This is a genomic window from Paraburkholderia sp. IW21, assembly GCF_041321145.1.
Classification (GTDB): domain Bacteria; phylum Pseudomonadota; class Gammaproteobacteria; order Burkholderiales; family Burkholderiaceae; genus Paraburkholderia.
The window spans coordinates 57,672-115,342 of sequence record NZ_JBGGWA010000008.1 but is presented as its reverse complement, the minus strand read 5'-3'; the positions used below and the strand labels follow the sequence as shown (position 1 = coordinate 115,342).

Here is a 57,671-nt window from a genome sequence, read left to right as displayed (position 1 = left end):
GTGGCGGATCGCCGTTTCCGCCAGATGATTGCGAAGTACGAATTTCGGGTTCGCACGGTTCATTGCAATGGCGCGCGCGGCGTCGTCGCGTGTTTCTTCGGACAGGCGCGCGCGGTAGTCGTTCACCCATGCATCGAACGCGGCGCGGTCGAGAAACAGGTCGCGTACCGGCGCGTCGTTGTTTGCATCGTGCTTCGAAATACGCGACAGATTGCGGAAGGTCAGCGTGAAATCCGCACGGTTTGCGTGCATGACTTCGAACAGACGATTGACCAGGGTGTCGTCACCTTCGCGCTCGCTTTCAAGGCCGAGCTTCGCACGCATGCGCCGTTCCAGCGCGGGCGCGAAACGCTCCTTGAAGCCGCCGAGCACACGCTGCGCGTCTTCGATCGCCTTGTCGCCGCGCACGCTTTCCTCATGCCTGACGCCCAGTAGCGGCAGCAGGCCTTGCGCGAGGCAAAAAAGGTTCCAGTACGCGATTTGCGGCTGCATTTTGTACGCGTAACGGCCCTGCGAGTCGGAGTGATTGCAGATGTAGCCGGCATCGAAGCCGTCCATGAAACCGAATGGGCCATAGTCGATCGTGAGACCGAGGATCGACATGTTGTCGGTGTTCATCACGCCGTGGCAGAAGCCGACGGCTTGCCATTCCACCATCAGGTCAGCCGTCGACTTTACCGCTTCATCGAGCAGCGCAAGATAGGGATCGTCGGCTTCGCGGCAATGCGGATAGAAACGCTCGATCACATGATCGGCCAGCGCCCGTAGCGCATCGACGCGATCGTTCGAATAGAAATGTTCGAAGTGCCCGAAGCGCACGAAGCTCGGCGCCACCCGCGTGACGACCGCGGCGGTCTCGACTTCCTCGCGGCGCACCGGTTGATCCGAGCCGATCACGCACAGCGCGCGGGTGGTTGCAATGCCGAGGTGATGCATCGCTTCCGAGCACAGATATTCGCGGATCGACGAGCGCAGCACCGCGCGGCCGTCGCCCATGCGTGAATAGGGCGTGCGGCCCGCGCCTTTGAGTTGCAGTTCGAGGCGTTGGCCGTCGTGTTCGACTTCGCCGAGACCGAGCGCGCGGCCGTCACCAAGCTGGCCGGCCCACACGCCGAACTGATGCCCGGAATATACCGACGCGTACGGCAGCGCTTCGGAAGGCCACTCGCGCGTCGCGTTGCCGGAAAAGAGTTCGGCGAAGCCCGGGTCATTCTGGAGGCCGGGCTCTAAACCGAGCAACCTGGCGGTTTCCTCGGAGAAGCCGACCACGTAGGGCGCACTGAGCGGCGCCGCGGGCAGACGTGTGAGGAACGCGCTGCCGAGCCGCGCAAACGCGCTGTCGGGCGAGGCGAGCAGTGCGTCGGAAAGAGCCGACAAAGGCCCGGATAACCCTGCAATGCTTGGGGAAAACGACATATTGAGCGCCTCTGGATTAACCGATATTGTAAGTCGGCGCCCGCGGCGCTGCTGGCTGGCCTTTCGCCCGACGCGGCCTGTGTGCCGGGCGGCTCCCCTCAGAGCGCTCCTGCGCCGCTTCAGAGCGCGCCGCGCGGACTCACCGGAGCGCTTCGTGCGATTCACCGGAGCGTCCCGCGCGGCCCCCGAGTTGCAACCCCATTGACGCACACAAGGTGAGGAGATTCCGCTTTATGACGACGCCGCTGCTTGGCCAGATGATGGACGTGCCGCTCACCGTGTCCTCGTTGCTCGCGCATGCCGCGCGGCATTTCGGCGACACCGAGATCGTGTCGCGGCGCATCGAAGGCGACGTGCATCGCTACACTTACCGCGACTGCGAAAAGCGCGCGAAGCAATTGGCGCAGGCGCTGATCGCGCTCGGCGTCGAACCGGGCGAGCGGGTGGCCACGCTTGCCTGGAATGGCTACCGGCATCTGGAAGCCTATTACGGCACGGCCGGCTTCGGCGCGGTGTGTCACACGATCAATCCACGGCTCTTCCCCGACCAGATCGCCTACATCGTCAATCACGCCGACGACGCTTACGTGCTGTTCGACACCACCTTCGCGCCACTCGTCGACGTACTCGCACCGCAGTGTCCGAAGGTGCGCGGCTGGATCGCTTTGGCTGACGAGGATCATCTGCCGAAGATGCAAACGCCGGTGCTCAGCTACGAAACCCTGGTCACCGCGCAGGATGGCCATTACGAATGGCCGCCGCTCGACGAGCGTCAGGCGTCTTACCTTTGCTATACATCCGGCACCACCGGCAATCCGAAGGGCGCGCTGTATTCGCATCGCTCGACCGTGCTGCATGCGTTCGGTGCATCGCTGCCGGATGCGATGAGCCTGTCCGCACGCGACTCCGTGCTGCCGGTCGTGCCGATGTTCCATGTGAATGCATGGGGCATTCCGCATGCCGCGCCGCTGACCGGCGCAAAGTTGGTGTTTCCCGGCAAGGATCTCGACGGCAAATCGCTGTATGAGTTGATGGAGCGCGAACGCGTGACCTATTCGGCCGGCGTGCCGACCGTGTGGCTCGGCTTGCTCAACTACGTGCGCGAGGCCGGCGTACGGTTTTCATCGCTGAATCGCACGGTGATCGGCGGTTCGGCCTGTCCGCCGGCGATGCTGCGCACCTTCGAGGACGACTACGGCGTGCAGGTGATCCATGCGTGGGGCATGACCGAAATGTCGCCGCTCGGCACCTTGTCGAAACTGACGTGGGAACAGAGCCAGCGCCCGCTGGAAGCGCAGCGCAAATTGCTCGAAAAGCAGGGCCACGCGATTTACGGCGTCGATATGAAAATCGTCGGCGAAGACGGGCGCGATCTGCCGTGGGACGGCGTTGCGTTCGGCGATCTGCACGTGCGCGGGCCGTGGGTGATCGACCGGTATTTCCGCAAGGACGACTCGCCGCTGGTGGACGGCTGGTTCCCGACCGGCGACGTCGCCACCATCGACCGCGACAGCTTCCTGCACATCACGGACCGCTCGAAAGACGTCATCAAGTCGGGCGGCGAGTGGATCAGCTCGATCGATATCGAGAACGTCGCCATAGCGCATCCGGCCGTGGCGGAGGCCGCGTGCATCGCCTGTGCGCATCCGAAATGGACCGAGCGGCCGCTGCTGGTGATCGTCAAGCGGGCGGGGTTCGACGTGACGCGCGAAGAATTGCTCGCCTTCTACGACGGCAAGGTCGCCAAATGGTGGATTCCCGACGACGTGGCCTTCGTCGACGAACTGCCGCACACGGCCACCGGCAAGCTGCAGAAACTCAAGCTGCGCGACACCTTCCGCGATCACATCCTGCCGTCGGTGCTCGAGGACCAGAAGGACTGCGCCCTTACCCCGCTTGCCAGGGGAAACCCCGTCTAACGATAAATTGAACGAGCGTGCTTTTTTGTGTATTCTGCCTGCTGACCCCGGGAAAGTCGGACACTAAGTCAGACAATGAGTCGGACAATGAGCCGACTCGATAACCCGGACGGGCGGCGCGTCATGCGCCGCCTCATCGCATGGAGGCAGGCAGATGGCAGTGGACTACACAACCCATGACGGCGTGGCCGTCATCACGCTGAACAATCCCCCCGTAAACGGCCTCGGCCTTTCGACGCGAGCCGGTATCGTCGAAGGGATCGAGCGCGCGCAGAACGATCCGGCCATCAAGGCGATCGTGCTGACGGGCGCGGGCAAAGCCTTTTCGGGCGGCGCCGACATCACCGAATTCAATACGCCCAAGGCGACCCAGGAGCCGACGCTCGCCACGGTCATCAAGACCGTGGAGGGCAGCGTCAAGCCGGTGATCGCGGCGATTCACAGCGTCGCCATGGGCGGCGGTCTGGAACTCGCGCTCGGCGCGCATTACCGGATCGCCGCACCCGGCGCGCAGATCGCGCTGCCGGAAGTGAAGCTCGGCATTCTGCCGGGCGCGGGCGGCACGCAGCGTCTGCCGCGCGCCATCGGCCTCGAAGCCGCGCTCAACATGATCGTCTCCGGTGCGCCGGTGATGTCGGAGAAGCTGGCCGACTCCGGCCTGTTCGACGAAGTCGTGGAAGGCGATCTGGCCGAAGCGGCGCTCGCGTTTGCCCGCAAGGTCGGCGCGAAAGCAGGCCCGCATCCGAAAGTGCGCGACCGCAAGATCGAGCATCCGAATGCTGCCGGCTTCATCCAGTTCGCGCGCAATAGCGTTGCGGGGGTTGCGAAGAATTTCCCGGCGCCGCAGAAATGCATCGACGCCGTGGAAGCGGGCGTGCAGAACGGTTTCGACAAGGGCCTCGCGTTCGAACGCGAATGCTTCATCGCGCTCGTGCAGACGCCGGAAAGCCACGCGCTGCGTCATGCGTTCTTCGGTGAACGTGCGGCGAGCAAGATTCCCGATGTGCCTTCCGATACGCCAGTGCGCGAGATCAGGCAGGTCGCCGTGATCGGCGCCGGCACGATGGGCGGCGGCATCGCGATGAACTTCATCAACGCGGGCATTCCGGTCACGCTGCTGGAAACCAGACAGGAAGCGCTCGATCGCGGCATCGCGACGATCCGCAAGAACTACGAAGCCACCGTCAAGAAGGGCAAGCTCAAGCCCGAAGCGCTCGAACAGCGCATGGCCTTGATCACGCCAACGCTTTCCTACGACGACCTGAAAAATGCCGACATGATCGTTGAGGCCGTGTTCGAAGAACTCGGCGTGAAAGAACAGGTGTTCAAGCGTCTGGATGAAGTGGCGAAACCCGGCGCAATCCTCGCCTCGAACACCTCGACTTTGAACGTCGACAAGATTGCCGCCTTCACGAAGCGTCCGCAGGACGTGGTCGGCATGCACTTCTTCAGCCCGGCCAATGTGATGAAGCTGCTCGAAGTCGTGCGCGGCAAGGAGACCGCGAAGGACGTGCTCGCCACCGTCATGAAGCTCGCCAAGAAGATCAGGAAAACGGCGGTGGTGTCGGGTGTATGCGACGGCTTCATCGGCAACCGGATGATCGAGCAATACATCCGTCAGGCGCTTTTCATGCTCGAAGAAGGCGCGCTGCCCGCCCAGGTGGATAAGGCCATCGAAAAGTTCGGCTTCGCGATGGGCCCGTTCCGCATGAGCGATCTGGCCGGCAACGATATCGGCTGGGCGATCCGCAAGCGCCGCTATCAGGAACATCCCGACATGCACTACTCGAAGATCGCTGACCGTCTGTGCGAGACGGGTCGCTTCGGGCAGAAAACCGGCGGCGGCTGGTACGACTACAAGGCGGGCGACCGCACCGCGCATCCGTCGAAAGTGGTCGACGACATGATCAGCGCGTTCTCGAAGGAAACCAACGCCGAGCGTCGCAAGATCAGCGACGAGGAAATCGTGGAACGCCTCGTGTTCGCGCTGGTGAACGAGGGCGCGAAGATTCTCGAAGAGGGCATCGCGTCGAAGGCATCGGACATCGACATGGTTTATCTGAGCGGCTACGGCTTCCCGCTCTATCGCGGCGGCCCGATGCTGTACGCGGATACGGTCGGCCTCTACAACGTCGAGCGCGCGATTCGCCGCTATGCGTCGCGCCCGAACGGCGACGCGTGGCAGTTGGCGCCGCGTATCGCGGAGCTTGCCGCGAAGGGCCGTGGGTTTGGCGGCTGAAGGGTTGAACGGCCGCTTGAGTGAATGACTGAGGTGGTGCGGCGAGGCCTTGCGCCGGCGCATCACCGTCAACATCTGGAAGTACCAACCGACTTGTTTGGGACCCGAGTAAGCGCTAAAGCGCTAACTCGGGTCGACAGTTTTACATGGGACCAGAGTAAGTGCTAAAGCACTAACTCTGGTCGACAGTTTTACTTGGGACCCGAGTAAGCGCTAAAGCGCTAACTCGGGTCGACAGTTTTACTTGGGACCCGAGTAAGCGCTAAAGCGCTAACTCGGGTCGACAGTTTTACATGGGACCAGAGTAAGCGCTAAAGCGCTAACTCGGGTCGACAGTTTTACTTGGGACCCGAGTAAGCGCTAAAGCGCTAACTCGGGTCGACACAGGAGACATGCATGACTGACGCCGTAATCGTATCGACCGCCCGTACGGGTCTCGCCAAATCATGGCGCGGCGGTTTCAACATGACGCACGGCGCGACGCTTGGCGGCCATGTGACCCAAGCCGCTGTGGAGCGCGCGAAGCTGGACCCGGCTCGTATCGAAGACGTGATCATGGGCTGCGCGAATCCGGAAGGCGCAACGGGCGCGAACATCGCACGCCAGATCGCGCTGCGCGCCGGTTTGCCGGTCAGCGTGCCGGGCATGACGGTCAACCGTTTCTGCTCGTCCGGTTTGCAGACGATCGCGCTGGCGGCACAACGTGTGATCGCCGGTGAAGGCGACGTGTTCGTCGCGGGCGGCGTGGAATCGATCTCGTGCGTGCAGAACGAGATGAACCGCCACATGGTGGCCGAAGGCTGGCTGAGCAAGAACAAGCCGGAAATCTACTGGTCGATGCTGCAGACCGCCGAGAACGTCGCGAAGCGCTACTCGATCTCGAAGGAACGCCAGGACGAATACGGCGTGCGCTCGCAACAGCGCGCCGCGGCCGCGCTCGAAGCCGGCAGGTTCAAGGATGAGATCGTGCCGTTGACGGTGCTCGCCGGTGTCGCCGACAAAGCGACCGGCCGCCTCTACACGAAGGAAGTAACAGTCAGCGCCGACGAAGGCATCCGCGCCGACACGACGCTCGAAGGCGTGTCGAAGATTCGTACCGCGATGCCGGGTGGCGTGATCACCGCAGGCAACGCGAGTCAGTTTTCGGATGGCGCGTCAGCGTGCGTCGTGATGAATGCGAAGGTCGCTGAGCACGAGGGTCTGCAGCCGCTCGGCATTTTCCGTGGCTTTGCGGTTGCCGGTTGCGAGCCGGATGAGATGGGCATCGGTCCGGTGTTCGCCGTGCCGAAGCTGCTCAAGCAAGCAGGCCTGAAGGTCGAAGACATCGACCTGTGGGAGTTGAACGAGGCCTTCGCAGTACAGGTGCTGTATTGCGCCGACAAGCTCGGCATTCCGCACGACCGGCTGAACGTGAACGGCGGCGCGATTGCGGTGGGCCATCCGTATGGCGTGTCGGGCGCGCGTTTGACAGGACATGCGCTGATCGAAGGCAAGCGGCGCGGCGCGAAGCTGGTCGTCGTGACGATGTGTATTGGCGGCGGCCAAGGTGCGGCGGGCTTGTTCGAAGTGGTTTGATGCGTGACCCAAGCCAGGTCAAGCCAGGCTCGGCGTGACGTGCCGACGTGTCACGGGGGGGGCAGGGCGGAAGTTGCGGTTCGATGGCGATTGCGTTGAATCCGCGACGTCCGCTTTTGGGCGCATCCGGCCTTGTCCGATCGTCCAACGCGCGCGGCCCTCGCGCATGCGGGAACGCCTTAGCGGTTATCATTTCCTGCTGCGCGCGTGCGCCGTTGAACGCACGTCCGGGCAGCTCCAAGCCTGAGGATTGTCGCGCGAGGCGTGAATGCAGCGAAATGCTGCTAACCACGCCGAAAGGCAACGAAACGCAGCGAGCGCGAAGTCCCAGCCCTACGAATTGAATCGAACAAGGTGATCCCGTGATCCGTCATATTGTGATGTGGAAGCTCAAAGAAACCGCCGAAGGCGCAACCCGCGCTGAGAACGTCCTGAAGCTGAAGGAAAAGCTCGAAGGCTGCCGCGACATTGTCCCCGGCATCCTGAAGCTCGAAGTCGGCATCGCGGCGCCGGGCCTCGAATCGACCTACGACGTTGTGCTGGTTTCGGACTTCACCGACAAAGCCGCGCTCGACGCCTACCAGGTCCATCCGACGCACGAAGCGCTGAAGGGCTTTGTCGGCGCGGTGCGCGAATCGCGCGAATGTGTCGATTACGAAATCTGAACGCGGCAATGACCGATTCGCCCTCATCCAAGGCAAGCAACGCGTCGTTGCCCGAGAGTCCGTTCGTCGACAGGCTCGGCGCGCAGTTGGTGTCGGCGGCCGACGGCGTCAGCGAAGTCGTGCTGCCGCTGCAGCCGGATCACATGAACACGTGGGACGTTGCGCACGGCGGTGTGACCATGACGCTCGCCGACGTCGCGCTCGCGATGGCCGCGCGCAGTCTCGCGGGCGACGGCGTCGGCGTGGTCACCGTCGAGATGAAAGTCAACTTCATGCAGCCTGGCCGCGGCGAGTTGCGCGCGATCGGCCGCGTGCTGCACCGTTCTACCACCATGGCCTATTGCGAAGGCGAGATCCGCGACAGCGAAGGCCACTTCGTCGCCAAGGCGCTCGGCACCTTCAAATACATGCGGCGCCTCGCCGTGGGCCGCGACGTGACGCAACAGCGTCTACGCACCGACCCTTCGGCAAAACCCGGTCCAAGCGACGGCTGATCACCGGAGGGCGAGGTGCGCGCGTTGAGAGCCGCGTGCGCCGTGTCCTCCTTTTGCAGACGCCGCTCGAATTATTCACCGATCACATCGGTAACCCATGGAGACGATCGTCATGCCCCAGATCAACCGTCAACTCGTGCTGGCTTCGCGTCCGCAAGGCGCGGTTACGCCCGATAACTTCAAGCTCGTCGAAACGCCGCTCGCACCGCTTGCCGATGGTGAATTCCGCGTGCGCAATCACTTTCTGTCGCTCGATCCGTATATGCGCGGCCGAATGAACGACAGCAAGTCGTACGCGGCGCCGCAGCCGCTGAACGAAGTCATGATCGGCGGCACGGTGGGCGAAGTGGTGGAGTCGAAGAATCCGAAGTTCGCGGTCGGCGATAAGGTCGTCGCGATGTTCGGCTGGCAGGAGTACGGCACCTCGAACGGCGCGGGCGTGCAGAAGGTCGACGACACGCAGGTGCCGTTGCCGGCCTATCTCGGCCCGGTGGGTATGCCGGGCGTCACGGGCTGGTATGGCCTGAACAAGATCATTGCGCCGAAAGCGGGCGAGACGGTGGTGGTCAGCGCGGCGAGCGGCGCGGTGGGCAGCGTGGTCGGTCAACTGGCGAAGCTCGCCGGCGCGCGCGCGGTCGGCATCGCGGGTGGCGCGGACAAGTGCCGCTATGTGGTCGAGACGCTCGGCTTCGACGCCTGCGTCGACTACAAGGCCGGCAATCTGTATCAGGATCTCAAAGCCGTGACGCCGGATGGTGTCGATGGTTACTTCGAGAATGTCGGCGGCGAAGTGCTCGACGTGACGCTGGCGCGTATGAACGCGTTCGGGCGGATTGCGCTGTGCGGCTTTATCGCCGGCTACGACGGCCAGCCGCTGCCGCTCAAGCATCCGTCGCTGATGCTTACGCAGCGGCTGCTCGTGCAAGGTTTCATTGTCAGCGAGCACATGGAGGTGTGGCCCGAAGCGCTCAAGCAACTCGGCACGCTGGTCGCGCAGAAGAAGCTGCAATACCGCGAGACCATCGCGCAAGGGCTCGATGCGGCGCCTGAGGCGTTCATCGGTCTCCTCAAAGGCAAGAACTTCGGCAAACAGCTCGTCAAGCTGATCTGATCGCGGCAGCCCGAAGCAGCGCGAGCAACCAACCCAGGAGACAGACGATGTTCGAATTCGAAGGCAAGGTGGCGGTGATCACCGGTGCGGCAAGCGGCTTCGGCCGCGCGTTCGCGGAGAAGGGCGCGTCGCTCGGCATGAAGCTCGTGCTGGCCGATGTGAATCCCCACGCGCTTGCGCAAACCGTCGACGCCTTGCGCGCCGGCGGCGTCGAGGCGATCGGCGTACCGACCGATGTGTCCGACGCTACCCAGGTCGAAGCGCTCGCGCAAGCAGCGCTCGACGCCTTCGGTAAAGTCCATCTGCTCTTCAACAATGCGGGCGTGGGCTCGGGCGGCTTCCTCTGGGAAAGCTCGGCAAACGACTGGGCGTGGGTGTTCAACGTCAACGTGATGGGCGTCGCGCACGGCGTGCGCGCCTTCACGCCGATCATGCTGCGGCAGAACGAGCCCGCGCATATCGTCAACACGGCGTCGGTGGCGGGCTTGCTGTCGCCGCCCGCGATGGGTATTTATAACGCTTCGAAGCACGCTGTCGTGTCGCTGACGGAGACGCTCTATCACGACCTGCAACTGGCACAGGCGGCCAAGCCGGACCAGACGGCGGGCGGCGAGGTCGGCTGCTCGCTGTTGTGCCCCGCCTTCGTGCCGACCGGCATCGCGGATGCGGAACGCGCGCGGCCCGCTGAACTGCGCAACGATAGCGGGCCGACCCGCTCGCAGATCGCTGCGGGCAAGCAACTGCAACGCGCGGTGCAGTCGGGCAAACTGAGTGCCACCGACGTCGCCGAGATCACGTTCGAAGCGATTGCCGCGCGGCGTTTCTACATCGTCACGCATCCCGGCATCATGGCGACCGTGAAGCTGCGTCACGAGGATATCGAGCACTTGCGTAATCCGACCGATCCGATGTCGCTGAAACCCGAAGTGAAGAACGCGAGCTAGGCACTGACGGCATCATCTTTTCTACTCACTCATGTTCGACACTCAAACGCCACTCGACGCCCCATGCCGCTGAATCCGAAGATCGAGCAGGTGCTCGACATGATCGCGCGCGCGAAGCGCCCGCAGCTTCACGAGTCGACCCCGCAACAGGCGCGCGCATCGTACGAAAAAAGCGCACCGATTCTGGAGATCGCAAGTGCGCCGATGTTCGTGGTGGAAGACCTCCACGTGCCGACACGCGACGGCGCGACGATTCGCGCGCGTCTTTATCAGCCTGTCGAGCCGAGTTGGGCCGAGCCGGCGCCGGCGCTGGTGTATTACCACGGTGGCGGCTTCACGGTAGGCAGCGTCGATACGCACGATGCGCTGTGCCGGATGTTCGCGCGCGATGGCCGCTGCTCGGTGCTGTCGGTCGATTACCGGCTCGCGCCTGAGTACAAATTTCCCACCGCCGTCGACGACGCGTTCGATGCATTGACCTGGCTGCACGCGCACGCCGCGGAATACGGTGTGGATGCCGAGCGGCTGGCGGTCGGCGGCGATAGCGCGGGCGGCACGCTGGCAACGGTCTGCGCAGTGCTGGCACGCGACGCGGGCATCAAGCTCGCGCTGCAATTGCTGATCTATCCCGGCGCTACCGGCTATCAGCAAACCGATTCGCACTCTAGGCTCGCCAACGGTTTCCTGCTGTCGGGCGACACGATCCAATGGTTCTTCGAGCAATACGTGCGCGATAAGAACGACCGCGACGACTGGCGTTTCGCACCGCTCGACGGCAAGCGCGGCGCGCCGGCTTTCAGCGGCCTCGCGCCCGGATGGATCGCGACCGCCGAATACGATCCTTTAAGCGATGAGGGCGACGCGTATGCGGAGAAACTGCGTGCGGCGGGCAACGAGGTCACGCTGAAACGCTACCCAGGCATGATTCACGAGTTCTTCAAGATGGGCGGCTTCGTGCCCGATGTAGCCGAGGCGCATGCGGATGCCGCCGCGGCATTGCGCGCGGCGTTCGGGGTCGAGTAACGCGCCCGTCAGGCGATCTCGCGTTCGACATTGAAGGCGAAGCTGCGCTCGAAGTCGCCCGGCCGCACGATCCGGTGCGAGCCATTGTCGTCGCTGCGTTCGGCGATGGCCACGCTGACCACTTCGCCATGCGCGACCACGCGCAACGCCGTGGTGCCGCGCGTGCCGTACTCGGGCGTTTCGATGAACGCTGCCGACAGCGCCCGTTCGCGTTCGAGCGGAATGCCGGTGGACGGCAATTCGTCGTCGCGCGCGAGCCGCGGATCGCGCATCAGATCGATCAGCCGTTCGAGCGGCGGCATTGCATCACGCGTGAGCATGACGCCCAGTTCCGCGCGTTTTTTGATCAGCTTCGGCCACGCGGTATCGAGCACCGCGTTCGAGATGCCGTGCGTGCCGGGTGCGAGCAGGGCGGGCGCGGCGTTCGATCGGTTGCAATACCAGCCGAGCTCGCGGCGCGTCCAGTCGCCGATCAGCAGATTGAAACCGTTGTAGATATCGCCGGTTTGCGCGACGTGTTGGAGATAGTCGAGCGGGGTGTCGTGCGCCCCGTTTCCGTTGGACGATCCGCTGAGCCAGTCGCTCACGAGCGTGCCCCGAGTCGGCGCATCGGCGCGCATTTCATGGGGCGCGCGGTAATTGGTCAGCGCGGCGAAACGGCCGTCGCGCGACATGCCGAGCCATGTGCCGCCGCCTTGCAGATCGCGGCCGGCCAGCACGGTCGGCGCGTCATGCCACCAACCGATCGGCTCGGCGGTGCGGCGAAAGAATTCGTCGCGATTCGCGGCGAGCGTGAAGAGCGGGCCGTCGACCGCATCGGGTCGCCAGTCAAAAACGATCAGACACATCGGGTGGAGTCTCCCGGTGGGGGCAATGGCGTGGCAGAGACCAGGAAAAGCAGCGCCTGATTGATTGCGCCGCTCCAGTTCAAGCGTTCAAACTTCAGTCGGCAACCCATACGGCAACGCCAGAAACTTCAGCGCCGGGCCATCAGCCGCACCCAGATGTACGGTGCCGCCTTCCAGGGCCGCCAGCTTGATTTCCACCAGCAGATCCACGCCGCCGGCCGCGGCCGACGCCGCATTCACCACCATCCCGCACGGCTGGCCCGGATCGGCCGCGTGAAACAGTTCGGCGCCGGCCTTGACCGTCTCCAGTTCGCCCGCCACGTTCGCGAGCGAGGTGCGCCGCTTGATCGTGCCGCGATACTGGCTGCGCGCCACCACTTCCTGACCCGGATAGCAGCCCTTGCGGAAATTCACCGCGCCGAGCACGTCGAAATTGACCATTTGCGGCACGAACTGCTCGACCACCGGCTGCGTGATGCGCGGCTCGCCCGCGCGAATATCGAGCCAATCCCACACCGCCGGCGACACGCGCTTGAGCTTTTCGTCGAGCAGGGGCAGGCGCGCCGCGATCTCCGCTTTCGGGCCGACCCACAGGTAACGCAGCCGGTCGAGCGCGTCCGGCACGCGAATCAGCGAACCCGCCGCGCCGTCAACCTGCACATGCACGCCGTCGGGCAGCGCATCGAACACGCCGGAAAGCGCGTGGCGCACGTCGCCCGCGAGGCCGACCACCGCCAGCTCGCCGCTTGCGTCCACGAGTTTGGCCTTGGCGCGCAGGACGAACATCGACAGCCGCTTCTGCACGGCGGCCTGCACGTCTTTCGACACCAGCAGGCGGATCGTCTCGCCCGTACGCCACGTCAGGAACGACGCCAGCAGACGGCCCTTGGCCGAGCAGTAGCCTGCCAGACGAGCATTGGCGGCGTCGAGATGCTGGGTGTCATTGGTCAACTGGCCGTGCAGAAAGCTCGCCGCTTCATCTCCGGTCGCGTCGATTACGCCGAACTGCGTCAGCGGCATGTAGGCGCCTTGTCGGACTACGGCCTCGAATTCATCGGCCGCCGGGCGCGGTAGCGTAGGAAGTCCGGCAGGTGCGCAGACCGTTGCCGGGGCAGCAGTGCCTGCCGGAGAAAGAGAAGCGCTGCCAGAAGCGGTAGTGAGTGGTGTGTTCATGGATTCCGAGAACAGTCAATTCTGACTTTAGCTAAGGCAAACAAGTATTATATGCAGTCCAACCCAGCCACGTTTCGCATGTCCCTTCTGAAGAAATGTTTCATTGCCGGCTCAATCGTCGTCGTGCTGGCCGCCGCCGCCGTTGCCGGCGGATATCACTGGGCTAACAGCCCGCTCGATTTGGCCTCTGCTCAACTCGATGTCACGGTCAAACCGCACAGCAGCCTGCGCAGCGTGACGCTGCAACTGAACCGCGGTGGCGTGCCGGTCGAGCCGGAATTGTTTGTCATCATGACGCGGCTGCTCGGGCTGCAAAGCGAACTGAAATCCGGCAACTACGCGTTCAAGACGGGCATCACGCCGTACGAAGTGTTGCAAAAAATCGCGCGCGGCGACGTCAACGAATACGTGGCGACCATCATCGAAGGCTGGACTTTCAAACGCATGCGCGCCGAGCTGGACGCCAATCCGGCGCTCAAGCACGACACGGCGGGCATGAGCGACACCGACCTGATGAACGCGATCGGTGCGCCGGAAGCGTCGATCGGCAACGGCGAAGGGCTGTTTTTTCCGGACACCTATCTGTTCGACAAGAACACCAGCGATCTGGACGTCTACCGTCGCGCGTACCGGCTGATGCGGGTGCGGCTGGACGAGGCGTGGGCCGCCCGTGCGCCCAATCTGCCGTACAAGACCCCATACGACGCGTTGACGATGGCGTCGATCATCGAAAAGGAAACCGGCAGGAAATCGGACCGGCCGATGGTCGCGGCCGTGTTCGCGAACCGTCTGCGCGTGGGCATGCCGCTGCAAACCGACCCGACCGTGATCTATGGCATGGGCGACAGCTATACCGGCCACATCAGGAAGAAAGACCTGCAAACTGACACTCCCTACAATACCTACACCCGGATGGGGCTTCCGCCCACACCCATCTCGCTGCCCGGTGTCGCATCGCTGCAAGCGGCGATGAACCCGGCGCAAACCACCGCGCTGTACTTCGTGTCGCGCGGCGACGGCAGCAGTATCTTTTCTGACACCCTCGGCGATCACAACAAGGCCGTGGACAAATACATTCGAGGGCAATGATGGCGCGGGGCAAATTCATTACGTTTGAGGGCATCGACGGTGCCGGCAAGACCACCCATCTAGGGTGGTTTCGCGCACGCCTCGAAGAAAAAGTGGCGAGCACCGGCCGCTCGGTCGTCATGACGCGCGAGCCGGGCGGCACGCCGCTCGGCGAGCAGATCCGCGAGATCGTGCTGCATCAGAAGATGGACCTCGAAACCGAGGCCTTGCTGATGTTCGCGCTGCGCCGCCAGCATCTGGCCGAAGTGATCGAGCCGGCGCTCGCGCGCGGCGACTGGGTGCTGTCCGACCGTTTCACCGACGCGACCTTCGCCTATCAGGGCGGCGGCCGCGGCCTGCCGCGCGACAAGCTCGAAACACTGGAGCGCTGGGTCCAAGGCGGTTTTCAGCCGGACCTGACGGTGCTGTTCGACCTCGCGCCCGAGATCGCCAACGAGCGACGTAGCGCGGCGCGCGATCCGGATCGTTTCGAGAGCGAATCGGAAGCGTTTTTCAACCGCACCCGCACCGAATATCTGCGCCGCGCGGAAGAAGCGCCGTACCGGTTCGCTATCATTGACTCGTCGCAGAGCATCACGCGCATTCAGAAACAACTTGAAGAATTGATCACAATTCTTTGATTTTAAAAGAATATGCTCCTGAACGTAAAGCGCTTAGCGAAGTTCGCTCGATGTCTCATCAAGCAACGTCAATTGATTGATCTAAAAGAGAAATGATGATTTATCCCTGGCAAGCCGATGACTGGAATCGCCTGCAACAGCTGCGTGGGCACTGGCCGCACGCCTTGCTGCTGCTGGGGCAAGCGGGTATCGGCAAGCTGCGCTTCGCGCAGCACCTGGCACAGGGGCTTTTATGCGAGGCCCAGCAGGTCAACGGCGAGCCGTGCGGCGCGTGCGTGGCATGCAACTGGTTCGCCCAGGGCAATCATCCTGACTATCGGATCGTCGTGCCTGAGGCGCTGGCTGCCGAAGCCGGCCTCGCCAACGGCGCGGACGAAAAAGCCGAGAAGGCGGAGAAGGCCGACGCCGACGAAGGCAAAAAGACCCGCGCGCCCAGCAAGGAGATCAAGATCGAGCAGATTCGCGGCTTGCTCGATTTCGTCGGCGTCGGTTCGCACCGTGGCGGCGCGCGCGTGGTCGTGCTGTGTCCGGCAGAAGGGCTAAACATCGCCGCGGCCAACGCGCTCCTGAAAACGCTCGAAGAGCCGCCGGCAGGCGTCGTGTTTCTGATGGTGTCGGCGCGCATCGACCGTTTGCTGCCCACCATCATCAGCCGCTGCCGCCAATGGCCGATGACAATGCCCGCGCCGGACGTGGCGACGAAGTGGCTCGCCGCGCAAGGTGTCGCCGAAGCGTCCGCGTTGCTCGCTGAAGCCGGCGGCGCGCCGCTCACGGCACTCGCCCTCGCGAGCGACGAGAACCGCACGCTGCGCGACTGGACCCTCAAGCAACTGGCCGCCGGTGCCGAGTGCGACGCCTTCGCCTGCGGCGAGGCGCTGCAGAAGCTGCCGGTGCCGCTCGTGCTCGGCTGGCTGCAACGCTGGATGTACGATTTGCTGGCGCAGCGCACGGCCGGCGCGCCGCGTTATTTCCCGCAAGCGTCGTCCGCGTTGACGCGCTGCGCATCGCAAGCCGACGCCAGCGCGTTCGCGCGCTTCATGCGCACCGTGACGCGCCAGCGCGCGGTCGAGAATCATCCGCTGAATGCGCGGCTGGTGTTCGAAGAACTGTTTATCGGCTATCGCGAGTTGTTCGCGTAAGCCCGTTGATGCCGGACGGTTCGCTCGGGGCAGGCGTCGCTCATCACGCCACTGCCGCCCGTGGGTCCGTCCTCGCTGATTCGCTGATTCACCTTCCATCTCACGTCCAAAGCACCATGAGCCTTTCCTACCGCGATGCCACGCTCGACGATCTCCCCGCGATCGTCGCCATTTACAACTCGACCGTGCCGTCGCGGCAAGTCACCGCCGATCTCGAGCCGGTGAGCGTCGAAAGCCGTCTGGCGTGGTTTCGTGCGCACGGCCCGCACAAGCGCCCGCTGTGGGTGGTGGAGGATGCGCAGCCGCCCGGCCGGGTGATTGCATGGCTGAGTTTCTCGGACTTCTATGGCCGCCCGGCCTATCTGCGTACCGCCGAAGTCAGCATCTATCTGGACGAGAGCGCACGGGGCCAGGGTCTCGGCAAGCAACTGCTGGCGGCCTCGCTCGCGGCGGCGCCCGCGCTTGGCATCGATACGGTGCTGGGTTTTATCTTCGGCCACAATGACGCGAGCCTGCGTCTGTTCCGCGGCTTCGGTTTCGATACCTGGGGCTCGCTGCCGCGCGTCGCCGTGCTCGACGGCGTGGAGCGCGATCTGGTGATCCTCGGCAAACGGCTTGATCCGGCCGCGGCCTGATTCACCCCAAGCTCGCGTTCAAGCTACCTATTCAGCAGGACTTCATCATGTTTGTCGATTCGCACTGCCATATCAACTTCGAAGGACTCGCCGACCGCCTGCCGCAGGTGCTCGAGAACATGCGCAGCCATTCCGTCACGCACGCGCTGTGCGTGTCGGTCGATCTGGAGACGCTGCCGTCCGTGCTGGAGATCGCCAGCCGGCACGAGAACGTCTACGCGTCAGTCGGCGTGCATCCGGATCATGAGGACATGCGCGAGCCGAGCGTCGCTGAACTGATCGAACTGGCCGAGCATCCGAAGGTGGTCGCGATCGGCGAAACCGGGCTCGATTACTACCGGCTGGAAGGCCGCACGATCGCCGATATGGAATGGCAGCGCGAGCGCTTTCGTACCCATATCCGCGCGGCGCACGCCACAAAGAAACCGCTGATCATCCACACGCGTTCGTCGGCGGAAGACACGCTGCGCATCATGGCCGAGGAACGCGCGAGCGAGCCCGGCGGCGTGATGCATTGCTTCACCGAGCCGTGGGCGGTCGCCGAACAGGCGCTGGCGCAGAATTTTTACATTTCGCTGTCAGGCATCGTCACGTTCAAGAGCGCGACCGACGTGCAGGACGTCGCGCGCCGCGTGCCGCTCGATCGTTTGCTGATCGAAACCGATTCGCCGTACCTCGCGCCCGTGCCGTATCGCGGCAAGCCTAATGAACCTGCGTACGTAAGTTATGTCGGACGCTTCATCGCGCAACAGCGCGAGATGCCGGATACGGCGCTGGCCGCCGCGACTACGCAAAACTTCTTCCGGCTCTTCAAGATTCCCGCGCCAGCTGGCGTGTGACGGATAAAGCCGATAAATATCAAAAGGATAGGATAGTTTTCTAATGCGAAATATGAGAAATGATCTGATGTCGACCGCCGCGTTTCAAGGGACTTCCGTTATGCAAACCGTCCTCGGTTCGGGACGCCGGGGCGCCTCCCGCCTCGCGCTGGCCGCCACGCTCGCCTGCGCGGCGCTGACTTCGCTGGTCGCCTCGCCGGTTCAGGCCGCGCCGATCGACTCGCTCATCAAGTCGGTCAAATTCGACGACGTCGACGGCGTCAACAAATTGCTCGCCAAGGGCATGGACCCGAATAGCGTCGACAACCAGGGCTTCCCGCTGCTGGTGATCGCGGCCCGCGAGAAGTCCGACAAGGTGGGCGCGGCACTGCTCGCCAATCCGAAGACCGACATCGAGATCCAGGACAAAGCCGGCGAGAACGCGATGATGATGGCTGCGTTGAACGGCGACCTCAACTTCGTCAACCTGCTGATCGCGAAGGACGCCGAAGTCAACAAGAAGGGCTGGGCGCCGCTGCACTACGCGGCCGCGAACGGCCATGACGACATCGTCAAGGTGCTGCTCGACCATTCGGCCTACATCGACGCCAGTTCGCCGAACGGCACCACCCCGCTGATGATGGCCGCGCGTGGTGGCCATGTGTCGACGGTGAAGCTCCTGCTCGACAACGGCGCGGACCTCACGGTGAAGAACCAGATCGGCCTGACCGCGCTTGATTTCGCCAAGACCTACAAGGAGCCCGACGTCGTCGAAGGGCTGACGGCGCGCCTGCAACAAATGCAACCGAAGTGAAGTGCGCGGCCGCCGGAGCGCCGGCCGCCGGAGCGCCGGTTGCCGGAACATCGGCCGCCGGAGCGCGCAAATTTGCCTGAAGATAGCGGCTGTTGGCCTGCTGCCGCTTGGCAAAACAGTGCAGAATGACGACTTTGGCGCGCCGCGTGGGCGCGCCGTCGGGATGCGGCGTAAGACCGCCTGATAAACCACCCTGGAAGGAACACCATGCTGCGGGCTTTGATTTTCGCCAGCGCGCTTGTCGCACCGCTATCGGCATTTGCGTTTACGGGAGGCGACCTCAACAAGCTGTGCACGAAGACCGACGTGGCATCGCGTAGTGCGTGCGCCGCGTATATCGAAGGCGCCGCCGACGGCATCTTCAACACGATCGACGCGATCGGCGGCACCACCGGGCCGCGCGTCGGCCAGTACTTTTGCCTGCCGGCAGACGCGCGCTCGGCGCAACTCACCGACGCGGTGCGCAAGTACATCGCGGACAATCCGATCGTCGCGGGCTATAACGCCAGCACGGCGATCTCGCTGGGACTCGGCAAGGCGTTTCCTTGCAAGAGCGGCAATTGATCTGAGGCGGAATAGAAGTCCTTCAGGGCCGCTTCGATTCTGCTTGAAACCCGCTTGAAACCGGCTTGAAACCGGCTTGAAACCCGCCTGAAACCGGGCCACCCGCTATCAGAAGCGGCCGGCTCGGGCACCTTTCCCCAGTCCGCGCGGACGAGCGCCTAAGGCTTGACGCCAACGCAGTGTTGCAGCGCGCGCGGCATCACAAGCGCCCGAAGCACAATCGACGTGCTGTGCGAACCAAGGAGGACAACCAACATGGGCCGACTGATCGTCGTGTCGAATCGTGTCGCAACGCCGACGGAAACCAGGGGATCGGCGGGCGGCCTTGCGGTCGGCGTGTTCGGCGCGCTGAAGGATGCGGGAGGCGTGTGGTTTGGCTGGAGCGGCGACGTGGTGAGCGAGACCGTCGCCAACGCCGGTCCGACGCTGGAGCAGGAGGGCGCGGTGACCTTCGCGACCGTCGGCCTCACTCGCAAGGATTACGACCAGTACTATCGCGGCTTTTCGAACGCAACGCTGTGGCCGGTGTTCCACTACCGCAACGATCTCGCGTGCTACGAGCGCGAAGAATATGCGGGCTACCGGCGCGTCAATGCATGGCTCGCGCGCAAGCTGATCAAGCTGCTGCAACCCGACGACGTGATCTGGATTCACGACTACCACCTGATCCCGTTCGCTGAAGCCTTGCGCGCCGAAGGCATCACGAATCGCATCGGCTTCTTCCTGCACATTCCGTTTCCGGCGCCGCAGATTCTGCTCAACATCCCGCCGCACGAAGAACTGGTCAAGTCGCTGTCGTGCTACGACCTGCTGGGCTTCCAGACCTCGACCGACGAACTTGCTTTCCACGACTACGTGACGCGCCATGCGCGCGGCAGCGTCAGCGAGGGCAATCACGTCGAAGCCTTCGGCCGCAAGCTGCGCACAGGCGTCTATCGGATCGGCGTGTTCCCGGATGAAATCGCCGAACAGGCCAAGCGCTACGAAAGCCGCCAGCACGTGCTCGATCTGAAGCAGAGTCTGGAAGGCCGCAAGCTGATCATGAGCGTCGACCGGCTCGATTATTCGAAGGGACTTGTCGAACGGTTCCGCGCCTTCGAGCAACTGCTGGAACGGTCGCCCGAATGGCGCGGCAATGTCACGCTGGTGCAGATCGCGCCGCCGACGCGGTCGGACGTCGCCACCTATCAGAAGATCCGCCAGGATCTGGAGTACGAAGCAGGGCGCATCAACGGCCGTTACTCGGGCCTCGACTACACGCCGATCCGCTATCTGAATCAGCAGTACGACCGCTGGAAGCTGATGTCGCTGTTTCGCGAGTCGCAGATCGGTTTTGTCACGCCCTTGCATGACGGCATGAACCTGGTCGCGAAAGAGTATGTCGCCGCGCAAAATCCCGACGATCCGGGCGTGCTGGTGTTGTCGATTTTTGCCGGCGCGGCGGCGGAGCTGAGCGGCGCGCTGCTGGTCAATCCGCACGATGCGATCGGCATGTGCGAAGCCTTGCAGCGTGCGCTGCAAATGCCGCTCGATGCGCGTCAGCGGCGTCATGAGATCAATATGGCGGCGCTGCGCAAGAACGATCTGGGCGTGTGGCGCGATACTTTTCTGGACGATTTGCGCAGCGTGCCGATGCAAAAACCAGCTAAGGGGGGCGGCCAGAAGTGATGGGGCGTTTGAACCGGGTTGCTACGTGGGTTGGGCGGTGGCAAGCGTTTGATCGACGGCGGGTCGCATGCTGACCACGTAGGCCATGCGGGATACCGGTCGTTGCGTGAGTTGATCCTGCCGCTCAGGAAGTTTGGCCGGTTGGCGCCACGCGCATTGCCGATGCGGACGATCGCGACTTGCCGGGCTGGAAGTGGCCGGCCAGGTAAACGCGGGTAAGCGGATAAAATGCGCGGCGCCGGATGTAAGCTGAATGTAACAGCGAACAGGATTTGCAAGACCAAGGGCTTTTTGTTGCGTCCTGGTGAATAATGTTCTGATGCGGAAGGTGCAGGCGGACGCGTGGCGTTCGCCGCATCGATGGAGAAGTACTGGCGCTGTCGTTACTCAGCGCCGCTGACGCGCACCGCCCCAGGCGCCAGCCGTCAGTTCACGGAGACAAAATATGAAGATTGCGCAGATCGCCCCCTTGACCGAATCGGTGCCGCCAAAGCTGTATGGCGGGACGGAGCGCGTCGTGTCCTACATCACCGAGGCGCTGGTCGATCTCGGCCATGACGTGACGTTGTTCGCGAGCGGCGATTCCGTCACCAGCGCGAAGCTCGAACCCGTCTGGCCACGCGCGCTGCGTCTGGACCCGGGCATTCGCGACCGCATCGCGCCGCATATGCTGCTGATGGAACTGGTGCGCCGCCAGGCAGAAGATTTCGACGTGCTGCACTTTCACCTCGACTACTACTCGTTTTCGGTCTTCAAGCGCCAGGACACCCCCTTCGTCACGACGATGCACGGCCGCCTCGACTTGCCGGAGCAACAACCGGTGTTCGACACGTTCAACACGGCGCCGGTGATCTCGATTTCGAATGCGCAGCGTCATCCGCTGCCGCAAGCCAAGTGGCTCGCCACCGTTTATCACGGTCTGCCGGAGCAGCTCTACACACCGCAACCGGTCGAGCAGAAGTACCTCGCGTTTCTCGGCCGTATCTCGCCGGAAAAGCGTGTCGACACCGCGATCCGTATTGCCGGGCGCTGCGGAATGCAGATTCGCATCGCAGCGAAAGTGGATGCGGCCGACCGCGAATACTTCGAACGCGAGATCCGGCCGTTGCTGGATTTGCCCTATGTCGAGTTCATCGGCGAAATCGCCGATAACCAGAAAGCCGAATTTCTCTCCGGCGCGCATGCGCTCCTCTTCCCGATCGACTGGCCGGAGCCGTTCGGCCTTGTCATGATCGAAGCGATGGCATGCGGCACGCCGGTGATCGCGTTTAACCGCGGCTCGGTGCCGGAAGTGCTGGAAGACGGTGTGACGGGCTACATCGTCGAAGACGAGATCGGCGCGGTGGCGGCGGTCAATCGCCTGCATAAGATGCCGCGTGCGGGCGTGCGGCAACGCTTCGAAGAGCGTTTCACCTCGCACCGGATGGCGCAGCAATATGTGGATGCGTATCAGTCGGTGATTCGCGCGCAGAAGCGTTCGCGCTTCAAGGTGATCGATACGTCGGGAAGTTGAGCGGCGCAGAACGGGCCCACGCAGCAGTTTGAAAAAAACGGCGATGCGCACTGCGCATCGCCGTTTTTTTTATTGCCGCTGCGCTCGGAGCCGGTCAACCGGCAGCGACAGCGCGCTTAGATCTTCAGGCGCGATACCTTGGTGCCCTGCAGCGAGACATCGGCCATCAGGCCGGCATTGGTCAAAATGAAAACTTCGACCGGGGCCGTCGCCGTGGTCGTATCGATCGCACCGTTGGCGCCCATTTTCACCAGCGCGACGGAGGCGTCGCCGCCGGCGGACCAGCCGTCGGCATTGCGGAATTTGTCGAGTGCGTCCTGCGTCATGAACAGGAAGATGATGGCCTTCGACTGCGCGCCCGCCTGCAGACCGAACGAACCGGAAATCGTGCTGTAGTAGCCGACCGTGCCGCCGCCCACGCGCAGCGAACCTTCGCCATACTGGCCGCCGACAATGAAGCCCGCTTGCAGTACCGACGGGAATACCAGTACGCCGCGCGCCTTGGAGACAAGTTCGCGCGAACCCTTCACGGTCGTGAACAGCCGCGACATGGTGCCCTCGACGCTAGCGTCGATCGACTGGCGTTTGGATGCATCAGTGGCGGCGGTGTCGTGGCTGCTCCCGCTGGTCGTACAGCCAGCGAGTGCAAGGCCTCCGAAAGCGAGCGCAGCGGTACTCTTCAGCATGAAGTTTCGTCTTTGCATCGTTGTTCTCCATCGTGGTTCCTGGGCGCAACCTCATAAGGTGTTGCCGGGCTGCCCTTGAGTTATATCACACGCAAGCGTAAAACGCGCACCTCGTCGTCTGGTTAAAAGCCTTGCGTGGCGGGGGTTTGCGACCGATTGCAAGAGGCGGTGCTGTAATTCTGACCGGCCGCAAGACAGCGTGAAAAGACGCTCGGACAGTGCATTCGAATGGGCGCTCGTCGCTTGATGCCCGATAAGGTCGAACTCGAAAGCGGCAAGGGCCAGACCGTATAAAATGCCCGTTTTTACCGATTTTTTGCCCGCATGATTGGCTGTGCAATCGAACTGAAAGTGTTGTCTTGGCGCTGCATATCGGGGCGCGGCGAGGGCGGTTCATTGCCGGGGAGATCATGGCCGTAAGCGGGGTTTTTTACCATGCATGCCCGCATGCTCACCCATGGTTTGCCGGACTTTTGACAGGCGGGCGCCGCAGCGCGCGACGAATCATCCCGATCAGCATACCGATCAGGAACAGCGTGACGGCCGGCACGATCCAGTAGCCGACGAACGCGTGCCAGAGGTAAGCCATGAGCGTAGACCGGCGCACGCCGTATTCAATACGCGCGTCCTGCTGGCGCGGCGCATTGGCGGCCAGCACGTCAGCCGGGCAGCCGGCGGCTTGCGCCTCATCGGGCTTGCCGTGGCAGCGCGCGGGCGCACCGGCGGCGCGTTGTGCGTCGGTGAAATTCCAGGTGGTCAGCGCACGGTCGAGGTCGACGGCGTTATACACCATTTCCTCCCTGATCTCGCTGACAGCAACGATCGCCACGGGCACGGCCCAGAATACGATGACGACCAGCCACCGCCTCAACCAGCGGTTTTTATGCTTCGATACCATCCTTGCCTCCGATCGATGCCCTGCAGCACCAACGACAAGATGGCGGCCCGTCTAATGTTGTGTATGAGTGGGCCGTCTCCGCAGCCATCATAGAAGAAAAACGGCGCGTTCGCGCGGGCGGAATGCGATGGGATGATCGGTGGGAGGGCCGCGGTGCGGCGGATGGGCTGCGAGCGGAAAGAGCCGAGGGAGGACAGGAGAAAGGCAGCGGCCGCGCCGGGAATGGCGCGGCTCTGTTCGAGTAGTGCCCGGCTAAACGCACGGCATCTTCGCCGTGCCGATTGCCGCGCGCTCAGTTGGCCGGCGCGGACGACAGGCACGACTTCATGAATGCCTTGCGGTCGTCGCCTTTCTTGCCGGTGGCTTGTGTATTGCACGCCTTCATCTTGTCCTGCTGGCTCATCGGCGCGGCGGCGACCGGCTTGGCGGACAGGCAGGACTTCATGAACGCCTTGCGATCGTCGCCTTTCTTGTCGGCGGCCTGCTTGTTACAGTCGGCCATTTTCGTTTGCTGGCTATTCTGTGCGAACACCGGCGAAACGAGGACAGCACCCAGCACCAGCGTGGCGACAGCGGATTGGATTTTCATGTGACACTCCATCGGTGGTGAAAACGTTCTTTGGTCGTTCATGCGCGCGGGCGTCAACGTCATCCGGGGCCCCTCGGCATGTCCATTATGGCAAATGCTGTCTGCCAGAACGGACAAACCAGCATTCGGGTTGACACACGCTCACGCTGGTTTTCCCCTACGCTGCGGGGAGGACGCGGCTTCCGTGAATGAGACGGCTAATCGCAGCAGTGCAAACCATGTTATGCAATCCAGATTAATTAGCGAGGCGAATGCAAATGAATTATCCCGTTGTCATTCGATAGAAATGGTTAAAAATTAAGCATTCAATCCGCATTGCGGCAGATGCAAATGGATCAGAAATCGTCAGAAAATCCCGTGATCGATCATATGGGTAATATTGACTGGAATCGTTGCCCGATGCGCCGCCCGTTTTCCCTGTCACGCCAGCCAAAGGAGGCTCGCCATGCACTACCTGTTGATGTATGACCTTGTACCCGACTACCTCGAACGCCGCGGCGCCTATCGCGACGATCACCTGAAACTCGCCTGGGCGGCAGCGGAGCACGGTGAACTGCAGCTGGCCGGAGCCTTGACCGAGCCGGTGGACACGGCCGTGCTGCTCTTCGAAGCCGACTCTCCCGCAGCCGCCGAAGCCTTTGCCAAGGCTGATCCGTATGTGCTCGCCGGCCTTGTGACGCGGTGGCGCGTACGTCAATGGATGACGGTGGTGGGTGAGGGCGCGGCGAAACCCGTGCGCTAGAAGCAGTCCCACCCTCCATGCCCGCGCGGTGTCGAGAGGAATGCGAACAGCATGCGCGAGCGCTGCGTTCGCTTCCGCGACGATGGCGCCTCGCTGTCGCTCATGGGCTGCCCACCCACTGATCCAGGCACGCCGCAGCGGAGTGGAAATGCGTTCAAAACGCATCGAAATGCATTGCGGGTGAAGCGCCGATTTCATAAAGACTATCCCCCCACTTTGCTAATTCATTGTGCCGTGCAATAGCGGATTTCGTCGCCGGAATCGACAGCATTTCTGTTACGGCAATGCGTGAAATGACACAGCAAAAAGCACAAGATTATTTCCATCCGTAACACTTGAATCAACGATATTCACGCAAACCCTGGTGAGGGTATGCTTCGTGCACAAATTCTGCATTCAGGCAGTCCACCAACCGATCTCGCGCAGAAGCAACCGCGCAGCGGCAACGCACAAATTAAAACGGGCACCGCATGATGTGGCGCCCGTCTCTTATCAGCCGCGCTAAAGTCCGACATGCATCGGACCCGCGCGGCGGCTAGTCGGTCTTCTTCAGCTCTTCTTCACTTCCAGCCGGAACTTATGCAGCAACGGTTCCGTATAGCCGCTCGGCTGCTGGCGCCCTTCGAACACCAGCGCTTGCGCGGCCTTGAACGCGATCGTGTCGAAGCCCGGCGCCATCGGCTGGTAGTTCGGGTCGCCGGCATTCTGCTCGTCGACCACCTTGGCCATGCGCTTGAAGGTCTCTTCAACCAGCTCGCGCGTCACCACACCGTGATGGAGCCAGTTGGCGATGTGCTGGCTGGAAATACGCAGTGTGGCACGGTCTTCCATCAGGCCGACGTTGTGAATGTCCGGCACCTTCGAGCAACCCACGCCCTGGTCGATCCAGCGCACCACGTAGCCGAGAATGCCTTGTGCGTTGTTGTCGACTTCGCTGCGGATTTCGTCCGCGCTCCACTTCGCCGTTTCGACGACCGGAATCGTCAGCAGGCCGTCGAGCAGTTCGTCGCGTACTTTCGCGTAGTCCGTGCGTTCCAGTTCCTGCTGAACCGCTTGCACGTCGACTTGATGGTAGTGCAGCGCATGCAGCGTCGCGGCGGTCGGCGAGGGCACCCAGGCGGTGTTCGCCCCAGCCTTCGGATGCGCGATCTTCTGTTCGAGCATGGCGTGCATCAGGTCCGGCATAGCCCACATGCCCTTGCCGATCTGCGAGCGGCCGCGCAGGCCCGCGCTCAAACCGACCAGCACGTTGCTGCGCTCGTAGGCGGCAATCCACGCGCTCGACTTCATGTCGCCCTTGCGCATCATCGGGCCGGCTTCCATCGCCGAGTGCATTTCGTCGCCGGTGCGGTCGAGGAAACCCGTGTTGATGAACGCGACACGCTCGGACGCTTCGCCGATACAGGCGAGCAGGTTGACGCTGGTGCGGCGCTCCTCGTCCATGATGCCCATCTTGATCGTGTTGCGCGGCAGCTTCAGCAGGTCTTCGACGCGCGCGAACAGTTCGCTCGCGAACGCGACTTCGGCCGGGCCGTGCATTTTCGGCTTCACGATGTAGATCGAGCCGGTGCGCGAATTCAGCTTGTGCTTGCGGTCGTGCAGCGCGCACAGCGTGGTCATGACGCCATCGAGAATGCCTTCCGGAATCTCCTGGCCGTCTTTCGTGAGCACCGCCGGGTTGGTCATCAAATGACCCACGTTGCGGATAAACAGCAGCGAGCGGCCATGCAGCAAGACTTGCGACTTGCCGTCCGCGCCCGTGTATTCGCGATCGGCATTCAGGCGGCGCGTGAAGGTCTTGCCGCCCTTCGTGACCTCTTCGGTCAGCGTGCCGTTCATCAAGCCGAGCCAGTTGCGGTAGAGCAGGACCTTGTCGTCCGCATCCACGGCGGCAACCGAATCTTCACAGTCGATGATCGTGCTGACCGCCGCTTCGACCAGCACGTCCTTCACGTGTGCCGCATCGGTCTTGCCGATCGAATCGTTCGCGTCGATCTGGATTTCGAAGTGCAGGCCGTTGTGCTTCAACAGCACGGCCGACGGCGCACTTGCGTCGCCCTGATAGCCGATGAATTGCGCCGGCGTTTTCAGTTCGGTCTTGCCGCTCTTCAGCGTGACGGCCAGCTTGCCGCCTTCGACGCTATACAGCGCGGCGTCGACGTGCGAGCCGTTCGCGAGCGGAGCGGCCTGATCGAGAAACTTGCGTGCATAAGCGATCACCGCGGCGCCGCGCACCGGATTGAAGGCCTTCTGCTTGTCGGCGCCGTTGGTCTCGGGGATCGCATCGGTGCCGTACAGCGCGTCGTACAGGCTGCCCCAGCGCGCGTTGGCTGCGTTCAGCGCATAGCGCTGATTCGACAGCGGCACCACGAGTTGCGGGCCGGCCTGTTCGGCGATTTCGGTGTCCACGTGGTCGGTCGTGGCTTTGACGCTGGCCGGCGTCGGCACGATATAGCCGATGCCTTCAAGGAAGGCGCGGTACGCGCGCAGATCACGAACCGGACCCGGATTGGCGCGATGCCAGGTGTCGAGTTCGGTTTGCAGGCGGTCGCGCTCGGCCAGCAGCGCACGGTTCCTGGGCGCCAGCTCGTGCACGAGGGCGTCGAAACCTGACCAGAATGCGGCGCTGTCGAGTCCGGTACCGGGCAGGGCTTCGGTTTCGACGAACTGGTCGAGGTTGGCGGCGACTTGCAGTCCACCGCGCGGGTTCATCTGAGTCATCGACTGCTCCATCTCTGAATGGGGCCGATGTGGGGGCATCGGCCCGCGTTGTGTTTCTTTCTTATATTGATGCCGCTTCGAACGATTCCGAACGGAATTCGAACTTAAGCAGCGATCGCTTGAATACCCGCTTTGGCAATCTGTGCGTCCTGATCCGACTTGACGCCCGACACGCCGACCGCGCCGACCACCTGGCCGTCGACGATCACCGGCACGCCGCCTTCCAGCGTGCCTTGCAGCGGCGCGCTCAGGAATGCGGTGCGGCCGTTGTTGATCATGTCTTCGTAGACCTTGGTCTCACGACGGCCGATCGCCGACGTGCGGGCTTTTTCCGTGGCGATGTACGAGCTGGCCGGCGCGCTGCCGTCCAGACGCAGCATGCCGAGTTGGTGGCCGCCGTCGTCGACCACTACGATAGCGACGGCCCACTGGTTCTTCTCGGCTTCCGCACGGGCGGCTTCGAGGATGCGGGTCGTCTCGGCAACGGTCAACACGGGTTTGCTCAGCATAATGAATTTCCTGTTTCGTTTAGGGTAAGGATGCTTCTACAAGTTCTATCCAGTGGCGCACCGGAGTACGCCCGGCGCCGTCCAGATGCGTCTGGCAACCAATGTTGGCCGTGACGATCATCTCCGGCTTGCCGCTTTCCAGCGCGTCGAGCCTGTTGTTGCGTAATCTTTCCGCAAGCTCGGGCTGGGTAATCGAATACGTGCCCGCCGATCCGCAGCACAGATGGGCATCGGGCACGGCGGTGAGATCGAAGCCGAGCCGTTGCAGGATCGACTCGACCGCGCCGCCCAGTTTCTGCGCATGCTGCAACGTGCATGGGCAGTGAAACGCGATTCTCTGCTGCGCCTGCTCCGGCAACGTCGCTTGCAACTGATCGAGCGGCTCGTTAGCCAACACCTCCACGAGGTCTCGCGCCAGTTCGCTGACCCGCTGCGCTTTTGACGCATAGCGAGGATCATTGCACAGCAGATGCCCGTACTCCTTGACGAATGCGCCGCAGCCGCTCGCGGTTTGCACGATGGCTTCGGCGCCGGCCTCGATGGCGGGCCACCACGCGTCGATATTGCGGCGTGCCCGCGCGAGACCTGCTTCCTGCGCATTCAGATGATAATCGGTCGCCCCGCAGCAGCCGGCCCGCTCGGCATTCACGATACTGATGCCAAGCCGGTCGAGTACGCGGGCGGCGGCCGCGTTAGTGTTCGGTGACAGCGCGGGTTGCACGCAGCCTTCCAGCATCAGCATTTTGCGCGGATGCCGCGACGCGGGCCTTGTCTTTGCCCGAGCGCTACGCTTGGGGATTTTACGTCCAAGCGCGGCCGGAAGAAACGGTCGCATCGCCCGGCCGGTTTTGAGCAGGGCGTCGAACACCGCCGGATGCGGGATCACGCGGCGCAAACCCTCGCGCAGCAGGCGTTCGGCAGCGGGCCGAACAATCCGCCGTTCCAGTTCGGCGCGGCCGATATCCAGCAGCGCGTGATAGGTCACACCTGACGGGCAGGTGGTTTCACAGTTGCGGCAGCTCAGGCAGCGGTCGAGGTGCAACTGGGTTTTCTGCGTGACCGGCTCGCCTTCGAGCATCTGTTTGATCAGGTAAATACGACCGCGAGGGCCGTCGAGTTCGTTGCCGAGCAGCTGATAGGTCGGGCAGGTGGCGTTGCAAAAGCCGCAATGCACGCACGAGCGCAGGATCTGCTCGGCTTCGTCGGCGCGCGACAGGGTTTTGGCGGCATCGCTGAGATTGGTTTGCATGGTGTCGTTCGCCTTTCAGGGCTTCACAGGCCGCGTTCACAGGCCGGCATAAAGGCGGCCGGGGTTGAAGAGGCCGCGCGGGTCGAGTTGCTGCTTCAGTTGCTGATGGAAGCGCAGCAGCGCTGCGGGCAGCGGCGTGAACGGCTCGGCGTCCACGCGGGGCGTGAAGCAGGTCGCATGGCCGCCGGCGGCATGGGCGATCTGGCGGAGCGTGGCGGCCGGGGCGTCGCTTTTCAGCCAGCGTTGCGCGCCGGCCCAGTCGAGCAGCGTGTCGCCGGGCAAAGGAGTTAGCGGCGAAGCATTCGGCAGCGAAAGGCGCCACAACGGCCGCGGGTCGTCGAAAAACGCCAGGCGGTGCTCACGCAGCGCGTCCCAGAACGTCAGATCGAGTTCGGCGCCGCCGATGCGATCCACCGCCGCGGCCACCGACCCCACCCCGCCTTCGAGCCGCACATGCAGGCGGCCGTCGACATGACAGGCGCCGCTGATCGGCAACGCCGCGCGGCGCCACGCCGACAGTTCGCGCAACGCTTCGCCCGCGTCGAGATCGAGCGTGAGACTGCCGAGCGCGCGGGGCTTGGGCAGCACCTTCAGCGACACTTCGGTAATCAGGCCAAGGCAGCCGAAGCTGCCGGCCAGCAAACGCGAGACGTCGTAGCCCGCGACGTTCTTCATCACTTCGCCGCCGAAGCGCAGATGCTTCGCCTGGCCGGTGACGACGCGGCAACCCAGCACGAAGTCGCGCACCGAACCCGACCACGGCCGGCGCGGTCCGGCGAGACCCGCCGCGACCATGCCGCCGACGGTGGCGGCGCCTCCGAAGGTGGGCGGCTCGCACGGCAGCATCTGGCCGGCCGCGTCGAGCGCGGCGTTCAGTTCGGCGACCGGCGTGCCCGCGCGCGCGGTGATCACGAGTTCGGTCGGGTCGTAGCTGACCACGCCGCGATGCGAACGCGTGTCGATCGGGGTGCCTTCTACCGGACGGCCGAGAAAGGCCTTGCTGTTGCCGCCGCCAATCTTGAGCGGCGTGCCGCTTTCCCATGCGCGCGCCACCTCGGCGACGAGCCGTTCGCTATCGTCCATCGCTACCGGTTCGATCAGCATCAGAAACGCTCCAGTTCAGGAAAGGGCAGTGCGCCGTGGTGGACATGCATCGAGCCGAATTCGGCGCAGCGGTGCAGCGTCGGCACGTTCTTGCCCGGGTTCAGGAGGCCGCTCGGATCGAAGGCGGCTTTCAGCGCGTGGAAGAAGCTCAGTTCGTCGCTATTGAACTGCGCGCACATCTGGTTGATCTTTTCGCGGCCCACGCCGTGTTCGCCGGTGATGCTGCCGCCCACCGCCACACACAATTCGAGGATCTTCGCGCCGATGGCTTCGGCGCGTTCGGTCTCGCCGGGCGCGTTGGCATCGAACAGGATCAGCGGATGCATGTTGCCGTCGCCTGCGTGAAACACGTTGGCCACCCGCAGGCCGTATTCTTTCGAGAGGTCTTCAATGCCCTTGAGCACGCGCGGCAATTCGCGGCGCGGGATCGTGCCGTCCATGCAGTAGTAGTCCGGCGAGATGCGGCCCACCGCCGGGAACGCGTTCTTGCGGCCGGCCCAGAAACGCTGGCGTTCGGCTTCGTCTTTCGCGAGCCGGATGTCGATTGCGCCCGCCGCGCGCAGCAGCGCCTCGACACGTTCCACGTCTTCCTGCACGTCGCTTTCCCCGCCGTCGACTTCGCACAGCAGGATCGCTTCGGCGTCGACCGGATAGCCCGCGTGAATGAAGTCTTCCGCCGCGCGGATCGCGAGGTTGTCCATCATTTCGAGGCCGCCCGGAATCACGCCCGCGCCAATGATCTGGGCAACCGCCGCGCCGGCTTTTTCGACATTGTCGAAACTGGCGAGCAGCACCTTCGCGCTTTGCGGCTTGGTGAGCAGCTTCACGGTGACTTCGGTGACGATGCCGAGCATGCCTTCCGAGCCGGTGAAGAGCGCGAGGAAGTCGAAACCGGGTGCGTCCAGGGCATCCGAGCCGAGCGTGATGCGCTCGCCGTCGATGGTGAGAATCTCGAGCTTCAGGATGTTGTTGACGGTCAGTCCATACTTCAGGCAATGCACGCCGCCCGCATTTTCCGCGACGTTGCCGCCGATCGAACACGCGATCTGCGAGGAGGGATCCGGCGCGTAATACATGCCATGGGGTGCTGCGGCCTGCGAGATCGCGAGATTGCGCACGCCGGGTTGCACGCGGGCGATACCGGCCTCGGGATCGACTTCGAGAATCCGGTTAAAGCGCGCCATGACCAGCAGAATGCCTTTGTCCAACGGCAATGCGCCGCCCGATAAACCGGTGCCCGCGCCGCGCGCGACCACCGGAATCTTCTGCGCATTGGCGAATTTCAGCAGCGCTTCGACCTGTTCGACCTTGTCGGGCAGGGCGACCAGCATCGGTGTGGCGCGATAGGCGGCGAGGCCGTCGCATTCGAAAGGACGCAAATCTTCCTGTTCGTGAAGGATCTGCAGGTCGGGGATCAGCGCTTGCAACTGCGCGACGACCGTGAATTTGTCGTGTGTCGCGAGCGGGCCGTCGACGCTTTCGTCGTAGTGATAGCTCATGAGGGGTCTCCTGGCGCCGCGCTATCCTGGCGGAAATACCCGTGGGCAGGGCGCGCGAGCGTGTCTCAGGCGGGATTGTTGCGGCAATGGGCGCGGCTGTCGACAGCGATGAAAGGTGGTCGTACCAGTTTTTAAAGAGGCGTTTTCCTCTGGAGCAAGACCTATGAGCCGGTGCATAAGGGTTGCATAGGACAGACCTGAGTCGTGCGTGTTAGCATTCCATAGTGGTCATACCAGTGGAAATTGCAATGCAGACAACGGATGTGGAAAACGCAAGGCAGGTCGCGGACGTCGTCGCCGAGCGTATCGAACGATTGATCGTGGACGGCGTGCTGAAAACAGGGCAGGCGCTGCCATCCGAACGGCGCCTCACGGACAAGCTCGGCGTGTCGCGCACGGCGCTGCGCGAAGGGCTCAAGCTATTGCGGGCGCGCGGCATCATCGAGACCGCGCACGGCAAGGGCTCGTTCGTCGCCAGCCTCACCGCACAACCCACGCTCACGCCGATGATGCATCTGCTCGGCTCGCAGCCGCGCACGCTTTACGATCTGTTCGAAGTGCGCGCCTTGCTCGAGGCGGAGTCTGCCCGGCTCGCGGCGCTGCGCGGCACGCCGGCCGACTTCGTGCTGATCACGCGCCGCTACGAGGAAATGCTCGCGGCGCACGGCAAGGAAACGAATGCGTCCACCCATGCGCGGCTCGATCACGCGTTTCATCTCGCGATTTGCGAGGCCTCGCATAACCCCGTGCTGGTGTACACCTTGAGCACGCTTACCGATCTGCTGCTGAGTTCGGTGTTTGCGTCGGTGAACAATCTCTATCACCGCGAACCGCAAAAACGGGTGATCGATCGTCAGCACGCGCGGCTCTACAACGCCGTCACCGGCAAGCTGCCCGAACAGGCGCGCAAGGCGGCGGCCGATCATATCGACAGCGTGTGCGCGAACCTGCGCGAAATCGAACAGGAAGAGCAGCGGCTCGTGCGCGCAACATTGCGGCTGGAAGGTTGGGAGTGATGGCCTTTACAATCGAGCTTCAATAAAAAACTTCGCGTGCTCTCCACGTCCACGCCCACACCATGCCTATCATCAGCGAGCTTTTCGTCTATCCGATCAAATCCTGCGCCGGCATTGCCCTCAATGAAGCGCGTCTGCTCGCCACCGGCCTTGAATACGATCGATGCTGGATGGTCACCGACCCGAGCGGCACGATGCTCACGCAGCGCGCGTATCCGCGCATGGCGCTGATCAAGGTCGAACTCGGCGAACATGAACTCGTGATTCGTGCGCCGGGCATGAGCGAGCTGCGCACGCCGCTCGACGCCGCTGGACTCAGCGCGCCGCACAAGGTGCAAACCGTGGTCTGGCGCGACACGGCTTATGGGCTCGACACCGGCGAAGCAAGCGCCGCATGGTTTTCAAGCTTTCTCGACGTGCCGGCCCGGCTCTTGCGCTTCAATCCCGAGCGTGAACGCATTGTCGATCCGGACTATACCGGCAGCGTCGGCGGCGCCACCACGCATTTCGCCGACGGTTTTCCGCTGCTGGTGATCGGCCAGGCGTCGCTCGACGATCTCAACGTGCGCCTGAACAGTCGGGGCGCGCCGTCGATTCCGATCGACCGGTTTCGGCCCAACGTCGTTTTGACGGGGCTCGATGCGTACGAAGAGGATTATGTGGAAAGTCTGAGCGTCGACGATGCAGCGGAGGAGGCCGTGCAACTGCACCTCGTCAAGCTGTGCGCACGCTGTCCCATCCCGACTGTCGATCAGGCGAAGGGCGCACCTGACCCCAACTGGCCGAACGAACCCACCGACACGATGAGCGTCTACCGGGCGAATCCGCAGCGCGGCGGTGCGGTGACGTTCGGCAACAATGCAATCGTCGCCCGAGGCGCCGGCGCGTGGCTGCGTGTCGGGCAAGCGGTGGACGCCGAATTGAGTTTCGGCGCTTAGAGGCGTCCGCCGGTCAGCACGGCGAGGATCATCGCCATCGGCACCGGCTTGACGAAGTGATGGTTGAACCCGGAGCGCAGCGACTCGTTCTTTTCCTCGTCGCGCGCGAGACCGGTTACCGCCACGAGCGTCGGCGCCGGCGAGTCGGCCTCGTAGCGGATGCGCCGCGCCACCGCGCGCCCGTCGAGACGCGGCATTTCGATGTCGAGCAAGGCGGCAGCCGGATGCCACGCACAATACTGCGCGACCGCGTCAAGCCCGTTGCACGCAGTCCGGATATCGAAACCATGCGCGGTGAAATAGAGTACGTAGGCGGCCAGCAGATTTGGATCGTCGTCGGCGATCAGTAGGCGCGCGGCTTCATAGTTGGACATCCGGTTTCCCCAAGTTGCGTTTCTTTTAACGAGCAATTTGAAGTCCCGATAGAATCAACGCTGATTATTTTTATTTTCCTGCGGCCTTTTCAGAAAGGGACAGGGCATCGTTTCTTACTTCTTATGAATGAATTACCGGCTGGCGACAATGAGGCTGCGGCAATCGCCCGCGACATCGACGCGGTCAACCGGATCGACGCCGTGCCGTCGATCCTGCGCCTTATTTGCAAGAACACCGGGATGGGCTTTGCCGCCGTCGCGCGGGTCACGGAGCACACCTGGACTGCCTGCGCCGTGCAGGACGAGCTGAACTTCGGTTTGGCCGCGGGCGGCCAGCTCGATCTGCACACCACGCTATGTTTCGAATCGCGCGCGGCGCGCGCGCCGATCGTGATCGACAATTTCGGCAAAGACCCCGTATATAGCGGCCATCACACAGCGCGAATCTACAACCTCGGTAGTTATATCTCCGTTCCGATCATTTTGCCCGACGGCCGTTACTTCGGTAATCTCTGCGCGATCGATCCAAATCCGGCCGCGCTCTCGGATGCCCGCACGCTGAGTATGTTCGAGGTGTTCGCCGATCTCATCGCGATCCAGCTCGCCACTGAAGGCCGCAATCAGGTCACCGAGGCGGCGCTATTCAACGAACGGGAAAATTCCAGCTTGCGCGAGCAGTTCATCGCCGTACTCGGCCACGATCTGCGCAATCCGTTGTCCGCGGTCAGCGCAACCGCCGAACTGCTGACGCTGCGCAAGAACGAGCCCGACCTCGTGAAAATCGGCCAGCGTCTGAAGACCACCACCTCGCGCATGGCGCGCCTGATCGACGACGTGATGGATTTCGCCCGCGGCCGGCTCGGCTCGGGTATCGGCGTGTCGATCGACCGCGTGGACGATCTGGCCTCGGCGTTGCGAGTGGTGGTAGCCGAAGTGCGCGAGGCCAATCCGGAGCGGGTGCTAGCCGACGATATCGCGATCTCCACACCGGTTCGCTGTGATCGCACGCGGGTCCAGCAACTGCTTTCCAACCTGCTCGGCAATGCGATGACGCATGGGGCGGTGGAGTTTCCGGTCGTCGTGAAGGCGCGGGTGGAAAACGGCGAGTTCACGCTGACCGTGTCGAATGGCGGCAACGCGATCGCGGCCGATGCCTTGGGTAAGGTGTTCGAGCCTTACTGGCGGCCGCCCACCAGCAAACCGGGCGGCGGCCTGGGACTCGGCCTCTATATCTGCAAACAGATCGTCAGCGCGCACGGCGGCACCCTGAATGTCAGATCGTCCGTCGAGGACGGCACGGTTTTCGTGGCGAGGTTGCCGATCGGGGTATGAGTTTTACGCGGCTTGCGCGAGGGCCTCGTCCGCGGCCAACGGGCCGGCCTGCATGGCCGCCGTATTCCGGCGCCATTCCTGGCTTCCCTCAATCCCGTGTTCGGCGCTCTCGCCGATCGCTCTTCCCACCAGAATCACCACCGGACTGCCAAAGCCCGCGCTCGCGTGATGGTCACGAGCGGACGCCGTTGTCCGTTTGCTGCTCAATATCGTTAAGCGGAGCGAAATACCGTGCCGTACTTCGCCCGGATTGTGCTCGAATCTCGTCGCGCTCCGGCTACGTTGCCGGAAGGCTCGGCGTTCATACGTGCAAGTACCCGGCCATCATGCGACACGGTTCGCTCGACTCTTGCCACGCTGCGCCGCGAGGAGGGAAAAGCATCGGCGCGGCATGCACCGCGTGTTCGTCATTCGCACGCGCACAGTGCTGCGTCGCACCATCCGTGTGCCTCGCTGCATCAAATTGTGTCGCGCAACCGGTTCGCCGCACGCGCGTTCCATTCGCCGCCAAGCCCCGCGCCACGGCCCTCTAGCGGCCCTTTCGCCCAATTGGCACAGCCTTTGCGTTAAGCCTGTCAGCGGATCAACGTGGATTCGTTGCGAGTGCGGCAAGACAGCACGCGCTGCAGCACAGGTCAGGACAACGGCGTCCCCCGGATTCAGTCATCGACTGGGTTCGCGGGACGCCGTCTTTATTTCCGGGATCGCTTTCGCCGACTCGCCACACGGCGGCGCCCGAAGCCCAGCACATTGAGGAACCGCGGTCATGAAAATCATCGTTATCGGTCACGGGATGGTCGGCCACAAACTGGTCGAATGCCTGGCGCTAGACGCGGCGCACGGCCTTGACATCACGGTGCTGTGCGAAGAATCGCGACCGGCGTACGACCGCGTGCATCTGTCCGAATTCTTCGCGGGCAAGACGGCGGACGATCTTTCGCTGGTCGAGCCGGGTTTCTTCGAACGCCAGAACGTATTGCTCAAGCTGAACGCGAAGGCGGTTACGGTCGATCGCGATGCGCGGATCGTGACGGTGTCGACCGGCGAGACGCTGCCCTACGACAAGCTGGTATTCGCCACGGGCTCCTATCCGTTCGTGCCGCTGGTGCCAGGCCGTGAGCGCGCCGATTGCTTCGTCTACCGCACCATCGACGATCTCGAAGCCATGCAGGAATGCGGTGCGCGCTCGAAGACCGGCACGGTGGTCGGCGGCGGCCTGCTCGGTCTCGAATGCGCGAAGGCATTGCGCGACATGGGCCTGCAAACCCACGTGGTCGAGTTCGCGCCGCGCCTCATGGCGGTGCAGGTGGACGAAGGCGGCGGCCGCGCGCTGCGCACCAGGATCGAAGAACTCGGCGTGACAGTGCACACGCAGAAGAACACCTCGGCGATTGTCGACGGCGAGGCGGGCACGCACCGCATGCAATTCGCCGACGGCAGCCATCTCGACACCGACATGATCGTGTTCTCGGCCGGCATTCGTCCGCGCGACGACCTCGCACGCGAGAGCGGCCTGACGCTCGGCGAGCGCGGCGGCATCGTGATCGACAACGCCTGTCGCACCAGCGATCCGCACATCTACGCGATCGGCGAATGCGCGCTGTGGAACGGTCAGTTGTTCGGCCTCGTGGCGCCAGGCTATGACATGGCGCGCGCGGTGGCGACGCAACTGCTCGGCGACTCGGCGGAATTCGCCGGCGCCGACATGAGCACCAAATTGAAGCTGATGGGCGTGGACGTCGCGAGCATCGGCGACGCGCATGGCAATACGCCGGGCAGCCGCGCGTATCAGTTCAGCGACGAACGCAAGCAGGTCTACAAGAAGCTGGTGGTGTCCGAATGCGGCAAGTATCTGCTCGGCGGCGTGATGGTCGGCGACGCGAGCGAATACGGCACGCTGCTGCAGATGATGCTGAACCGCATCGAATTGCCTGAAGCACCGGAATTCCTGATCCTGCCGGCGGCGGACGGCAACGCGAAGCCCGCGCTCGGCGTCGAGGCATTGCCTGCCGGCGCGCAAATCTGCTCGTGCAACAACGTGTCGAAAGGTGATCTGTGCGCCGCCGTGTGCGCGGGCGCGACCGACATCGGCGCTTTGAAGCGCGCGACCCAGGCCGGCACGTCATGCGGCGGGTGCGTGCCGCTCGTCACGCAGGTGATGAAAGCCGAGATGAAGAAGCAAGGCCTCGCGGTCAACAACCACGTGTGCGAGCACTTCCCGTATTCGCGTCAGGAATTGCATCACCTCGTGCGAGTGGAAGGCATGCGCAGCTTCGGCGAATTGCTCGCGAAGCACGGTCACGGGCTCGGCTGCGATATCTGCAAGCCCGCAGTGGCGAGCATTCTCGCGTCGTGCTGGAACGAGTTCGTGCTGAAGAAAGAGCACGCGTCGCTGCAGGACACTAACGACTACTACCTTGCCAACATCCAGCGCGACGGCACGTATTCGGTCGTGCCGCGCATGGCGGGCGGCGAGGTGACGCCCGACGGCTTGATCGCAGTCGGGCAGGTCGCGAAGAAATACGGCCTCTACACGAAAATCACCGGCGGACAGCGGGTCGATCTGTTCGGCGCCCGCGTCGAACAACTGCCGTTCATCTGGGAAGAGCTGATTGCCGCCGGTTTCGAATCGGGGCATGCGTACGGCAAATCGTTGCGCACGGTGAAATCGTGCGTCGGTTCGACGTGGTGCCGCTACGGCGTCGGCGATTCGGTGGGTCTCGCGGTCGAGATCGAGAACCGCTACAAAGGCCTGCGCACGCCACACAAGATCAAGTTCGGCGTGTCCGGCTGCACCCGCGAATGCGCGGAAGCGCAAGGCAAGGACGTCGGCATCATCGCCACCGAGAAGGGCTGGAATCTCTACGTCTGCGGCAACGGCGGCATGAAGCCGCGCCATGCCGAACTGCTCGCATCGGACCTCGATAAAGAAACGCTGGTGCGCTACATCGACCGCTTCCTGATGTTCTACGTGCGCACGGCAGACCGTCTGCAACGCACCAGCGTGTGGCGCGAGAACCTGGAAGGCGGCCTCGCGTATCTGATCGACGTGGTCGTCAACGATCGCCTCGGAGTGGCGGCGGAACTCGAGTCGGAAATGCAGCACGTGGTCGCCACCTACGAATGCGAATGGAAGAAGGCCGTCACCGATCCTGAAACGCGCAAGCGCTTCCGTCACTTCGTCAACAGCGGCGAGTCCGACAGCAATGTCAGCTTTGTCGAGGAACGCGGCCAGATCCGGCCTGCGACACCGGCCGAGCGGCAATCGAGGCTCGCTGCGATTCCTGTCGTCGTCGAGACTGTTTGATTCTTTTTGACCCACTCACCGAGGACTTCCGCCATGAACCACGACCGCCTCCCGCATACCTGGACGCCCATTTGCGCGCTCGACGACATCGTGCCCAACACGGGCGTTTGCGCGCTCGTCAACGGCGAACAGGTGGCGGTATTTCACGTGAACGACGGCGATGCGAACACCGCCGTGTACGCGATCGAAAACTACGATCCGGGCTCGCAAGCGGCGGTGATCTCGCGGGGGCTGATCGGCAGCTTTGGCGAACGCCTCGTGGTGGCTTCGCCGATCTACAAGCATCACTTCGATCTGCGCACCGGCGAGTGCCTCGAAATGCCGGCGTATTCCGTCGGCGCGTTCGCCGCGCGGGTGGAAAACGGCCAGGTGTGGATCGCGGCTTGAGCCACTGAACTTTGAATTCCTCTCGAACGACACCGCTTGCCATGTCTTCCAATAGCGTAAAAACCGTGTGCCCCTACTGCGGCGTTGGCTGCGGAATGGTGCTGCACGTCGAGGACGGCCATGTCGTGAAGATCTCCGGCGACAAGGAGCATCCGGCCAACTTCGGGCGCCTCTGTACGAAGGGCCAGTCGGCGCATGTCGCGTTGCGCAAGTCGGGCCGTCTGGAAGGCGCGTTCGTGCGCCACGCACGCGGCCAGGACCCGGCTCCGCTGCCGATGGCGCAGGCGCTCAGCGACACGGCGGCACGCTTGCGCGGCTTGCTCGACGAGCATGGACCGGATGCGCTGTCATTCTATGTGTCCGGCCAGATGTCGATCGAGGCACAGTACCTCGTCAATAAACTCGCCAAGGGGTTCGTCGGCACCCACAATATCGAGTCGAATTCGCGTCTTTGCATGGCGAGCGCGGGCAGCGGCTACAAGCTCTCGCTCGGCGCTGACGGGCCGCCGGGATCGTACGAAGACATCGATCACGCCGACCTGTTCTTCGTGATCGGCGCGAATATGGCCGACTGTCACCCGATTCTGTTCCTGCGCATGATGGATCGCGTGAAGGCGGGTGCGAAATTGATCGTGGTCGATCCGCGCCGCAATACGACCGCGGAAAAGGCCGACCTCTTTCTGCAGATCAAGCCGGGCACCGACCTCGCGCTGCTGAACGGTCTGCTGCATCTACTGCATCAGAACGGCCATATGGACGCGGCCTTCATCGCGGCCTTGACGGAAGGCTGGGACGCGATGCCCGCTTTTCTCGCGGACTACACGCCGGAGAAAGTCGCGGAGATCACGGGCCTTGCCGTCGAGGATATTCGCCGCGCCGCCCACATGATCGGCGCGGCGCCCGAGTGGATGAGCTGCTGGACGATGGGCCTGAATCAGAGCACGCATGGCACGTGGCACACGAACGCGATCTGCAATCTGCACCTGGCGACCGGCAAGATCTGCCGTCGCGGCAGCGGACCGTTCTCGTTGACCGGCCAGCCGAATGCGATGGGTGGCCGCGAAATGGGCTACATGGGGCCGGGTTTGCCGGGTCAGCGTTCGGTGCTGGTCGAAGGAGACCGCGCGTTCATTGAAGACCTGTGGGGCATTCCCGCAGGCACGTTGAAGCGCGAAGCCGGCAACGGCACGATCGATATGTTCTCGCGCATGGCAGCAGGTGAGATCAAAGCGTGCTGGATCATCTGCACGAATCCCGTGGCAAGCGTCGCGAACCGTCAGAACGCGATCGACGGTTTGCGCGCCGCGGAACTCGTGATTTCGCAGGACGCCTTCCTCGATACCGAGACCAACCGGTACGCCGACGTGCTATTGCCCGGCGCGCTGTGGGCCGAGGCCGAAGGCGTGATGATCAACTCCGAGCGCAATCTGACGCTGATGCAGAAGGGCATCGAGCCGCCGGGCGCCGCCTTGCCGGATTGGCAGATCATCGCGCGAATTGCCTGTGAAATGGGTTTTGCCGATGCGTTTACCTATGCGAGCGCCGCAGACGTTTTCGCGGAGATCACCCGTGCGTCGAATCCGAAAACCGGCTACGACCTGCGCGGCGCGAGCCATCGCCGGCTAAAGGAAATGCCGCTGCAATGGCCGCTTGCGGCTGACGACGCTGCCGGGCGCAACCCGGTTCGCTACATCAACGACGGCGTCAGCCAGACGCTGAAGGAACTGCCCGACGGCAGCCGTCCGCGGCTCGTGTTTCCGACAGCAAGCGGCAAGGCGGTGTTCTTCGCGCGCGCCTATGCCGCCCCGGCCGAATTACCTGATCGGGAATTTCCGGTCGTGTTGAATACGGGCCGCTTGCAGCATCAATGGCACACCATGACCAAGACCGGCAAGGTGGCGATGCTCAACAAGCTGAACCCCGGTCCTTTCGTCGAGATTCATCCCGACGACGCCGCCACGCTCGGCATCAAGGCTAAAGATCCGGTCGAGATCCGTTCGCGCCGCGGGCGGGCGGTGTTGCCGGCGGTCGTCACGGAACGCGTGCAGCCAGGAAACTGTTTTGCGCCGATGCACTGGAACGACGTATTCGGCGACGACCTGTGCATCAACGCCGTGACGAGCGATGCGATCGATCCGGTCTCGCAGCAACCCGAGCTCAAGTTCTGCGCGGTGGCGCTGAGCCCGGTTGCGGTAGAAGCCATTGAGCCGGTTTCGAATGCCGGTGACGAGACGCTCACCGATGCGCCTGGCATTGCGCCAGCAAGCGCTGTAACGGCGAATGCCGAGGAACCGGACATGCCCCGTATCAATGCACTCGCCAGCCTGTTGCAGCTTCCGCAGACGCCTGCGCCGTCGTTCAACGCGACCGAGCGGGCTTATCTGGCCGGTTTCGTCAGCGGCCTGCGCTCGGCGGAAGCACAGGGCATCGACAGCGTGCCGACCCTGCCGGCCGGCGCGCCGGTTGATTCGGCGAGCCGCTTATACGTGGACGGTTTGCTGGCAGGACTTTATAGCCGCAGCGCAACGTCTTCCGCTGCGCCGGGCAGTGCGCTCGCAACGCCCGCTGTTGACGCTACGCATTCACCCAGCGTGCGGATCGTGCGCGTGCGGCCGAAGGTCACGCTGCTGTGGGCTTCGCAAACCGGCAATACCGAATCGCTGACCGAACGTTACGCCACGCGTCTGATGGAATCGCGCTTTGAGATTCGCACTTCATGCATGGCGGACTATCAAGTCCCGGCGCTCGCGAAAGCGCAATACGTGCTGCTGATGACGAGTACTTTCGGCGACGGCGATCCACCGGATAACGCGCAAAGTTTCTGGTCCAAACTGAGCAGCGAGGCAGCGCCTCGTCTCGAAGGCGTGCGCTACGCGGTGCTCTCGCTGGGAGATCGCAACTACGATCAGTTCTGCGGGCACGGCCGTCGTCTGGATGAACGCCTCGCCGCTCAAGGCGCGCTGCGTCTGATGGATCGCGTCGACTGCGACAGTGAGTATCAGGAGAGCGCCGACGCGTGGCTCGAACGCATCATCGTGCGCATCAATGAAGAAGATGCCGCGCTGCATGCGGTGCCCCGGGACGGCATGATCAATGCGGTGGTGCCGGGCGCCATGCCGACCAAGACGCGCCCGGCTGCATCGCGGCTAGTCAGGAACCTGCAACTGAACCGGCAGGGCGCCGCGAAGGATACGCGCTATTTCTCGTTGAGCACGGGCGACTCGGGCCTTGAATACGAAGCCGGCGACGCGTTGGGCGTATGGCCGAGCAATTGCCCGGAACTGGTCGACGAATTGATCAGCCTGAGCGGTTCGAGCGCAGACGCTGCGGTGAACGTATCCGGCGCGGGCGAAATGCGTCTTGCGGATGCGCTCGGCAAGCACTACGAAATCGCGCGTCCCAGTCCGGACGCACTCGCGTTCATCGCCGCCCGAAGCGGTAACGGCGCGCTGCGCGAGCTGCTCAAGCCGGAGCGCAAATCAGACCTCAAGCAATGGCTGTGGGGCCAACAACTCGCCGACGTGCTGCACGAGTTCCCGGTGAACCTGACGGCAACCGAATTGACCGGCATGCTCAAGCGCCTGCAGCCGCGTTTGTACTCGATTGCTTCAAGCCCGAAGGCACATCCGGGCGAAGTTCATCTGACCGTTGCCGCGGTGCGTTACAGCAACGGCCGCCGCAATCGCAAGGGCGTCTCGTCGACGTTTCTCGCCGACCGGGCGCGCGACGTGAACGTGCCGGTGTTCGTGCAGAAATCCGCACACTTTCGGCCTCCTCACGTTTCGGATACACCGATCATCATGGTCGGTCCCGGCACGGGCGTTGCACCGTTTCGCGGCTTCCTGCACGAGCGGCGTGCACGCGGCGACAAGGGGCGCAACTGGTTGTTGTTCGGCGAACAGCATGCCGCCACCGATTTCTACTATCGCGACGAACTCGAAGCGATGCGCGATAGCGGTGTGCTGACCCGTCTCGATGTCGCTTTCTCACGCGATCAGGCGGAAAAGATCTACGTTCAGGACCGGATGCGCGAGCACGGTGCGCAACTGTGGGCGTGGCTCGAAGACGGTGCGCATTTCTACGTCTGCGGCGACGCAAGCCGGATGGCCAGGGACGTCGACGCGACGCTCAAGCATGTGGTCGCCCAGCACGGCGGCATGAGCGAAGAAAAAGCCGCCGACTATGTGAACCGTCTCGCGCAGGAAAAGCGCTACGCACGCGACGTTTATTGATTTTTCGAAGCGGCTGACCGGGCACGGTGTCGCGCCTCCAGAACGTACGCAGTCAAGCTTCATAAGAAGGACCCGGATGGCATGAAGGTTGCATGTTCAAAGCCGGTATTCAACATCGTGATCATTCCGGTGCGCGGCGCGCCAGCGCAGTGTGCCAGGAACGCGAACAATCAGCATATATGAGGATGTCTAATGAAAAACGTGATGAGCTCCCTGAAGAGTGGAGACTGGCGCGCGCTAGTGGCGTGTTTCCTCTATTTCGATACCGGCTTCACTGTGTGGGTGCTGTACGGACCGCTCGCACCGTTCATCAGCAAGAGCATCGCGATGACACCCGCGCAACAAGGTTTGCTGGTAGCCGTGCCGGTGCTGTCGGCAGCGATTCTGCGCGTGACGCTCGGCAACCTGTATCAATCGGCGCATGGCAGGCGTATTGCGCTGATGGGGGTATTGCTGTCGGCGGTGCCGACGATCGTGCTGCCGCTGTTGCCGTTCGTGCCGTCATACACGCTGCTGCTGGTGCTCGGCGTGTTCCTCGGCGTGGGGGGCGCGAGTTTCGCGGTGGCGCTGCCGATGGCCGGCAGCAACTATCCGCCGAAGGTGCAGGGCCTGGTGCTGGGCCTCGCCGCCGCCGGCAACATCGGCGCGGTCCTCGACGGCTTCCTGTTCCCGCAACTGGCGACGCACTATGGCTGGCAGATGGCGACCGCCGGGGTCTTGCCGTTGCTCGCCATTGCCGCTATCACGCTGTACTTCTGGGCCAACGATTCCGGCATCAAATCGGGCAGCGTACTGCGTGCGTTCGGCAGCTTTGCGGTGACTCTCGTTGGGTTGATCGTACTCGTGCTGCTGGTGGAAGCAGGCTTGTTCGGCACGGGCAAGACCGGTGTGCTTCTGCTGCCGGTGATCGGCGCGCTGCTAGCGATCGCGGTGCTGCCCAAGCGCTATCGCTCGGTACTCGCCGAGCGTGACACGTGGGTGATCATGCTGGTGTACAGCATCACGTTCGGTGGTTTTGTGGGCATGTCGTCGTATGTTTCACTGCTCCTGACCAACCTGTATCAGCTGTCCAAGATCGACGCGGGTCTGTTCATGGCGCTGCTTGCCGCAACCGGCGCGATGGTGCGGCCGCTCGGTGGGTTGATCGCCGACAAGGTGTCCGGGGTGCGCGCGCTGACGTTCCTGCTCGCGGTCATTTCGTTGTGCGATTTCGTGTTCGCCGCTGCGATGCCGTCGATGGCGGGCGGGATCGCGTTACTGCTGTGCCTGTACGTGGCCTTCGGTCTCGGCAATGGCGCGACCTTCCAGCTGGTGCCGCATCGCTGGGCCGGCCGTACGGGTCTGATGTCGGGTATCGTCGGCGCCGCGGGCGGCATCGGCGGCTTCTATCTGCCAGTGGTGATGGGCATTGCGAAGGAAAGCACGGGCAGTTATCAAATGGGTTTTGCGACCTTCGGCGCACTGGCAGCGTGTGCGTTCCTCGCGATCGTCGCGCTGCGCCGTCCGTGGATGGCGTGGTCGATGCAGACCAGCGTGATGCACGCGCACGCAACCGAGTAACGCAACTGGACATTCGCGCCGGCGCGGTCTGCCCATGGCGGTCGCGCGGCACGGACGCCGGCTCCCGCGATGGCGGCAATCGAATCACAAGCAAATGACATGAGCATCACGAAAGAGCGGGTTCAAGCATCGCTGGCCGAAGCGGACGTTTCCAGTGAGGTGTTGAGCTCGCTGATCAACATGGCAGGGCGCCAACGGATGCTGTCGCAACGCGCATCGTGTTGCAGGCGATGCTCACCCGGAGACCTCGGCGGCGTGAGGCGGCTGTAAGCGTTCGCCACTTACCGGAGTGTCGACGCGCTCCAACTGATTACTTCCCGCGCAATTTCTTATTTCATCCCGACGTTGCCCGCAGCGAAACGGCGGGCACCCGTTTTCCTTCGTTTTCTTCCCGCAGCGGCCATGCCGCTTCTCGTGTCCCCCATTTTTTTCAGCCTGGCAATTGTGCCTGATATCCTGTCTAATGCGCGCATGCGCAAGAAACGTGCGCCGCATTGCCGTACAATTTAAAACACGGGAAAGTGCAGGCCAGCGAGCGATATTCGTGTGACGGACGCAACGAGATCCACGCCACGCTTAAGGGTTGCGGGTCTAAAGGTTGCCCGCGCGGCGGCTGCATTTGCATCTCTGTTTTGCGCCTGCGTAGTTTGCGCATGGGGCGTCACGAGGTTGGCGTTGCATGACCGCCGCGTTGACCGGCACGCGCTGACCGATACGGACGCAGCCATTTATCTAAAGGCAACATGCCCACTCGTTCGATGAACCGGTCGAAGACCCGGCCTGAAGGTAAGTCGCGCCAGCAGCGCCACGCGGCGGCACCGGCGCGGGACGGCGCGCCGCCGCCCGTACTCGGCGAGAGCAGGGGCAAGCGTGCGCCGGACGCGTTGTTCTGCGCCGTGTATATCAGCCAGATGCGGCCGGGTTTGTTGCGGCGCGATATCGAGGCAATGGTGGCTGTCGCCGTCGAGCGCAATCGCATCGATGGGATCACCGGGTTTCTGGTGCAGGCGGGACCGAGTTTCATCCAATACCTCGAAGGCCCGCACGCCGTAGTTCGCGATTGCCTGCGCCGCATCGAACACGACCCACGCCACCGCGAAATGCGCATGCTTGCGGCGACGTTCATCGCCGCACGGCGTTTTACGCGCTGGGACATGGGCTATTTCGTCGGCGACGCACGCGGCACGGACCGCATCGAACCGGCGCTATCGAATTGGCCCGGCACCGACACCTCGCTCGTCGCCGAAGTCATCCGCATCACGCGCGAGGCCCGCTTGCTGGCCGATCCGGCAAACGCGTCGCTGCACATGGGGCCCTTTCCCGTCCTGATGCGGCGCGCCGGCTATCCCTGAACGCTTCCTGAGTCTGTAGAGAAAATACGCAGGCAAGGACTTGTTTGCGTTCAGTAAAAAGTCGAACGCCCTTAGCCTGGCGCCGCTGACAACGCGGCTCCCATACGTCAAAGCCCAAACGCTTAGAACTTGTGGCGCAGCGCGACGCGCACGGCGACCTGATTGCCGGTCGACGACGGCGCCTGCACACCCGGAATGAACGCGTTGTCGAGAATCGAGTGGGTCGAGTCGCCCGCGACCTTCTGGTATTCGCCCTGCACGTACACGTCCGTGCGTTTGGACAGGTTGTAGTCCGCCATCAAACCGACCGAGTGAATCTTCGGCTTCACGCTGCCCGTCGACGCGTCATAGTTCTCCATCGTGTACACATACTGCGCGCCGATAAAGAAGGCCGGCGTGAACTGATATTTGCCGTTCACTTCGAAGTTCTGGTACTTGAGCGTATTCAACCCGACGCCGGGCGCGGCCAGCGGGACGCCGATATAGCCGTTGACGGTCGGATCCTTATAGGTCGAATTGGTGTAAGCAAAACCCGCCGTCGCCGAGCCGAACGTGTAATTGATGCCGCCGCCGAACACCCGCATGCGCCCCGCGATGAAGCTCGCGTCGTTCGCAGTGATCGCGCCGGTGGAACCCGCGCCCGGATTGTTCGCCTGCAGGTACGCGGCCGCGATCAGGAGGCCGCCGTTCGCATACTGGCCGCCGAAACTATAGGCGCGGTTGTTCGCGAAGTTCGTGTCGTTGCTGAAGCTGTACACGCCGCCGAACTGGAAGCCGGCGATCTCCGGGCTTGCGTACTTCACGCTATTGCCGAGACGGAACGAGTTGTCCGTGTTGTCGTTGTCGTACGGGTGCGCAAACAGATAGCCCGCCCAGTTGCCGTTGGCGGTGGTCTGCGCGAGGTAATCGACCACCGAGTCGTACTGGCGCCCGAGCGTGACCGTGCCGAACCGGTCGTCGCTCAAGCCTACGTAGGCCTGGCGGCCGAACATGCGGCCGCCCTGGCCGAGCCGCCCCGAGCTCACGTCGAAGCCGTTTTCCAGCTGGAACACCGCCTTCATGCCGCCGCCCAGCGCTTCCGAACCCTTCATGCCCCAGCGGCTGCCTTGCGCATAGCCGCTCGCCATCTCCCAGACCGCGCCGCGCCCGGCGTTGTTGGTGTAGTCGATGCCTTCATCGAGCACACCGTACAGGGTCACGCTGCTTTGCGCGAAGGCGGATGGGGCCGCCAGCGCGGCGAGCGCGATGAAGGCTGCGGTGGCGATGACATTCTTTTTCATTGAAGACTCCAGACGTTGGTAGTGAGCGGCGCGAATCGTTCGAAACGGAGCTCGAACGGTTTCGAAGGCCGCCGCTTTTTGGCAAAGCCCGGATTCTGCTATTCGGGACGGGAATCGCGTATGAGGCACATCCCTGGATAAACGTGATTTTTTCGAATGTTTGTCCCGCAAATTATTCGCTTGTGGGCCGCGTTGCTGAAGAGAAAAATTCCGTTCATGCACCTTTGGCATGAAGGCGATAGCCGGAGGCCATGCGCCTTGTGCACCACGCTTTTCAGGAGACGACATGCGACTCGATCGTAATTTTGCTAACGGCCGGTTTATCGAACCAGCAAGCGACGAGCTCATCGCCGTCACCAACCCGGCTACCGAAGCCGTGATTGCCCACGTGACGGGCGCGACCCAAGCCGAGGCAATCGCCGCAGTCGACGCCGCCGCAGCCGCGCAAAAGAGCTGGCGCAAGCTGCCTTCGGCCGAGCGCGCGGTCTATCTGCACAAGCTTGCCGACGCGCTCACCGAATGCGCGCCCGCCATCGGCGCGGCGTTGGCGCTGGAGTCGGGCAAGAGCGTCGCCGACGCCACCAGCGAAGCCGTCTACGCCGGCCAGATCACCCGCTATCACGCCGAATGGGCGCGCCGCATCGAAGGCGAGGTGATTCCGAGCGACACACCCGACGAAAACCTCGTGCTGCATCGCGAGCCGATCGGCGTGGTCGCGTGCCTGATCCCGTTCAACTACCCGGTCTATACGTTCATGCGCAAGGTGGCGCCTGCCCTGATCGCCGGCAATACCGTGGTGGTGCGTCCGAGCAACAACACGCCGACTTCCGCGTTCGAGATTGCGAGGGCGGTTGAAAAGGCAGGGCTGCCGGCAGGCGTCGTGAACATTCTTGCCATGAATCATGCAACGGCCGAGGCACTCTGCACGCATCCGAAGATCGGCATGATCACGCTGACCGGCAGCGTCGGCGCGGGCCGCAAAGTGCTCGAATACTGCAAGGCGAACATCGCCAAACCGTCGCTCGAGCTGGGCGGCAAAACCCCCGCGATCATCGAGGCGGATGCCGATCTGGAGAAAGCCGCGCACGATCTGGTCGCCTCGAAGACCACGCACTGCGGCCAGCTGTGCACGGCGATCGAACGGGTCTACGTGCAGGAAAGCGTGCATGACCGTTTCGTCGCGCTGTTGAAGAAGCACATGAGCGCCGTGGAAATCGGCGATCGCAGCGGTCAGCCTTCGCTGATGGGCCCGCTGGTCAACGAAGCGTCGCGCCAGTCGATTCACGCCATGGTCGAACGCGCCGTTGCGGCGGGCGCCACCTTGGAAACCGGCGGCAAGCTGCCGCAAGGCGAGGGCTTCTTCTATCCGGCCACCCTGTTGTCGAATTGCCGCCAGGACATGGAAATCATCCAGGAAGAAACCTTCGGTCCGATCATGCCGGTCATCAAATACAGCACGCTCGACGAAGCCCTGGAAATGGCCAACGACCATCAGTTTGGTTTGTCGTCGGTGCTCTATACCGAGAACTACCGCAGCGCGATGAAGATCGCCAACGGCATTGAAGCAGGCGAGTTGTATGTGAACCGTACGCCGGCCGATCCTTATCAAGGTTTCCACGCCGGGTGGAAGCGTTCGGGCCTGGGCGGCGACGACGGCAAGCACGGCATGCTCGAATTCACGCAGACCCGTCTCGTGGTCATGAAGTACTGAAGCTGAACCGGCGCGTGCCGCACGATTCAGTCGACGGCACGCGCTACCTTTGAAACCCGCAAAAACGCAGCAAGCACGCTGCGAATCCATAACAAAACAGATTGGAGATCCGGCAGACCGGTGGACCGGCGCCATGTCTCCCAGGAGCGCTCACGTGTCATCTCAATCCGTTCGAACCACCCCTTCTCTCGCATCCAGCGACGAAGAAGCCGCGCTGCAAAACAGCAAGACCCAACGCTACATTCAGCTTATGTTGCTGGTGGTGGCCGCTGGCGCGATATATCCGATCCTGTATCTGCGGCAGGTTTATCAGCCGACGATGCTCGAAGTGTTTCACATCACCGATAGTCAACTCGGCTATCTGTATTCGTCGCTGGGCACGATTTTTCTGTTGAGTTATCTGCCAAGCGGCTGGCTCGCCGACCGGATCGCACCGCGTCTGTTGATCTGCTTTTCGCTGATCGCAACCGGTTTGCTTGGGCTGTGGTATTCGACCGCGCCTTCGTTCCAAGTGCTGATGCTGATCTTCGGCGGCTGGGGCTTGTCGACCGGATTGACGTTCTGGGCCGCCGTCATCAAGCGCGTGACGATGATTGCGGGCACGCATGAGCAGGGCCGCTTCTTCGGATTGCTCGACGGCGGGCGCGGGCTGATCGAAGCCATGCTAGCGACCATCGCGATCACGCTGTTCGCGTGGTTCACGCAGACCAGGGGTGAGCCGGTGGCGGCGGGTTTCAAGCTGGTCGTCTACCTGTACGCGTTTCTGTGCATCGCGCTCGGCGTGGTGCTCGCGCTGGTCAAAGACCCGCGAGGTGCTGAAGATGCCGCCGCCAATCGTGCCACCCGCAAACGCAGCAATGTGCTGGTCGATCTGAAAACGCTCGCGTCGATTCCCGAGTTGTGGCTGGTCGCGGCCATCGTGTTCTGCGGCTATCAGGTGTTCTGGGCGACGTACAGCTTCTCCGCGTATCTGCATGAAGGCGAGATCGGTTTGTCGGTGGTGATGGCCGGCACGATCACCACGCTCAAGCTGTGGATGCGGCCGATCGGCGGCATTGGCGGCGGCTTTCTCGGCGACCGGTATTCGAAGGTGTCGGTGCTGGTGATCGCGCTTTTTCTCGCTGCATTGTCCCTGCTGGGCCTGATGGCGGCGCCGCGTATTTCCAGCCATGTACTGCTGGTGTTCCTCGTGCTGTTCATCGGCATTCTGACTTACGCGATTCGCGGCCTGTACTGGTCGCTGCTGGATCGCTGCAACATTCCGGTGGAAACCATGGGTCTCGCCATCGGCCTGATCTCCGTGCTCGGCTATTCGCCGGACGTATTCCTGCCGCTGATCAACGGCTATCTGACGCAGAACTTCCCGGGCGTCTTCGGTTACCAGCTTTACTTCGGCTATGTGGCCGGAATGGCGGTGCTCGGCGGCTTTGCCGGCTTGGCGCTGAGAAACATGCTTAACAGGAAAGGGGTGGCGTAAATGAAAGTTGTCTCGCTCGAAACGCATATCGTCGCTGTGCCTCCGCCGCATGTGGGCGGTATGTATTGGATTTTCGTCAAGCTGAAGACCGATTGCGGTATTGAAGGCGTCGGCGAAATCTATTCGGCGACGTTCCATCCGAAGGCGATGACCCACATCATCGACGATGTATTCGGCCGCTACCTGCTCGATAAAGACCCGCACCATATCGAGCGGCTTTGGCGCGAAGCGTATTCGAGCGGCTTCACGCAACGCCCCGATCTGACGATGATGGGCGTGGTCAGCGGGCTGGAGATGGCGTGCTGGGACATCATCGGCAAAGCGGCGAACAAGCCGGTGTACGAGTTGCTCGGCGGCATGGTGAACCCGCGTCTGCGTTCGTACACCTACCTTTATCCGAAGAACAGCCGCGGCGAATACGACTACGACGACCCCGATCTCGCCGCCGAATGCGCCCTTGAAAACGTGAAGCGCGGCTTTACAGCGGTGAAGTTCGATCCGGCCGGGCCGTACACGGCTTACTCGGGTCATCAGCTGTCGATGGAAGTACTCGACCGTTGCGAGACTTTCTGCCGCCGCGTGCGCGAAGCGGTGGGCAGCAAGGCCGATCTGCTGTTCGGCACGCATGGACAGATGGTGCCCTCGTCGGCGATCCGGCTTGCCAAACGCCTTGAGAAATACGATCCGCTGTGGTTCGAAGAACCCGTGCCGCCGGGGCAGGAAGGCGCGATGGCGCAGGTCGCGCGACAGACCAGCATTCCGATCGCCGCGGGCGAGCGCCTGACCACCAAGTATGAATTTTTCAAGCTGCTGGAAGCGGGCGCGGCGTCGATCCTGCAACTGAACGTGGCGCGCGTGGGCGGTCTGCTCGAAGCGAAGAAAGTCGCTGCGATCGCCGAGGTGTACTACGCGCAGATCGCACCGCATCTGTACAACGGGCCGATCGGCGCGGCGGCCAGCATTCAGTTGGCAGCCTGCACGCCGAACTTCCTGATTCAGGAAAGCATCGGCACGTGGGACGGTTTTCATGCGGCGGTGTTGAAGAAGCCGATTCAATGGGAAGACGGCTACATCATTCCTTCGCAGGAGCCGGGCTTGGGCGTGGAGTTGAACATGGAGGTCGTCAGGCAGCACACGCCGTACACCGGCGAACGTCTGCATCTGCAAATGGCAGCGCTTCCCGCCGACGTGAAAGACCTCGCGCCGGCCAAGGGTTGAACCTGCGGGGTTCACCTGCCGGGTTCACCTGCATAAGCATTCAAATGGATTGGGCGCCGTCTGGCGACATAGAGCATGAACTACGATTACATCATCGTCGGCGCGGGTTCGGCGGGCTGCATTCTCGCCAATCGCCTCTCGGCGTCAGGCCAATATTCGGTATTGCTGCTCGAAGCGGGCGGCAAGGACAGTTCCTTCTGGTTCAAGATTCCGGTGGGTTTCACCAAGACGTATTACAACGAAACCTACAACTGGATGTACTACAGCGAGCCCGAAAAGGAACTCGACAACCGCCCGATCTATTGCCCGCGCGGCAAGGTGCAGGGGGGTTCCGGCTCGATCAACGCGATGATCTACGTGCGCGGGCAGCCGCACGATTTCGACGACTGGGCCGCGGCCGGCAACAAGGGCTGGGCGTTTCGCGACGTGCTGCCGTATTTCCGCAAGCTCGAATCGCATCCGCTCGGCCACACCGAATATCACGGCGCGGACGGCCCGATCCGTATTTCGCCGATGAAGGATGCAGTGCATCCGATCTGCCACGTGTTCCTGAAAGGCTGCGACCAGGCCGGCTACAAACGCAGCGATGACTTCAACGGCGCGCAATTCGAAGGCGCGGGCATCTACGATGTGAATACGCGCAACGGGCAGCGTTCGTCGAGCAGCTTCGAGTACCTGCATCCGGTGCTCACGCGCAGGAACCTGACCGTCGAGCGTGAAGTGCTGGCGAGCCGCGTGCTATTCGACGGCAACCAGCGCGCGATCGGTGTGAACGTCACGCAGAACGGCGCCACGCGGCAGTTCATGGCGAATCGCGAAGTGATCCTGTCGGCGGGCGCGGTCGATTCGCCCAAGCTGCTGCAGCTCTCAGGCGTGGGCGATAGTGCGTTGCTGGCAAAGCATCGCATCGCGATGGTCAAGGAACTGCCGGCCGTGGGCCAGAATCTGCAGGACCATCTGTGTGTGAGCTTCTACTACCGAGCGAACATCAAGACGCTGAACGACGAGATGCGTCCGTTGCTCGGCAAGCTCAAGCTCGGTTTGCAGTATCTGCTGACGCGCAAGGGGCCGCTCGCTATGAGCGTGAACCAGTCGGGCGGGTTCTTCAGGGGCAATGAGCAGGAAGCTCAGCCGAATCTGCAGTTGTACTTCAATCCGCTGTCGTACCGGATTCCGAAGAGCAACAAGGCGAATCTCGAACCCGAACCGTATTCGGGCTTCCTGCTGGCGTTCAACCCGTGCCGGCCGACCAGCCGTGGATCGATCGAGATCGCGTCGAACCGCGCGGAAGACGCGGCGAAGATCCGCATCAACGCGCTGACCACGAAGAAGGACATCGACGAAGCGATCCAGGGTTGCGAACTGGTGCGCAAGGTGATGGCATCGGCGGCGCTCAAGGACATCACGGTGGAAGAAATCTCGCCGGGGCCGCAAGTGAACACGCGCGAAGGTTTCCTGCAGTATTTCCGCGAGCAATCGGGCTCCATCTATCACCTGTGCGGCTCGTGCGCGATGGGCGACGACCCGCGTACCTCGGTGGTCGATGCGCGTTTGCGGGTGCACGGTATGGGCGGCTTGCGCGTAATCGATGCGTCGATCTTCCCGAACATCACGTCCGGCAATATCAATGCGCCGACGATGATGGTGGCGGAGAAGGGCGCCGAGATGATTCTCGAGGACGCGGCGACCGAAGCGGCATTCAAACCCACCGCCGCGGAACTGGCCGCCGCTGTTTGAGCGTTAGCGGTTCAACCCGCTTCGCCCAACTGCGTCGACGCCGACGAATCGAGCGCACGTTCGGTCAGCCAGATCTCCTGCTGCAGCCAGTCGCGGAACAGCGCCACATGCGGCAACTCGTCCTGTTCCGCGCGGGTGACGAACCAGTACGACTGGTGTCCGTCGATCTGCACGTTCAGCACCTGCACGAGTTGGCCTTCCGCCAGCTCGCGGCCGATCATGTGGCGATCGGCGATCGTCACGCCGAGCCCGTCGATAGCGGCGCGGATGGCATGATCGAGCAGATCGAATTCATAGCCGCCGCGCGTATCGACGTTTTCAATGCCCGCGGCCTTCAACCAATGCTGCCAGGTTAGATACCGCTGATCGGCGCTCGCGAGCACGTGCAGCAGCGTGAACTGATTCAGATCGATAGCCGCGCGGCCTGCCTGGCGTGCGAGCAACGCGGGCGCGCACACGGCGATATGCCGTTCGTTCATCAGCAGACGGTTGTCGAAGCCATCCCACTCGCCGTTGCCGAAACGAATGGCGCAGTCGAGCACGCCGGATTCGGCGAGGTTGTCGTCGACACGGGTCGACAGGCTCAGTTCGAGGTGCGGATGGGCGTCGCGCAGGCGGCCGAGACGCGGCATCAGCCAGCGGCTCGTGAAGGTGGGAGGCGCATTGATACGCAAGCGATTGCGGTGGGTTTTCTCTTGCAAGCCGCGGACGGTGAGTTCGATGCGGTCGAAGGATTGTTGCAGCGCTTGCAGGAGGATGCGGCCGGCGGCGGAGAGTTCCAGGTGATGGTGGTGACGCTGGAGCAACGTCTCGCCGAGTTGGGCTTCCAATTGCCGGACTTGCCGGCTTACCGCGCTTTGCGTCACGTTCAGCAATTCCGCGGCGCGGGTGAAGCTACCCGTGCGGCCAGCGACTTCGAAGGCTTTCAGCGCGTTCAGCGCGGGCATTTTGCGTTTCAAGATTTTCGACCGGGGAGGTGGGGCGCGGTAACGCGATTCCTCGGCATTTTACTTTTTTGCCCACGCGGTGCCCGGGTTGTTGTGCCGACGCCGCACGGCGAACCACCCAAAGCGCCGCGCAGGCGAAAAACCTAATCTGCGTTCCGCTTATCCGCCAACGCACTCTGGCAATCCGCGAAAACCTGCTTCACCAACCGCGCTTGTGGATCTAGCTCGTCCGTATCGAGAATCTCCTCGACCGCATCCCGCGCCCACTCGGCATCGACAAACCTCGCGTGCCGCCGCGCAATCTCCAGTGCGGTTGCCGACAATCTGGCGATACTCAACCAGTCAGCCTCCCGCGACCGGCGGTCGAGCCACTTATGCGCGGCCTGCACGTGAAACGCCGCGTCAGGCCACTCCTCGTTCAGGTAATAGGCGCCAAGGCTTCCGCATGTGAGCCAGCACAACAGCTCCAAACGGTCACGTGGACTCAGATGATGGCGTACATCACTCATGGCGACGCTCGCTGCTGTAATTTGCGTTCCGGTACGGACGGCAGGCTGTCCCCCGCTCTGTTACACAATATCACGCAGAATTCGCGAGCGGCAATGCCTGACACACCCTGGGCGCTCCGGCACTATAACCACCGCGCCGCCGCCGGCCGCGATCAGTGCGCGCTAGCGAGTGGCACCATGACTTGATGCGGGCGGAAGGCAAAACTCACAGTCTGAAACTCGCCTGAAACCCGACGTCCAGCCCCAGCCCTTACACACACTGCGCGCGCAAAGAGGTTGCCGCATGGCTCAGGTCGTGCTCGATCGCGCGTCGCACGCCTGCCGCATCGCGCGCTTTTGCGGCGTTCAGCAGCTCGTTGTGCGCGTCGTTGAGCGTGCCGGCAAACTGCGCGTCGCCGAACAGCAGATTCGAAATCGGCCCAACCTGCAACCACACGGTTTCGATCAGTTCCAGCAAAAGCGGCGAACCGGCCGCCCGGTAGAGAATCAGATGGAACGCCTCGTTGGCGTCGAGATAGCCCTTGGCGTCGGTCGTCCGCAACGCCTGCGCCATTTCCATATTCAGTTTTTCCAGCGTTTCCAGCTCGTGCGCGCCGAGGTGCGGCACGCCCAGTTCGGCGGCCTGGCCTTCGAGAATCAGGCGTACGCGCAACACATCGTCGAATTGTTCTTTCGACAGACGCGGCACCGCCACGCCGCAATTGGGCACATTCACCAGCGCCGATTCCGCCGCGAGGCGCTGCAAGGCAGAGCGCACGGGCATCTCGCCGACACCCAGTTCAGCAGCGACGTGACGGATCTTGATGCGCTCGCCCGGCACGAAGCGCCCGATCGTCAGCCACTGCCGCAGCGTGTCGTAGGTCTGGTCCTGCAGCGTGTGATGGCGCGAAGTTTTCATAAAGCTCGATGCAGGTCCCGCAAAAGGCCGACAGTTAGTGCCGCTCGGCGCATCCCGAATCCAATCTGATCAGAAACGCTCAGGTCAGTTCGGCAAGGCAGGCGTCGAACGCGGAAACCAGTTTGTCCACGTCGGCCGCCGACGTGTCGGGGCACACCAGGATCATGTTGTGAAACGGCGTGATCAGCACGCCGCGATTGAGCAGGTACAGGTGCAAGACATGTTCCAGTTCCGGGTCGAGTTGACCGCCGGCTTCCGTGCCGTTGCGCGGCGGTGTCGGCGTGAACTGGAATTCGGTGCGGGCGCCCACACGTGTCACGCACCATGCGAGGCCATGGCGCGCGATCGCGCTTGTCAGGCCGGCCTCGATACGCTCGGCGAGCGCGAACATGTGTTCGTAGGCGGAATCGGTCATCACCTCGGCGAGCGTCGCGCGAATCGCGCTCATCGCCAGCATGTTCGCCGTGAGAGTCGTGCCGATGCCGGAATGGCCCGGCGGCGCGCTGCGCTTTGCCTGTTGCGCGCGGGCCGCCAGCTCGGCGCTGAAACCGTACACCGCGCACGGAAAACCGCCGCCCACCGGTTTGCCGAGAATGAACAGGTCGGGCTCGAGGCCATATGCGGTCGAGTAGCCGCGCGGCCCGCAGCTAATGGTGTGGGTTTCGTCGATGGCGAGCAGCGTGCCGTAACGGCGCATGAGCGCTTGCGCGTGCCGCCAGTAATCCGGCTCGGGCAGCACCATGCCGATGTTGGTCATCGCGGGTTCGGCCAGCACACAGGCGACGTCGCCGTCTTTTAGCGCGTTTTCCAGCGCCGCCAGATCGTTGAATTCGATCACGCGCGTGGTGGCGAGCAGGTCGTGCACCTGGCCGATCAGGCTGTCGCGCTGTTGCGGCTTCCCGTCGACCAGATCGACGAACACATCGTCCACGGTGCCGTGATAGCAGCCGTTGAAGATCACGATCTGTTGACGGCCGGTCGCCGCGCGCGCCCAGCGCAACGCAAAGCGGTTCGCGTCGCTCGCGGTCATCGCGAACTGCCAGTACGGCAGCCCGAAACGGCGCGCGAGTTCTTCGCCGACCCACGCGGCATCCTCGCCCGGCAGCATGGTCGTCAAGCCGCGTTCAGCCTG

The 57,671-nt window shown here is 63.0% G+C and carries 48 protein-coding genes (2 of these 48 cut by a window edge); 30 read left to right on the top strand and 18 right to left on the bottom strand.

Annotated features, from left to right (window positions below; genetic code table 11):
• On the bottom strand, positions 1-1,416 hold the 5' portion of the coding sequence (locus ACAX43_RS19855) for a YdiU family protein (protein ID WP_370710128.1). The gene continues 141 nt to the left of window position 1, outside the view; only the first 1,416 of its 1,557 coding nucleotides appear in the window; the start codon lies at positions 1,414-1,416; its stop codon lies beyond the left edge, outside the window.
• A 233-nt stretch (positions 1,417-1,649) separates the two neighbouring features.
• On the opposite strand from ACAX43_RS19855, the gene ACAX43_RS19850 reads away from it, so the two are divergent.
• From ACAX43_RS19850 to ACAX43_RS19815, 8 genes are all read left to right on the top strand, one after another.
• Positions 1,650-3,335 carry a 3-(methylthio)propionyl-CoA ligase gene (locus ACAX43_RS19850; protein ID WP_370710127.1) on the top strand — a complete coding sequence of 562 codons (1,686 nt, stop codon included), beginning with the start codon at positions 1,650-1,652 and terminating at the stop codon, positions 3,333-3,335.
• Between the two features lie 154 nt (positions 3,336-3,489).
• Positions 3,490-5,574 (top strand): 3-hydroxyacyl-CoA dehydrogenase NAD-binding domain-containing protein, encoded by a 2,085-nt coding sequence (locus ACAX43_RS19845; protein ID WP_370710126.1) that lies wholly within the window; start codon positions 3,490-3,492, stop codon positions 5,572-5,574.
• A 396-nt stretch (positions 5,575-5,970) separates the two neighbouring features.
• Entirely contained in the window at positions 5,971-7,149 is a 1,179-nt protein-coding gene (locus tag ACAX43_RS19840; protein WP_370710125.1) for an acetyl-CoA C-acyltransferase, read from the top strand.
• A gap of 362 nt (positions 7,150-7,511) precedes the next feature.
• Positions 7,512-7,814 carry a Dabb family protein gene (locus tag ACAX43_RS19835; RefSeq protein WP_370710124.1) on the top strand — a complete coding sequence of 101 codons (303 nt, stop codon included), beginning with the start codon at positions 7,512-7,514 and terminating at the stop codon, positions 7,812-7,814.
• A gap of 8 nt (positions 7,815-7,822) precedes the next feature.
• Entirely contained in the window at positions 7,823-8,308 is a 486-nt protein-coding gene (locus ACAX43_RS19830) for a PaaI family thioesterase (protein ID WP_370710123.1), read from the top strand.
• 112 nt (positions 8,309-8,420) lie between these two features.
• A complete protein-coding gene (locus tag ACAX43_RS19825; protein ID WP_370710122.1) occupies positions 8,421-9,419 on the top strand; it encodes an NADP-dependent oxidoreductase in 999 nt (332 codons plus the stop codon).
• 47 nt (positions 9,420-9,466) lie between these two features.
• Positions 9,467-10,363: an SDR family oxidoreductase gene (locus ACAX43_RS19820; protein ID WP_370710121.1), complete on the top strand. Its 897-nt coding sequence runs from the start codon at positions 9,467-9,469 to the stop codon at positions 10,361-10,363.
• 63 nt (positions 10,364-10,426) lie between these two features.
• Positions 10,427-11,386 carry an alpha/beta hydrolase gene (locus ACAX43_RS19815; protein ID WP_370710120.1) on the top strand — a complete coding sequence of 320 codons (960 nt, stop codon included), beginning with the start codon at positions 10,427-10,429 and terminating at the stop codon, positions 11,384-11,386.
• A gap of 8 nt (positions 11,387-11,394) precedes the next feature.
• Here the strand turns inward: ACAX43_RS19815 and ACAX43_RS19810 are convergent, their stop codons facing one another.
• Both ACAX43_RS19810 and ACAX43_RS19805 read right to left on the bottom strand, forming a co-directional pair.
• A complete protein-coding gene (locus ACAX43_RS19810) occupies positions 11,395-12,234 on the bottom strand; it encodes an NRDE family protein (RefSeq protein WP_370710119.1) in 840 nt (279 codons plus the stop codon).
• A gap of 87 nt (positions 12,235-12,321) precedes the next feature.
• Positions 12,322-13,407 (bottom strand): folate-binding protein YgfZ, encoded by a 1,086-nt coding sequence (locus ACAX43_RS19805; protein ID WP_370710118.1) that lies wholly within the window; start codon positions 13,405-13,407, stop codon positions 12,322-12,324.
• Between the two features lie 78 nt (positions 13,408-13,485).
• Between ACAX43_RS19805 and mltG the strand changes: the two genes are divergently transcribed.
• The 9 genes from mltG (at position 13,486) to ACAX43_RS19760 (ending at position 22,267) form a co-directional block, all read left to right on the top strand.
• Positions 13,486-14,496, top strand: coding sequence for an endolytic transglycosylase MltG (mltG, locus tag ACAX43_RS19800; RefSeq protein WP_370710117.1), 1,011 nt, complete (start codon positions 13,486-13,488; stop codon positions 14,494-14,496).
• Entirely contained in the window at positions 14,496-15,116 is a 621-nt protein-coding gene (gene tmk / locus ACAX43_RS19795; protein WP_370710336.1) for a dTMP kinase, read from the top strand. Before mltG ends, tmk begins: the two co-directional genes overlap by 1 nt.
• A gap of 95 nt (positions 15,117-15,211) precedes the next feature.
• Positions 15,212-16,255 carry a DNA polymerase III subunit delta' gene (locus ACAX43_RS19790; protein ID WP_370710335.1) on the top strand — a complete coding sequence of 348 codons (1,044 nt, stop codon included), beginning with the start codon at positions 15,212-15,214 and terminating at the stop codon, positions 16,253-16,255.
• A 116-nt stretch (positions 16,256-16,371) separates the two neighbouring features.
• On the top strand, positions 16,372-16,890 hold the full coding sequence (locus tag ACAX43_RS19785; protein WP_370710116.1) for an N-acetyltransferase family protein: 519 nt from the start codon (positions 16,372-16,374) through the stop codon (positions 16,888-16,890).
• 47 nt (positions 16,891-16,937) lie between these two features.
• Entirely contained in the window at positions 16,938-17,729 is a 792-nt protein-coding gene (locus ACAX43_RS19780) for a TatD family hydrolase (RefSeq protein ID WP_370710115.1), read from the top strand.
• A 52-nt stretch (positions 17,730-17,781) separates the two neighbouring features.
• Positions 17,782-18,522, top strand: a complete 741-nt coding sequence (locus tag ACAX43_RS19775) for an ankyrin repeat domain-containing protein (RefSeq protein ID WP_370710114.1) — start codon at positions 17,782-17,784, stop codon at positions 18,520-18,522.
• A gap of 207 nt (positions 18,523-18,729) precedes the next feature.
• Positions 18,730-19,086, top strand: a complete 357-nt coding sequence (locus tag ACAX43_RS19770) for a Rap1a/Tai family immunity protein (protein ID WP_370710113.1) — start codon at positions 18,730-18,732, stop codon at positions 19,084-19,086.
• A gap of 255 nt (positions 19,087-19,341) precedes the next feature.
• Positions 19,342-20,754, top strand: coding sequence for an alpha,alpha-trehalose-phosphate synthase (UDP-forming) (gene otsA, locus ACAX43_RS19765; protein WP_370710112.1), 1,413 nt, complete (start codon positions 19,342-19,344; stop codon positions 20,752-20,754).
• Positions 20,755-21,199: 445 nt separating this feature from the next.
• The gene (locus ACAX43_RS19760; RefSeq protein ID WP_370710111.1) at positions 21,200-22,267 is read left to right on the top strand and encodes a glycosyltransferase family 4 protein; all 1,068 of its coding nucleotides are present in this window, start codon (positions 21,200-21,202) and stop codon (positions 22,265-22,267) included.
• 116 nt (positions 22,268-22,383) lie between these two features.
• Here ACAX43_RS19760 and ACAX43_RS19755 read toward each other — a convergent pair whose 3' ends face one another.
• The 3 genes from ACAX43_RS19755 to ACAX43_RS19745 form a co-directional block, all read right to left on the bottom strand.
• On the bottom strand, positions 22,384-22,971 hold the full coding sequence (locus ACAX43_RS19755) for a YSC84-related protein (protein WP_370710110.1): 588 nt from the start codon (positions 22,969-22,971) through the stop codon (positions 22,384-22,386).
• A gap of 433 nt (positions 22,972-23,404) precedes the next feature.
• The gene (locus ACAX43_RS19750) at positions 23,405-23,851 is read right to left on the bottom strand and encodes a hypothetical protein (protein WP_370710109.1); all 447 of its coding nucleotides are present in this window, start codon (positions 23,849-23,851) and stop codon (positions 23,405-23,407) included.
• A gap of 292 nt (positions 23,852-24,143) precedes the next feature.
• Entirely contained in the window at positions 24,144-24,440 is a 297-nt protein-coding gene (locus ACAX43_RS19745) for a PsiF family protein (RefSeq protein ID WP_370710108.1), read from the bottom strand.
• Positions 24,441-24,885: 445 nt separating this feature from the next.
• On the opposite strand from ACAX43_RS19745, the gene ACAX43_RS19740 reads away from it, so the two are divergent.
• Positions 24,886-25,182, top strand: a complete 297-nt coding sequence (locus ACAX43_RS19740; RefSeq protein WP_370710107.1) for a YciI-like protein — start codon at positions 24,886-24,888, stop codon at positions 25,180-25,182.
• A gap of 549 nt (positions 25,183-25,731) precedes the next feature.
• Here ACAX43_RS19740 and ACAX43_RS19735 read toward each other — a convergent pair.
• The 5 genes from ACAX43_RS19735 to glcD form a co-directional block, all read right to left on the bottom strand.
• On the bottom strand, positions 25,732-27,903 hold the full coding sequence (locus tag ACAX43_RS19735) for a malate synthase G (protein WP_370710106.1): 2,172 nt from the start codon (positions 27,901-27,903) through the stop codon (positions 25,732-25,734).
• Between the two features lie 104 nt (positions 27,904-28,007).
• Positions 28,008-28,412 (bottom strand): heme-binding protein, encoded by a 405-nt coding sequence (locus tag ACAX43_RS19730; RefSeq protein WP_028196523.1) that lies wholly within the window; start codon positions 28,410-28,412, stop codon positions 28,008-28,010.
• A gap of 19 nt (positions 28,413-28,431) precedes the next feature.
• Positions 28,432-29,661: a glycolate oxidase subunit GlcF gene (gene glcF / locus ACAX43_RS19725; RefSeq protein ID WP_370710105.1), complete on the bottom strand. Its 1,230-nt coding sequence runs from the start codon at positions 29,659-29,661 to the stop codon at positions 28,432-28,434.
• 36 nt (positions 29,662-29,697) lie between these two features.
• The gene (gene glcE / locus ACAX43_RS19720) at positions 29,698-30,765 is read right to left on the bottom strand and encodes a glycolate oxidase subunit GlcE (protein ID WP_370710104.1); all 1,068 of its coding nucleotides are present in this window, start codon (positions 30,763-30,765) and stop codon (positions 29,698-29,700) included.
• Positions 30,765-32,264, bottom strand: a complete 1,500-nt coding sequence (gene glcD, locus ACAX43_RS19715; protein WP_370710103.1) for a glycolate oxidase subunit GlcD — start codon at positions 32,262-32,264, stop codon at positions 30,765-30,767. The genes glcE and glcD overlap by 1 nt, the downstream gene beginning before the upstream one ends.
• Positions 32,265-32,512: 248 nt before the next feature.
• Between glcD and glcC the strand changes: the two genes are divergently transcribed.
• Together glcC and ACAX43_RS19705 are read left to right on the top strand one after the other, a co-directional pair.
• Positions 32,513-33,280: a transcriptional regulator GlcC gene (gene glcC, locus ACAX43_RS19710; RefSeq protein ID WP_370710102.1), complete on the top strand. Its 768-nt coding sequence runs from the start codon at positions 32,513-32,515 to the stop codon at positions 33,278-33,280.
• A gap of 62 nt (positions 33,281-33,342) precedes the next feature.
• A complete protein-coding gene (locus ACAX43_RS19705; RefSeq protein ID WP_370710101.1) occupies positions 33,343-34,218 on the top strand; it encodes an MOSC domain-containing protein in 876 nt (291 codons plus the stop codon).
• Here ACAX43_RS19705 and ACAX43_RS19700 read toward each other — a convergent pair.
• Positions 34,215-34,592, bottom strand: coding sequence for a response regulator (locus tag ACAX43_RS19700; RefSeq protein WP_370710100.1), 378 nt, complete (start codon positions 34,590-34,592; stop codon positions 34,215-34,217). The genes ACAX43_RS19705 and ACAX43_RS19700 overlap by 4 nt on opposite strands.
• 123 nt (positions 34,593-34,715) lie before the next feature.
• Here ACAX43_RS19700 and ACAX43_RS19695 point away from each other — a divergent pair, with 123 nt between their 5' ends.
• Complete coding sequence (locus ACAX43_RS19695) at positions 34,716-35,924, top strand: ATP-binding protein (protein WP_370710099.1); 1,209 nt, start codon at positions 34,716-34,718, stop codon at positions 35,922-35,924.
• 3 nt (positions 35,925-35,927) lie between these two features.
• Here ACAX43_RS19695 and ACAX43_RS19690 read toward each other — a convergent pair whose 3' ends face one another.
• Complete coding sequence (locus tag ACAX43_RS19690; protein ID WP_370710098.1) at positions 35,928-36,131, bottom strand: hypothetical protein; 204 nt, start codon at positions 36,129-36,131, stop codon at positions 35,928-35,930.
• Between the two features lie 559 nt (positions 36,132-36,690).
• Between ACAX43_RS19690 and nirB the strand changes: the two genes are divergently transcribed.
• The 5 genes from nirB (at position 36,691) to ACAX43_RS19665 (ending at position 46,762) form a co-directional block, all read left to right on the top strand.
• Positions 36,691-39,231 carry a nitrite reductase large subunit NirB gene (gene nirB / locus ACAX43_RS19685; RefSeq protein ID WP_370710097.1) on the top strand — a complete coding sequence of 847 codons (2,541 nt, stop codon included), beginning with the start codon at positions 36,691-36,693 and terminating at the stop codon, positions 39,229-39,231.
• A gap of 33 nt (positions 39,232-39,264) precedes the next feature.
• Positions 39,265-39,618: a nitrite reductase small subunit NirD gene (nirD, locus tag ACAX43_RS19680; protein ID WP_370710096.1), complete on the top strand. Its 354-nt coding sequence runs from the start codon at positions 39,265-39,267 to the stop codon at positions 39,616-39,618.
• A gap of 41 nt (positions 39,619-39,659) precedes the next feature.
• Positions 39,660-43,850: a molybdopterin-dependent oxidoreductase gene (locus ACAX43_RS19675; RefSeq protein ID WP_370710095.1), complete on the top strand. Its 4,191-nt coding sequence runs from the start codon at positions 39,660-39,662 to the stop codon at positions 43,848-43,850.
• A 192-nt stretch (positions 43,851-44,042) separates the two neighbouring features.
• Positions 44,043-45,410 (top strand): MFS transporter, encoded by a 1,368-nt coding sequence (locus ACAX43_RS19670; RefSeq protein ID WP_370710094.1) that lies wholly within the window; start codon positions 44,043-44,045, stop codon positions 45,408-45,410.
• A 743-nt stretch (positions 45,411-46,153) separates the two neighbouring features.
• Positions 46,154-46,762: a BLUF domain-containing protein gene (locus ACAX43_RS19665; protein WP_370710093.1), complete on the top strand. Its 609-nt coding sequence runs from the start codon at positions 46,154-46,156 to the stop codon at positions 46,760-46,762.
• A gap of 122 nt (positions 46,763-46,884) precedes the next feature.
• On the opposite strand, the gene ACAX43_RS19660 is transcribed toward ACAX43_RS19665, so the two are convergent.
• Positions 46,885-48,042: a porin gene (locus tag ACAX43_RS19660; RefSeq protein WP_370710092.1), complete on the bottom strand. Its 1,158-nt coding sequence runs from the start codon at positions 48,040-48,042 to the stop codon at positions 46,885-46,887.
• A 286-nt stretch (positions 48,043-48,328) separates the two neighbouring features.
• Between ACAX43_RS19660 and aldA the strand changes: the two genes are divergently transcribed.
• From aldA to ACAX43_RS19640, 4 genes are all read left to right on the top strand, one after another.
• Positions 48,329-49,753 (top strand): aldehyde dehydrogenase, encoded by a 1,425-nt coding sequence (gene aldA / locus ACAX43_RS19655; RefSeq protein ID WP_370710091.1) that lies wholly within the window; start codon positions 48,329-48,331, stop codon positions 49,751-49,753.
• Positions 49,754-49,907: 154 nt separating this feature from the next.
• Positions 49,908-51,230 (top strand): nitrate/nitrite transporter, encoded by a 1,323-nt coding sequence (locus tag ACAX43_RS19650; protein WP_370710090.1) that lies wholly within the window; start codon positions 49,908-49,910, stop codon positions 51,228-51,230.
• Positions 51,231-52,448, top strand: a complete 1,218-nt coding sequence (locus ACAX43_RS19645; RefSeq protein WP_370710089.1) for a mandelate racemase/muconate lactonizing enzyme family protein — start codon at positions 51,231-51,233, stop codon at positions 52,446-52,448.
• Positions 52,449-52,523: 75 nt separating this feature from the next.
• Complete coding sequence (locus ACAX43_RS19640) at positions 52,524-54,185, top strand: GMC family oxidoreductase (RefSeq protein ID WP_370710088.1); 1,662 nt, start codon at positions 52,524-52,526, stop codon at positions 54,183-54,185.
• Between the two features lie 11 nt (positions 54,186-54,196).
• Here the strand turns inward: ACAX43_RS19640 and ACAX43_RS19635 are convergent, their stop codons facing one another.
• The 4 genes from ACAX43_RS19635 to ACAX43_RS19620 form a co-directional block, all read right to left on the bottom strand.
• Complete coding sequence (locus ACAX43_RS19635; RefSeq protein WP_370710087.1) at positions 54,197-55,132, bottom strand: LysR substrate-binding domain-containing protein; 936 nt, start codon at positions 55,130-55,132, stop codon at positions 54,197-54,199.
• A 143-nt stretch (positions 55,133-55,275) separates the two neighbouring features.
• On the bottom strand, positions 55,276-55,641 hold the full coding sequence (locus tag ACAX43_RS19630) for a hypothetical protein (protein WP_370710086.1): 366 nt from the start codon (positions 55,639-55,641) through the stop codon (positions 55,276-55,278).
• Positions 55,642-55,891: 250 nt separating this feature from the next.
• Complete coding sequence (locus tag ACAX43_RS19625; RefSeq protein WP_370710085.1) at positions 55,892-56,539, bottom strand: GntR family transcriptional regulator; 648 nt, start codon at positions 56,537-56,539, stop codon at positions 55,892-55,894.
• Positions 56,540-56,618: 79 nt separating this feature from the next.
• Positions 56,619-57,671, bottom strand: partial view of an aspartate aminotransferase family protein gene (locus ACAX43_RS19620; RefSeq protein ID WP_370710334.1) — the 3' portion only. It continues 306 nt past the right edge of the window; the window shows 1,053 of its 1,359 coding nt (coding positions 307-1,359); its start codon lies off the right edge, out of view — the gene reads right to left on this strand; its stop codon occupies positions 56,619-56,621.

Excerpts from the sequence above, each read along its gene's own strand:
- ACAX43_RS19850 (WP_370710127.1), top strand. The coding sequence starts at position 1,650 with ATGACGACGCCGCTGCTTGGCCAGATGATGGACGTGCCGCTCACCGTG.
- ACAX43_RS19845 (WP_370710126.1), top strand. The coding sequence starts at position 3,490 with ATGGCAGTGGACTACACAACCCATGACGGCGTGGCCGTCATCACGCTG.
- ACAX43_RS19840 (WP_370710125.1), top strand. The coding sequence starts at position 5,971 with ATGACTGACGCCGTAATCGTATCGACCGCCCGTACGGGTCTCGCCAAA.
- ACAX43_RS19830 (WP_370710123.1), top strand. The coding sequence starts at position 7,823 with ATGACCGATTCGCCCTCATCCAAGGCAAGCAACGCGTCGTTGCCCGAG.
- ACAX43_RS19825 (WP_370710122.1), top strand. The coding sequence starts at position 8,421 with ATGCCCCAGATCAACCGTCAACTCGTGCTGGCTTCGCGTCCGCAAGGC.
- ACAX43_RS19820 (WP_370710121.1), top strand. The coding sequence starts at position 9,467 with ATGTTCGAATTCGAAGGCAAGGTGGCGGTGATCACCGGTGCGGCAAGC.
- ACAX43_RS19815 (WP_370710120.1), top strand. The coding sequence starts at position 10,427 with ATGCCGCTGAATCCGAAGATCGAGCAGGTGCTCGACATGATCGCGCGC.
- ACAX43_RS19810 (WP_370710119.1), bottom strand. The coding sequence starts at position 12,234 with ATGTGTCTGATCGTTTTTGACTGGCGACCCGATGCGGTCGACGGCCCG.
- ACAX43_RS19805 (WP_370710118.1), bottom strand. The coding sequence starts at position 13,407 with ATGAACACACCACTCACTACCGCTTCTGGCAGCGCTTCTCTTTCTCCG.
- mltG (WP_370710117.1), top strand. The coding sequence starts at position 13,486 with ATGTCCCTTCTGAAGAAATGTTTCATTGCCGGCTCAATCGTCGTCGTG.
- tmk (WP_370710336.1), top strand. The coding sequence starts at position 14,496 with ATGGCGCGGGGCAAATTCATTACGTTTGAGGGCATCGACGGTGCCGGC.
- ACAX43_RS19790 (WP_370710335.1), top strand. The coding sequence starts at position 15,212 with ATGATTTATCCCTGGCAAGCCGATGACTGGAATCGCCTGCAACAGCTG.
- ACAX43_RS19785 (WP_370710116.1), top strand. The coding sequence starts at position 16,372 with ATGAGCCTTTCCTACCGCGATGCCACGCTCGACGATCTCCCCGCGATC.
- ACAX43_RS19780 (WP_370710115.1), top strand. The coding sequence starts at position 16,938 with ATGTTTGTCGATTCGCACTGCCATATCAACTTCGAAGGACTCGCCGAC.
- ACAX43_RS19775 (WP_370710114.1), top strand. The coding sequence starts at position 17,782 with ATGAGAAATGATCTGATGTCGACCGCCGCGTTTCAAGGGACTTCCGTT.
- ACAX43_RS19770 (WP_370710113.1), top strand. The coding sequence starts at position 18,730 with ATGCTGCGGGCTTTGATTTTCGCCAGCGCGCTTGTCGCACCGCTATCG.
- otsA (WP_370710112.1), top strand. The coding sequence starts at position 19,342 with ATGGGCCGACTGATCGTCGTGTCGAATCGTGTCGCAACGCCGACGGAA.
- ACAX43_RS19760 (WP_370710111.1), top strand. The coding sequence starts at position 21,200 with ATGAAGATTGCGCAGATCGCCCCCTTGACCGAATCGGTGCCGCCAAAG.
- ACAX43_RS19755 (WP_370710110.1), bottom strand. The coding sequence starts at position 22,971 with ATGCAAAGACGAAACTTCATGCTGAAGAGTACCGCTGCGCTCGCTTTC.
- ACAX43_RS19750 (WP_370710109.1), bottom strand. The coding sequence starts at position 23,851 with ATGGTATCGAAGCATAAAAACCGCTGGTTGAGGCGGTGGCTGGTCGTC.
- ACAX43_RS19745 (WP_370710108.1), bottom strand. The coding sequence starts at position 24,440 with ATGAAAATCCAATCCGCTGTCGCCACGCTGGTGCTGGGTGCTGTCCTC.
- ACAX43_RS19740 (WP_370710107.1), top strand. The coding sequence starts at position 24,886 with ATGCACTACCTGTTGATGTATGACCTTGTACCCGACTACCTCGAACGC.
- ACAX43_RS19735 (WP_370710106.1), bottom strand. The coding sequence starts at position 27,903 with ATGACTCAGATGAACCCGCGCGGTGGACTGCAAGTCGCCGCCAACCTC.
- ACAX43_RS19730 (WP_028196523.1), bottom strand. The coding sequence starts at position 28,412 with ATGCTGAGCAAACCCGTGTTGACCGTTGCCGAGACGACCCGCATCCTC.
- glcF (WP_370710105.1), bottom strand. The coding sequence starts at position 29,661 with ATGCAAACCAATCTCAGCGATGCCGCCAAAACCCTGTCGCGCGCCGAC.
- glcE (WP_370710104.1), bottom strand. The coding sequence starts at position 30,765 with ATGCTGATCGAACCGGTAGCGATGGACGATAGCGAACGGCTCGTCGCC.
- glcD (WP_370710103.1), bottom strand. The coding sequence starts at position 32,264 with ATGAGCTATCACTACGACGAAAGCGTCGACGGCCCGCTCGCGACACAC.
- glcC (WP_370710102.1), top strand. The coding sequence starts at position 32,513 with ATGCAGACAACGGATGTGGAAAACGCAAGGCAGGTCGCGGACGTCGTC.
- ACAX43_RS19705 (WP_370710101.1), top strand. The coding sequence starts at position 33,343 with ATGCCTATCATCAGCGAGCTTTTCGTCTATCCGATCAAATCCTGCGCC.
- ACAX43_RS19700 (WP_370710100.1), bottom strand. The coding sequence starts at position 34,592 with ATGTCCAACTATGAAGCCGCGCGCCTACTGATCGCCGACGACGATCCA.
- ACAX43_RS19695 (WP_370710099.1), top strand. The coding sequence starts at position 34,716 with ATGAATGAATTACCGGCTGGCGACAATGAGGCTGCGGCAATCGCCCGC.
- nirB (WP_370710097.1), top strand. The coding sequence starts at position 36,691 with ATGAAAATCATCGTTATCGGTCACGGGATGGTCGGCCACAAACTGGTC.
- nirD (WP_370710096.1), top strand. The coding sequence starts at position 39,265 with ATGAACCACGACCGCCTCCCGCATACCTGGACGCCCATTTGCGCGCTC.
- ACAX43_RS19675 (WP_370710095.1), top strand. The coding sequence starts at position 39,660 with ATGTCTTCCAATAGCGTAAAAACCGTGTGCCCCTACTGCGGCGTTGGC.
- ACAX43_RS19670 (WP_370710094.1), top strand. The coding sequence starts at position 44,043 with ATGAAAAACGTGATGAGCTCCCTGAAGAGTGGAGACTGGCGCGCGCTA.
- ACAX43_RS19665 (WP_370710093.1), top strand. The coding sequence starts at position 46,154 with ATGCCCACTCGTTCGATGAACCGGTCGAAGACCCGGCCTGAAGGTAAG.
- ACAX43_RS19660 (WP_370710092.1), bottom strand. The coding sequence starts at position 48,042 with ATGAAAAAGAATGTCATCGCCACCGCAGCCTTCATCGCGCTCGCCGCG.
- aldA (WP_370710091.1), top strand. The coding sequence starts at position 48,329 with ATGCGACTCGATCGTAATTTTGCTAACGGCCGGTTTATCGAACCAGCA.
- ACAX43_RS19645 (WP_370710089.1), top strand. The coding sequence starts at position 51,231 with ATGAAAGTTGTCTCGCTCGAAACGCATATCGTCGCTGTGCCTCCGCCG.
- ACAX43_RS19640 (WP_370710088.1), top strand. The coding sequence starts at position 52,524 with ATGAACTACGATTACATCATCGTCGGCGCGGGTTCGGCGGGCTGCATT.
- ACAX43_RS19635 (WP_370710087.1), bottom strand. The coding sequence starts at position 55,132 with ATGCCCGCGCTGAACGCGCTGAAAGCCTTCGAAGTCGCTGGCCGCACG.
- ACAX43_RS19630 (WP_370710086.1), bottom strand. The coding sequence starts at position 55,641 with ATGAGTGATGTACGCCATCATCTGAGTCCACGTGACCGTTTGGAGCTG.
- ACAX43_RS19625 (WP_370710085.1), bottom strand. The coding sequence starts at position 56,539 with ATGAAAACTTCGCGCCATCACACGCTGCAGGACCAGACCTACGACACG.